67 protein-coding genes and 1 pseudogene (2 of these 68 only partly in view) are annotated in these 57,671 nt (G+C 41.0%); 8 read left to right on the top strand and 60 right to left on the bottom strand.

Annotation, left to right across the window (positions count from 1 at the left end):
* Both FFR60_RS15260 and FFR60_RS15265 read right to left on the bottom strand, forming a co-directional pair.
* Positions 1-300: the beginning of an ABC transporter ATP-binding protein gene (locus FFR60_RS15260; RefSeq protein ID WP_137664823.1), read on the bottom strand. Its footprint begins 1,440 nt before the window's first position; only the first 300 of its 1,740 coding nucleotides appear in the window; its start codon is at positions 298-300; its stop codon lies beyond the left edge, outside the window.
* Positions 301-465: 165 nt separating this feature from the next.
* A complete protein-coding gene (locus FFR60_RS15265; RefSeq protein ID WP_137664824.1) occupies positions 466-1,920 on the bottom strand; it encodes an AcpB/EbpR/MafR family transcriptional regulator in 1,455 nt (484 codons plus the stop codon).
* A 243-nt stretch (positions 1,921-2,163) separates the two neighbouring features.
* Between FFR60_RS15265 and FFR60_RS15270 the strand changes: the two genes are divergently transcribed.
* Positions 2,164-3,192 (top strand): sortase domain-containing protein, encoded by a 1,029-nt coding sequence (locus FFR60_RS15270; protein ID WP_137664825.1) that lies wholly within the window; start codon positions 2,164-2,166, stop codon positions 3,190-3,192.
* A 149-nt stretch (positions 3,193-3,341) separates the two neighbouring features.
* Here FFR60_RS15270 and FFR60_RS15275 read toward each other — a convergent pair whose 3' ends face one another.
* The 10 genes from FFR60_RS15275 to FFR60_RS15320 form a co-directional block, all read right to left on the bottom strand.
* Entirely contained in the window at positions 3,342-3,452 is a 111-nt protein-coding gene (locus FFR60_RS15275; RefSeq protein WP_249355017.1) for a helix-turn-helix domain-containing protein, read from the bottom strand.
* A gap of 269 nt (positions 3,453-3,721) precedes the next feature.
* Positions 3,722-4,093 (bottom strand): type II toxin-antitoxin system PemK/MazF family toxin, encoded by a 372-nt coding sequence (locus FFR60_RS15280; protein ID WP_010782013.1) that lies wholly within the window; start codon positions 4,091-4,093, stop codon positions 3,722-3,724.
* A gap of 99 nt (positions 4,094-4,192) precedes the next feature.
* On the bottom strand, positions 4,193-5,320 hold the full coding sequence (gene alr / locus FFR60_RS15285; protein ID WP_137664826.1) for an alanine racemase: 1,128 nt from the start codon (positions 5,318-5,320) through the stop codon (positions 4,193-4,195).
* Positions 5,321-5,339: 19 nt separating this feature from the next.
* Positions 5,340-5,690 (bottom strand): holo-ACP synthase, encoded by a 351-nt coding sequence (gene acpS / locus FFR60_RS15290; RefSeq protein WP_088934230.1) that lies wholly within the window; start codon positions 5,688-5,690, stop codon positions 5,340-5,342.
* Between the two features lie 148 nt (positions 5,691-5,838).
* The gene (gene cshA / locus FFR60_RS15295) at positions 5,839-7,392 is read right to left on the bottom strand and encodes a degradosome RNA helicase CshA (protein WP_088934229.1); all 1,554 of its coding nucleotides are present in this window, start codon (positions 7,390-7,392) and stop codon (positions 5,839-5,841) included.
* Positions 7,393-7,720: 328 nt separating this feature from the next.
* Positions 7,721-9,076, bottom strand: a complete 1,356-nt coding sequence (locus FFR60_RS15300; RefSeq protein ID WP_137664827.1) for a UDP-N-acetylmuramoyl-tripeptide--D-alanyl-D-alanine ligase — start codon at positions 9,074-9,076, stop codon at positions 7,721-7,723.
* A 167-nt stretch (positions 9,077-9,243) separates the two neighbouring features.
* Positions 9,244-10,308: a D-alanine--D-alanine ligase gene (locus tag FFR60_RS15305; RefSeq protein WP_088934227.1), complete on the bottom strand. Its 1,065-nt coding sequence runs from the start codon at positions 10,306-10,308 to the stop codon at positions 9,244-9,246.
* 100 nt (positions 10,309-10,408) lie between these two features.
* Positions 10,409-10,858, bottom strand: coding sequence for a YaiI/YqxD family protein (locus FFR60_RS15310; RefSeq protein WP_137664828.1), 450 nt, complete (start codon positions 10,856-10,858; stop codon positions 10,409-10,411).
* Entirely contained in the window at positions 10,842-12,188 is a 1,347-nt protein-coding gene (locus FFR60_RS15315) for a hypothetical protein (protein WP_137664829.1), read from the bottom strand. Before FFR60_RS15315 ends, FFR60_RS15310 begins: the two co-directional genes overlap by 17 nt.
* Positions 12,189-12,206: 18 nt before the next feature.
* Positions 12,207-13,106 carry a metallophosphoesterase gene (locus FFR60_RS15320; protein ID WP_137664830.1) on the bottom strand — a complete coding sequence of 300 codons (900 nt, stop codon included), beginning with the start codon at positions 13,104-13,106 and terminating at the stop codon, positions 12,207-12,209.
* Positions 13,107-13,238: 132 nt separating this feature from the next.
* On the opposite strand from FFR60_RS15320, the gene FFR60_RS15325 reads away from it, so the two are divergent.
* A complete protein-coding gene (locus FFR60_RS15325) occupies positions 13,239-13,640 on the top strand; it encodes a hypothetical protein (RefSeq protein WP_088934223.1) in 402 nt (133 codons plus the stop codon).
* Positions 13,640-14,184, top strand: a pseudogene (locus tag FFR60_RS15330) (LOG family protein). The gene FFR60_RS15325 and the pseudogene FFR60_RS15330 overlap by 1 nt, the downstream one beginning before the upstream one ends.
* A 56-nt stretch (positions 14,185-14,240) precedes the next feature.
* On the opposite strand, the gene gshAB reads toward FFR60_RS15330, so the two are convergent.
* Positions 14,241-16,502 (bottom strand): bifunctional glutamate--cysteine ligase GshA/glutathione synthetase GshB, encoded by a 2,262-nt coding sequence (gene gshAB / locus FFR60_RS15335; protein WP_137664831.1) that lies wholly within the window; start codon positions 16,500-16,502, stop codon positions 14,241-14,243.
* 171 nt (positions 16,503-16,673) lie between these two features.
* Here gshAB and FFR60_RS15340 point away from each other — a divergent pair, with 171 nt between their 5' ends.
* A complete protein-coding gene (locus tag FFR60_RS15340) occupies positions 16,674-16,874 on the top strand; it encodes a hypothetical protein (RefSeq protein WP_088934220.1) in 201 nt (66 codons plus the stop codon).
* A gap of 157 nt (positions 16,875-17,031) precedes the next feature.
* Here the strand turns inward: FFR60_RS15340 and ftsY are convergent, their stop codons facing one another.
* From ftsY to rnc, 4 genes are all read right to left on the bottom strand, one after another.
* Positions 17,032-18,390 (bottom strand): signal recognition particle-docking protein FtsY, encoded by a 1,359-nt coding sequence (gene ftsY, locus FFR60_RS15345; RefSeq protein WP_137664832.1) that lies wholly within the window; start codon positions 18,388-18,390, stop codon positions 17,032-17,034.
* 24 nt (positions 18,391-18,414) lie between these two features.
* Positions 18,415-19,233 (bottom strand): Cof-type HAD-IIB family hydrolase, encoded by an 819-nt coding sequence (locus FFR60_RS15350; protein WP_137664833.1) that lies wholly within the window; start codon positions 19,231-19,233, stop codon positions 18,415-18,417.
* The gene (smc, locus tag FFR60_RS15355; protein ID WP_137664834.1) at positions 19,233-22,823 is read right to left on the bottom strand and encodes a chromosome segregation protein SMC; all 3,591 of its coding nucleotides are present in this window, start codon (positions 22,821-22,823) and stop codon (positions 19,233-19,235) included. The genes FFR60_RS15350 and smc overlap by 1 nt, the downstream gene beginning before the upstream one ends.
* Before the next feature lie 162 nt (positions 22,824-22,985).
* On the bottom strand, positions 22,986-23,681 hold the full coding sequence (rnc, locus tag FFR60_RS15360; RefSeq protein WP_088934216.1) for a ribonuclease III: 696 nt from the start codon (positions 23,679-23,681) through the stop codon (positions 22,986-22,988).
* Between the two features lie 166 nt (positions 23,682-23,847).
* Here rnc and FFR60_RS15365 point away from each other — a divergent pair, with 166 nt between their 5' ends.
* Positions 23,848-24,351, top strand: coding sequence for a cysteine hydrolase family protein (locus FFR60_RS15365; RefSeq protein ID WP_137664835.1), 504 nt, complete (start codon positions 23,848-23,850; stop codon positions 24,349-24,351).
* Positions 24,352-24,386: 35 nt separating this feature from the next.
* Here FFR60_RS15365 and acpP read toward each other — a convergent pair whose 3' ends face one another.
* The 5 genes from acpP to FFR60_RS15390 all read right to left on the bottom strand — a co-directional run bounded on the left by acpP (position 24,387) and on the right by FFR60_RS15390 (position 30,155).
* Positions 24,387-24,632 carry an acyl carrier protein gene (gene acpP / locus FFR60_RS15370; protein ID WP_034708719.1) on the bottom strand — a complete coding sequence of 82 codons (246 nt, stop codon included), beginning with the start codon at positions 24,630-24,632 and terminating at the stop codon, positions 24,387-24,389.
* Between the two features lie 116 nt (positions 24,633-24,748).
* The gene (gene plsX, locus FFR60_RS15375; RefSeq protein ID WP_137664836.1) at positions 24,749-25,750 is read right to left on the bottom strand and encodes a phosphate acyltransferase PlsX; all 1,002 of its coding nucleotides are present in this window, start codon (positions 25,748-25,750) and stop codon (positions 24,749-24,751) included.
* Between the two features lie 133 nt (positions 25,751-25,883).
* Positions 25,884-27,917: an ATP-dependent DNA helicase RecG gene (gene recG, locus FFR60_RS15380; RefSeq protein ID WP_137664837.1), complete on the bottom strand. Its 2,034-nt coding sequence runs from the start codon at positions 27,915-27,917 to the stop codon at positions 25,884-25,886.
* A 163-nt stretch (positions 27,918-28,080) separates the two neighbouring features.
* The gene (locus FFR60_RS15385) at positions 28,081-29,763 is read right to left on the bottom strand and encodes a DAK2 domain-containing protein (protein ID WP_088934212.1); all 1,683 of its coding nucleotides are present in this window, start codon (positions 29,761-29,763) and stop codon (positions 28,081-28,083) included.
* Positions 29,764-29,792: 29 nt separating this feature from the next.
* On the bottom strand, positions 29,793-30,155 hold the full coding sequence (locus FFR60_RS15390) for an Asp23/Gls24 family envelope stress response protein (RefSeq protein ID WP_010742791.1): 363 nt from the start codon (positions 30,153-30,155) through the stop codon (positions 29,793-29,795).
* 323 nt (positions 30,156-30,478) lie between these two features.
* Here FFR60_RS15390 and rpmB point away from each other — a divergent pair, with 323 nt between their 5' ends.
* Entirely contained in the window at positions 30,479-30,667 is a 189-nt protein-coding gene (gene rpmB / locus FFR60_RS15395; protein ID WP_088934211.1) for a 50S ribosomal protein L28, read from the top strand.
* A 212-nt stretch (positions 30,668-30,879) separates the two neighbouring features.
* Positions 30,880-33,474 carry a YfhO family protein gene (locus FFR60_RS15400; protein WP_137664838.1) on the top strand — a complete coding sequence of 865 codons (2,595 nt, stop codon included), beginning with the start codon at positions 30,880-30,882 and terminating at the stop codon, positions 33,472-33,474.
* A gap of 249 nt (positions 33,475-33,723) precedes the next feature.
* Here the strand turns inward: FFR60_RS15400 and truA are convergent, their stop codons facing one another.
* The 34 genes from truA to rpsJ form a co-directional block, all read right to left on the bottom strand.
* Complete coding sequence (gene truA / locus FFR60_RS15405; RefSeq protein WP_137664839.1) at positions 33,724-34,467, bottom strand: tRNA pseudouridine(38-40) synthase TruA; 744 nt, start codon at positions 34,465-34,467, stop codon at positions 33,724-33,726.
* Between the two features lie 49 nt (positions 34,468-34,516).
* Complete coding sequence (locus tag FFR60_RS15410; protein ID WP_137664840.1) at positions 34,517-35,089, bottom strand: DUF6434 domain-containing protein; 573 nt, start codon at positions 35,087-35,089, stop codon at positions 34,517-34,519.
* Between the two features lie 64 nt (positions 35,090-35,153).
* The gene (locus FFR60_RS15415; RefSeq protein WP_088934201.1) at positions 35,154-35,951 is read right to left on the bottom strand and encodes an energy-coupling factor transporter transmembrane component T family protein; all 798 of its coding nucleotides are present in this window, start codon (positions 35,949-35,951) and stop codon (positions 35,154-35,156) included.
* On the bottom strand, positions 35,941-36,810 hold the full coding sequence (locus tag FFR60_RS15420) for an energy-coupling factor ABC transporter ATP-binding protein (protein ID WP_137664841.1): 870 nt from the start codon (positions 36,808-36,810) through the stop codon (positions 35,941-35,943). The genes FFR60_RS15415 and FFR60_RS15420 overlap by 11 nt, the downstream gene beginning before the upstream one ends.
* Entirely contained in the window at positions 36,786-37,622 is an 837-nt protein-coding gene (locus FFR60_RS15425) for an energy-coupling factor ABC transporter ATP-binding protein (protein ID WP_137664842.1), read from the bottom strand. Before FFR60_RS15425 ends, FFR60_RS15420 begins: the two co-directional genes overlap by 25 nt.
* A gap of 253 nt (positions 37,623-37,875) precedes the next feature.
* Positions 37,876-38,256, bottom strand: coding sequence for a 50S ribosomal protein L17 (gene rplQ / locus FFR60_RS15430; RefSeq protein ID WP_088934198.1), 381 nt, complete (start codon positions 38,254-38,256; stop codon positions 37,876-37,878).
* Between the two features lie 27 nt (positions 38,257-38,283).
* Positions 38,284-39,222 carry a DNA-directed RNA polymerase subunit alpha gene (locus FFR60_RS15435; protein WP_010747196.1) on the bottom strand — a complete coding sequence of 313 codons (939 nt, stop codon included), beginning with the start codon at positions 39,220-39,222 and terminating at the stop codon, positions 38,284-38,286.
* Between the two features lie 79 nt (positions 39,223-39,301).
* The gene (rpsK, locus tag FFR60_RS15440) at positions 39,302-39,691 is read right to left on the bottom strand and encodes a 30S ribosomal protein S11 (RefSeq protein WP_016179483.1); all 390 of its coding nucleotides are present in this window, start codon (positions 39,689-39,691) and stop codon (positions 39,302-39,304) included.
* A 24-nt stretch (positions 39,692-39,715) separates the two neighbouring features.
* Positions 39,716-40,081 (bottom strand): 30S ribosomal protein S13, encoded by a 366-nt coding sequence (gene rpsM / locus FFR60_RS15445; RefSeq protein ID WP_010747198.1) that lies wholly within the window; start codon positions 40,079-40,081, stop codon positions 39,716-39,718.
* A gap of 18 nt (positions 40,082-40,099) precedes the next feature.
* Entirely contained in the window at positions 40,100-40,216 is a 117-nt protein-coding gene (gene rpmJ / locus FFR60_RS15450) for a 50S ribosomal protein L36 (RefSeq protein ID WP_010742772.1), read from the bottom strand.
* A 33-nt stretch (positions 40,217-40,249) separates the two neighbouring features.
* Positions 40,250-40,468, bottom strand: coding sequence for a translation initiation factor IF-1 (gene infA / locus FFR60_RS15455; RefSeq protein WP_010742771.1), 219 nt, complete (start codon positions 40,466-40,468; stop codon positions 40,250-40,252).
* A gap of 175 nt (positions 40,469-40,643) precedes the next feature.
* Positions 40,644-41,291 (bottom strand): adenylate kinase, encoded by a 648-nt coding sequence (locus FFR60_RS15460; RefSeq protein ID WP_010747199.1) that lies wholly within the window; start codon positions 41,289-41,291, stop codon positions 40,644-40,646.
* 61 nt (positions 41,292-41,352) lie between these two features.
* Positions 41,353-42,654 (bottom strand): preprotein translocase subunit SecY, encoded by a 1,302-nt coding sequence (gene secY, locus FFR60_RS15465; RefSeq protein ID WP_088934196.1) that lies wholly within the window; start codon positions 42,652-42,654, stop codon positions 41,353-41,355.
* A complete protein-coding gene (rplO, locus tag FFR60_RS15470; protein WP_010747201.1) occupies positions 42,654-43,094 on the bottom strand; it encodes a 50S ribosomal protein L15 in 441 nt (146 codons plus the stop codon). Before rplO ends, secY begins: the two co-directional genes overlap by 1 nt.
* 40 nt (positions 43,095-43,134) lie before the next feature.
* The gene (gene rpmD, locus FFR60_RS15475) at positions 43,135-43,314 is read right to left on the bottom strand and encodes a 50S ribosomal protein L30 (protein WP_010747202.1); all 180 of its coding nucleotides are present in this window, start codon (positions 43,312-43,314) and stop codon (positions 43,135-43,137) included.
* Between the two features lie 14 nt (positions 43,315-43,328).
* Positions 43,329-43,829, bottom strand: a complete 501-nt coding sequence (gene rpsE / locus FFR60_RS15480; protein WP_010747203.1) for a 30S ribosomal protein S5 — start codon at positions 43,827-43,829, stop codon at positions 43,329-43,331.
* A gap of 20 nt (positions 43,830-43,849) precedes the next feature.
* Entirely contained in the window at positions 43,850-44,206 is a 357-nt protein-coding gene (gene rplR, locus FFR60_RS15485) for a 50S ribosomal protein L18 (RefSeq protein ID WP_088934195.1), read from the bottom strand.
* Between the two features lie 52 nt (positions 44,207-44,258).
* Positions 44,259-44,795, bottom strand: coding sequence for a 50S ribosomal protein L6 (gene rplF / locus FFR60_RS15490; protein ID WP_088934194.1), 537 nt, complete (start codon positions 44,793-44,795; stop codon positions 44,259-44,261).
* Positions 44,796-44,826: 31 nt separating this feature from the next.
* A complete protein-coding gene (gene rpsH, locus FFR60_RS15495; protein WP_010747206.1) occupies positions 44,827-45,225 on the bottom strand; it encodes a 30S ribosomal protein S8 in 399 nt (132 codons plus the stop codon).
* 32 nt (positions 45,226-45,257) lie between these two features.
* Positions 45,258-45,443, bottom strand: a complete 186-nt coding sequence (locus tag FFR60_RS15500; protein ID WP_028020384.1) for a type Z 30S ribosomal protein S14 — start codon at positions 45,441-45,443, stop codon at positions 45,258-45,260.
* A 17-nt stretch (positions 45,444-45,460) separates the two neighbouring features.
* Complete coding sequence (gene rplE, locus FFR60_RS15505; protein WP_010742762.1) at positions 45,461-46,000, bottom strand: 50S ribosomal protein L5; 540 nt, start codon at positions 45,998-46,000, stop codon at positions 45,461-45,463.
* A 26-nt stretch (positions 46,001-46,026) separates the two neighbouring features.
* Positions 46,027-46,338, bottom strand: a complete 312-nt coding sequence (rplX, locus tag FFR60_RS15510) for a 50S ribosomal protein L24 (protein WP_088934193.1) — start codon at positions 46,336-46,338, stop codon at positions 46,027-46,029.
* A 35-nt stretch (positions 46,339-46,373) separates the two neighbouring features.
* A complete protein-coding gene (gene rplN / locus FFR60_RS15515; RefSeq protein WP_010742760.1) occupies positions 46,374-46,742 on the bottom strand; it encodes a 50S ribosomal protein L14 in 369 nt (122 codons plus the stop codon).
* 55 nt (positions 46,743-46,797) lie between these two features.
* The gene (gene rpsQ / locus FFR60_RS15520; RefSeq protein WP_010742759.1) at positions 46,798-47,064 is read right to left on the bottom strand and encodes a 30S ribosomal protein S17; all 267 of its coding nucleotides are present in this window, start codon (positions 47,062-47,064) and stop codon (positions 46,798-46,800) included.
* A 21-nt stretch (positions 47,065-47,085) separates the two neighbouring features.
* The gene (gene rpmC, locus FFR60_RS15525) at positions 47,086-47,277 is read right to left on the bottom strand and encodes a 50S ribosomal protein L29 (protein ID WP_010747210.1); all 192 of its coding nucleotides are present in this window, start codon (positions 47,275-47,277) and stop codon (positions 47,086-47,088) included.
* On the bottom strand, positions 47,267-47,701 hold the full coding sequence (gene rplP / locus FFR60_RS15530; RefSeq protein ID WP_010747211.1) for a 50S ribosomal protein L16: 435 nt from the start codon (positions 47,699-47,701) through the stop codon (positions 47,267-47,269). Before rplP ends, rpmC begins: the two co-directional genes overlap by 11 nt.
* A 2-nt stretch (positions 47,702-47,703) precedes the next feature.
* Complete coding sequence (gene rpsC / locus FFR60_RS15535; RefSeq protein ID WP_088934192.1) at positions 47,704-48,360, bottom strand: 30S ribosomal protein S3; 657 nt, start codon at positions 48,358-48,360, stop codon at positions 47,704-47,706.
* Positions 48,361-48,373: 13 nt separating this feature from the next.
* A complete protein-coding gene (gene rplV / locus FFR60_RS15540) occupies positions 48,374-48,721 on the bottom strand; it encodes a 50S ribosomal protein L22 (RefSeq protein WP_010742755.1) in 348 nt (115 codons plus the stop codon).
* 21 nt (positions 48,722-48,742) lie between these two features.
* Complete coding sequence (gene rpsS / locus FFR60_RS15545; RefSeq protein WP_010742754.1) at positions 48,743-49,021, bottom strand: 30S ribosomal protein S19; 279 nt, start codon at positions 49,019-49,021, stop codon at positions 48,743-48,745.
* A gap of 42 nt (positions 49,022-49,063) precedes the next feature.
* Positions 49,064-49,897: a 50S ribosomal protein L2 gene (rplB, locus tag FFR60_RS15550; protein WP_088934191.1), complete on the bottom strand. Its 834-nt coding sequence runs from the start codon at positions 49,895-49,897 to the stop codon at positions 49,064-49,066.
* A gap of 40 nt (positions 49,898-49,937) precedes the next feature.
* A complete protein-coding gene (locus FFR60_RS15555; RefSeq protein WP_010747215.1) occupies positions 49,938-50,225 on the bottom strand; it encodes a 50S ribosomal protein L23 in 288 nt (95 codons plus the stop codon).
* Complete coding sequence (gene rplD, locus FFR60_RS15560; protein WP_102872011.1) at positions 50,225-50,848, bottom strand: 50S ribosomal protein L4; 624 nt, start codon at positions 50,846-50,848, stop codon at positions 50,225-50,227. Before rplD ends, FFR60_RS15555 begins: the two co-directional genes overlap by 1 nt.
* A 27-nt stretch (positions 50,849-50,875) precedes the next feature.
* The gene (rplC, locus tag FFR60_RS15565) at positions 50,876-51,505 is read right to left on the bottom strand and encodes a 50S ribosomal protein L3 (protein ID WP_088934189.1); all 630 of its coding nucleotides are present in this window, start codon (positions 51,503-51,505) and stop codon (positions 50,876-50,878) included.
* 23 nt (positions 51,506-51,528) lie between these two features.
* Entirely contained in the window at positions 51,529-51,837 is a 309-nt protein-coding gene (gene rpsJ / locus FFR60_RS15570) for a 30S ribosomal protein S10 (protein WP_010756438.1), read from the bottom strand.
* 919 nt (positions 51,838-52,756) lie between these two features.
* Between rpsJ and FFR60_RS23190 the strand changes: the two genes are divergently transcribed.
* Complete coding sequence (locus FFR60_RS23190) at positions 52,757-52,972, top strand: transposase (protein ID WP_371853549.1); 216 nt, start codon at positions 52,757-52,759, stop codon at positions 52,970-52,972.
* Between the two features lie 262 nt (positions 52,973-53,234).
* Here FFR60_RS23190 and tuf read toward each other — a convergent pair whose 3' ends face one another.
* The 4 genes from tuf to rpsL all read right to left on the bottom strand — a co-directional run.
* Positions 53,235-54,422: an elongation factor Tu gene (gene tuf / locus FFR60_RS15580; protein WP_088935884.1), complete on the bottom strand. Its 1,188-nt coding sequence runs from the start codon at positions 54,420-54,422 to the stop codon at positions 53,235-53,237.
* A 164-nt stretch (positions 54,423-54,586) separates the two neighbouring features.
* Positions 54,587-56,671, bottom strand: a complete 2,085-nt coding sequence (fusA, locus tag FFR60_RS15585) for an elongation factor G (protein ID WP_088935883.1) — start codon at positions 56,669-56,671, stop codon at positions 54,587-54,589.
* 79 nt (positions 56,672-56,750) lie between these two features.
* A complete protein-coding gene (rpsG, locus tag FFR60_RS15590; protein ID WP_088935882.1) occupies positions 56,751-57,221 on the bottom strand; it encodes a 30S ribosomal protein S7 in 471 nt (156 codons plus the stop codon).
* Positions 57,222-57,267: 46 nt separating this feature from the next.
* A protein-coding gene (gene rpsL, locus FFR60_RS15595; RefSeq protein ID WP_010742744.1) for a 30S ribosomal protein S12 crosses the window boundary here: on the bottom strand, positions 57,268-57,671 show its 3' portion. It continues 10 nt past the right edge of the window; 404 of the gene's 414 nt are visible here — the last part of the coding sequence; its start codon lies beyond the right edge, outside the window; it ends in the stop codon at positions 57,268-57,270.

Raw genomic sequence — 57,671 nt, forward strand, 5'->3', positions numbered from 1 at the left:
AAAGCTTTGGATTCGTTCAAACAGGTTGTGACGCAAATTTTTTGCGAAACCGGCTGAAGCGATTGCAGCGGTTCGTCCGCCTAATGTTCCTGAGCCCAACGCAAATAGCGCGCACAAAAATAATAAACCGCCATAGCGTAAAATCGTATTGGTGTCGCTTTTTTCGATTCCATTGTCGATCAAGCCTGCCATTATCAAGGGCATGATCACATCCATCAATACTTCCCCCATCGTAAACAGCGGGGTCTGCAAGCTCTGCTTCTTATATTCACCGACATTTGCCAGTAATTTTTTTAGCATGTACTCACGTCCTTTCATTTTTTTATTAACGATTGCTTACTATAGTATAGAGACTTTTTCCCAAAAGTTCTAATAAATTTATTCCTTTCCATAAAAAATTTACCAATAGTGTAACGAAATTTTTTAAGAATTAAAACCTAAAAAAGAAGACTCACAACGAGCCTTCTAACGAACTTCTTTGATGAAAGAGCCGATCGATGATAGATCACTCTCCGTCAAAAAATCATCAACAACTTTTAAATTACCATAGGAATAATTTTTTATCGGATAATTAGCGATTACTAAATCATACTCTTTAAAACTCTCATCCGGACCAAAATCCAGTATCGACCCTTGATGGGCTTCGATTCCCACACGATAATAGAATCGATTTTTGATCAATTCTGCGATCATCTCCGCATGACTCTTACCAGAATCACTCACTACTAAAATCTGAACCTTCGCCGAGTGAACATCCAGTGAGTGCGCCAGTCCTTCCCACTCTTTAAATAGAATCGTCAAAACGGAAAACTGAAATTGACTAAACCAAGGATCCCCGAGGGTTCGCTCCAAGCGTAATAATAATTGATGCACGGACTTCGTAAAGTACGGATATTGCTGTTTCGCATTTCTTGAAAAATATGCTGATGAATCGAATAAAATCGAGCGAGGGTAAGGACATACCTGATAAGCAGCCTGAAGCTGCACTAATTTTTGTAAAATGTTCTTCCGCCTTTCATCTGACAGCGTTAATTCATAAAGATGCTCCAGCTCTTTTAGAAAACTGTCCAAATGTTTCAAGGTAATTTGACAGCTGGGTTCAAAGCGGGTAATAAAACAAGAACAGAACAAACTATTCGCCACTTCATAGTACCATTGATCCGTCACCGTATATTTAGTCCCTTGAACGATTTGATCCGCCGCTGAGCGTAAAGTCAAAATTTTATCGATCAGCGCTTGATTTAGATTCATTTTTTCTCTTTCTGTTAAAACAAATCCCTGCGAAGTCCGCACGATGATGACTGCCAGCAAGTAGCTGCTTTCTAAAATCTCGCGATCATTGTAGACAATATCGAAGGAACGATTCGCATTTTTTATAAAATTGATCATTCTTTCCCGCCCAATATCAAAGGGCCATTCATTCAAACCGTATTTTTCTAAAAACAATTGAACATAAAAAACTCGCACCCAGCGTTCATTTTTCGCAGAGATGCGAAACGGCCTTCGCTCCAAAGCGAGTCCTTTTTCTTTTAAGACCTTGTCGATCTGCTTGATCATTCGATAAAAGGTTGCTTCGCTGATATACAGCTCATTGATCCAATAATCCATGTCTTCATTCGGTTGAAAGAATATCCGCTCTAAAAAAGTAAAGGCCTCAGACTCCTCCATCAAGTTCCTGGCTAATTGCCGTGTTTTATTATGAAGGGCATCATTCAACCGTAAACCATTCGTACGGGAATACTCTACTCCGACATGCTCGCCCCAATGCTCATTGATTGCCTCGACATCAGATAGAACCGTTCTCATCGAACAATCCAGCAAGTCTGCCACCATCTCTGGATTCTGCCAGCCAATTAAATCTCGTAAAACGCCAATAATGGCTAACCGTCGTTGTGTTGTATTTTTTAATAGTCTCCGCACAAAAGTACCCTCCTCAGCCAGTTGTCACAAATCTTCAAATACGAAAATCAATTTTAAGTTTTTGGATTATAACATTCTTTGGTCATTATATCATAAAATAACCCTAGTAAAACGGAAAAATATTGATATTTATTAAACTAAAATTCACAAATAACAACCCTTTTTAACAATTACGTTATTTTTATTTTCTATTATTGCTTCATCCCTTATCATTTAAGCAAATAAGAAAAAGGAGGGATTTTCTTGAAACCATCGAGAAGAAAGAAAATCATTTTTTCTGCTGTTATTGTATGTCTCCTCTTATTATTTGTCCCGATCATTTTTTCTTCTATTTCAGATGCTCAAGCTGAAAAAAAGGAAGGCTACGAGGACCATGTAAAAATCTATGGTGAAGATGTGATCACCATTACCGAAAATGATTCCTTTCATCCAAAACAGTATTACAAAGCTGTTGGTGATGACTATCAGCCGGTTCAACTGAACTACACCAACGTCAATACTAGCAAGTCCGGACGCTACTCCTTAATTTTGACTGCAAAAAATAAAAAAGACTATGACAAGCGAACAGCCCTGATCATTGTTGAAAAAGATAAACCCCACAACGTTGCCAAAGCTGAAAAGAAAACGCAGCCCAGTCAACCACCTGCCTCAACAACTCCTAAAGAAGTTCCAACAGAGCCAGCCAAAAACCCAACCATTCAAGAAGCAACTCCTTCAGCAGAAGCGCAGCAAGCGCCAATAGAAAATACCCAAGAAACCGTACCTCAACAACAACAAACCGCAAGCCCGCAAGAAGCACAGCCGACTGCTCCAGCACACACACAACCCGCAGTTGAACCTCCTGCCCCACAACAGCCCGTGCTGCAGCCAAATCAAATTTCCTTTCATGGACAGTCCATCCCTTATCAAAATGCCGGACAAGGCAGTGGGCAAGGAGTCATCAATGGCGGATCAATCGCTGCCACCTGGGGCGGAAATCCAATACAATCTGGTACGGATAATCAAAACACTCATTTCATCGGACACAATCCCGGTATTTTCTCACCAGTACTAGCGCTTGGCGGCGGGGATGCCATCACAGTTACAGACAGTGCAGGAAATGCAACAACCTATATAGTAAACGGCTTGGTCCAAGTTGACGACAGCGGCAGAGACATCGCTTCTGGTATAGACAATTGGGATCAAATTACATCTGCTGGCGGCGGCGAACGCATTACATTACAAACCTGTATTGGCGATTCCGTCAATCTGATCGTCTACGCTCAAGCATAAAAACAGGCTGACACACTTGTGTCAGCCTGTTTTACTCATTCTCCGCTCCAAAATGTAGCGGACGATATGACCGATGATCATTGTTGAGAACACCATCGCAGTAATGATCTTCACCCATACTGGAAGATAGCCTGGAGGTGCGCCGATACCTACCATTTAGAAATGGTTTGTGGCGTAACATGTAAAAATTCAGCAATTTGTTTTTGACTCATTCCTTTTCTTTGGCGAAAATATTTAAGCTGTTCACCGATCTCAACCATCGTCTTCCCCCGCTTTTCTATCCTTTATTTCTGCTTATATTATACAACGGCCAACTTCGGGTTTACTACAAATCGTCGCTAGATGATTCGTTGAACAGACAAAAATAGGACGCAACGAAACGTTGCGTCCTTAACAGCTAGCCTAATATTCTATTTTTACGCATCCGAACCAACTATGCTGGCCGATTGATAAGCTCATTTAATTCATGATCTTCCCTTCAGCCAAGAAAGCGGCAAAAAGTTGGCTTCGCAAATCAACCATGTTGACTTTATGTAAGATTCGTTGTAACGGCAGACATCGTCTCGATGCCCACACTGATTCGTAAAGCAGCATCGACTTCTGCCATCAAGCAGCGATCTAAATGACAAACCTTTTCCTTCAAACGTGATTTGTCGATCGTGCGAATCTGCTCTAATAAAATGACCGAATCTCGCTCAATTCCGGTACCATTTGATTTGATTCCAATATGTGTCGGTAATTTAGGCTTCGCCATTTTTGCCGTAATTGCAGCAATGATGATCGTTGGACTAAAATGATTGCCCAGATTATTTTGGATCACCAACACCGGGCGAATCCCTCCTTGTTCAGAACCAATAACTGGCGATAAATCCGCGAAATAGATATCACCACGTTTAACCATAATATTCTCCTTACTCTTTTTTTAGTTTATACGAGAGTTGTTCTTTGATAATTGCTGATAAAGGAGGAGCAGATGTCCTCCAAAGTTCCAAAATATTTTTTACTCTTGATAAATTCTTGGTACACGTTCCGAAAGCATACAACAAACTTCATAATGGATCGTTCCTAAATGATCCGCCACATCTTGCATCGTAATCTCTTGCCCCTTACTTCTGCCGATCAACGTGACTTTTGTCCCAACCTTAAATTCTCGCGGCAGCCGGATCATTAATTGATCCATGCAAACACGCCCAACAATTTCGCAGAACTCACCTTCAACTAATAACGAAAACCCCTGCATCTTCCGCAGCCAGCCATCCGCATAACCGATGGGGATCGTTCCAATCCATTCTTTTTCCGGTGTGTCGTAGGTTTTCCCGTAACCCACGCCTTCACCAGCTGCTAATTCCTTCACCTGAATCAATTCAGAAACTAATTCCATCGCTGGTTTTAATGGATAGCTCTCAGGCAATTCATGACCTGATGGATTCAACCCATACATGCCAACACCGTAACGAATCATATTTCCCGGCATTTCTTTATCATGCCATAAGGCCGTCGCGCTGTTGCTTGAATGGACATAACGCGGCAAATGATCTAATGCAGCAATCACTTCGTTAAAGCGATCCGCTTGCTTATGCCAATAAGTAGCATCTTTTTCATCCGCCGTAGCAAAGTGGGTAAATAGCCCCTCCCAAACCATATTCGATGAAGCTTCAATCATGTCCGCCGCTTCTTTGACTTCTTCTGGGGTCACAAAACCGATCCGCCCCATGCCAGTATCTGCTTTGATATGAATTTTTATCGGTGCCGTTGTTTCTTCTAAAACGTTCAATACTTCTTGGGCTTCGACCAACCATTCCTTTGTCGCTACCGTGATCGATAAATCATAGTCGACGACCAATGACAGGTAGCTTGGGAAGACCACACTTAATACTAAAATGGGTTCAGTGATTCCCGCTTCTCGTAATTCGATCGCTTCGTCCAATGTCGCTACACAAAAACCTGCAGCGCCGACAGACAAGGCCATTTGGGCAGTGGCGATCGCTCCATGACCATAGCCGTCTGCTTTAACTACGGCAAATAACTCGACTCCTTTCGGCAAACGCTCAATTTCGTTCTTAATGTTCTCTCTCAATGCTTTCCTATGTATGATGGCTCTTGTAGGTCGATGATAGGTTACAACCATAAACTAAGTGTCCTTCTTTCTATTCCTCCAGCAATACTTGTGCGATTGCTAGTTCCTCTGTGTGGGTTAAGCTGACAAAAACTTTTCCCTGATGAGGTGATTTTGTAAAGGCGGGTGCACCATGATCATCTCGTAAAATCTCCAAATCTTGAAAACTGACTTTTCCGATGCCGGTCCCCCAGGCTTTAGAAAAAGCTTCTTTACATGCATACCGTCCTGCTAGAAATTCTACCTGACGATGAGGAGAATGGCTAGCAAAAAGGGTCTGTTCCGCCGGAGTTAATATTCGTTCCACAAAATGCGGGCGGCGTTCAATGATTTTTGCAACTCGTTCCAGCTCGGTCGCATCGATCCCGATTCCTTTAATCATACTCTCAACCCTTTCAAGTAACATCTTTATTTTACCAAAGACTTCTTTAAATGCTACGATTTTTTTTTAATAATCCGTGCAAAGTCTTTTAAATCAAGAAAAAAGCTATCAATCAAAAAGATTGATAGCTTTGATAGTCAAACTTAACTTAGTCGTTTGTGTTCGTGCGAATCACAAATCCACGTTTTTTGTCGTTATTACGGTTCGTACTTTTATTGTTGCTGCGTTGTTTGTTGCCGCCGTAATTTTTGTTTTTATTGCTGCTGTTGCGGTCACGATCTTTACGGTAGTTGTCTTTACCACGTCCGCCGCCACGGTTGCTTCCGCCACCACGTTTACCACCGCCGCGATTGAAGCCGCCGCCTTTTTTATTTGAAGGCAATGGGCGTTCAGGAGTGATCTTCACAGGAACAGCGTCAGAAGGATCTTTTGCTGTTGTCTTTAATAATAAAGCAGCAAGTTCTTCTGGTGAATAAGTCGCTAATAATTCTTTTGCTGACTCATTGTATTTTTCCAGACTGTCGGAATTTTCTTCCATTTGACTTTGGATTTGTTCCATCGCCGCGCCTAGTTGTCCTTTGAAGGCTTCTTTTTCGGTTGGCGGACGCATTGGATTCATGCGTTTTTTCGTCAAGTTTTCGATGACATGCAAGTAACCCATTTCGTTTGGTGTAACGAATGTTACTGACATACCGCCTTTACCAGCACGACCAGTCCGACCGATACGATGAACATAGCTTTCTGGATCTTGTGGAATATCGTAGTTGTAAACATGGGTTACGCCTGAGATATCTAATCCACGGGCAGCCACGTCTGTCGCTACTAAGATATCAAGATCGCCGCGTTTAAATGAACGCAATACGCTCATCCGTTTTTGTTGTGATAAATCGCCATGGATACCCTCAGCTTTGTAGCCGCGAGCTTCTAACCCACGAGCTAATTCATCAACCCGACGTTTCGTACGTCCGAAGACAATCGCCAAATCAGGTGTTTGAACGTCAAACAAGCGCGTCATGACATCGAATTTTTCATAATCTTTTGCCCGAACATAATATTGATCGATCAAATCAGCCGTCATTTCTTTGGTTTTGATTTTCACGTGTTCAGGATCTTTCATAAATTTAACGCCAATTTTTTTGATTGCATCAGGCATCGTTGCTGAGAACAACAATGTTTGGCGTTCTGCAGGGACTTTACTGATGATTTTTTCGATATCTTCCAAGAAGCCCATGTTTAACATTTCGTCAGCTTCATCTAAGACAAGCGTTTCGACAGTTTCTAATTTCAGCGTGTGGCGATTGATGTGATCCAACATCCGTCCTGGTGTTCCTACAACGATATGCGGACGATCTTTCAAGCCGCGAATCTGACGACCAATATCAGCCCCGCCATATACAGCTTGCACACGAATTTTTTTGTCACGGCCTAAACGGAATAATTCCTCTTGCGTTTGGATCGCAAGTTCACGTGTTGGCGCGATTACTAATCCTTGTAACATTGTTTTTGTGGTATCAATTTTTGCTAGCATTGGCAATCCGAAAGCAGCCGTTTTACCTGTACCCGTTTGTGCTTGACCAATTACATCTTTTCCTTCTAGTGCTAAAGGAATAGTTTGTTCTTGGATCGGTGTTGCTTCTTCAAAACCTGCTCGTTCAACCGCAATTAATAGTTCTGGTGATAAATTTAGTTCTTTGAATTTCAAATGATATCCTCCTAATGTCTGTTGACCTTATCATTTAGAGCGTATGGTTTGGTATCAGCGCTTGGGCTGCAACTGTCCCTTTAGTTGCCGTCCTTGGCGATACTACCGAAAAACCGCTCCGCGAAGTCAGGCGGAAGGATCATCTCTCACAAAAAGTGGCTGAGACATCATTCAATCGAAAAATGCCCCAACCGCTTCTCAAAAATAATTGGTAAGCCAGCGAATCTCGCTAGCGAATCTTTAACTTCATAGATGATTCATTCAATCATACTTCATTTCTCGGCAATGGCTCATTTTAGCACATCATTTCGTTTTCTGCAAGTTTTCACTATTTCTGCAATGCTTCAACGACTTCGATCAGTCCCATACCGTTACTGCCTTTCAAAACAACGCTGTCCGTTGTTTGCAGACTCTCTTTGAGCATTTGCATCATTTGCGCCTTGTCATTCTTAGTAAAATAATGAACCGCCAATGTTGGATAGCGATCAGCTAAAGCCAGCTTCAGCCCTTTCATTTCATCGCCATATAAATAAATTTCTTGGAAATCTTTGTTGTTGATATGCTCTGCCATGCTGGCATGAAGCGAATATGAATCCGCACCTAGCTCCAGCATATCTGCCAAAACTGCCAAACGCCGGCCTTCAGTTGGTAATTTAGCAAAAGTATCTAAGACTAATCCCATCGCTGTTGGATTGGCGTTATACACATCACTCAAGATATCTGCGCCATTACTAGCCTTTAGCCATTGCGTACGATTTTGAGTGACTTGAACATAAGCCAAACCCTGGAAAATTTCTTCTGTGCTTACATCAAACCACCGGCCAATCGCCATCGCAATCAGCGCATTCTCTACATTGTAACTGCCTGGCAAGGGAATCTGGTAGCCATTGTCATCTACAGAGAAGACCGTCGCGCCTTTATCTTCGTTCAAAATAGTGGCAGACAAGTCGCCTTTTTGGATACCGAACGTTTCCACTGTTTGTGACACTGAGCTGGTGCGTTCTTCCAACAAAGGTTCATCAGCTGGAATTATCAGCAGACCATCTGATGCCAAACCTGTTGTGATCTCCATCTTAGCATCCGCGATTTTTTCCCGTGAGCCTAGATTTTCAATGTGTGCTTCACCAATGATCGTGATCGCCGCAACATCCGGTTCAGCCAGTTCTGATAAAATGCTGATTTCTCCCGCATGATCCATTCCCATTTCCAGAATCAACTTTTCCGTTCCTTCTGGCATATGCAGGATCGTGTAAGGCAGACCGATATCATTGTTATAATTGCCTTGTGTTTTATACGTCCGAAACTTTTGGCTAAGGACCGATTCAGTCATATCTTTTGTCGTGGTTTTTCCATTTGAGCCTGTAATTGCAATCACATCTGGATTTTCTTCTAATAAGTAATAGCTTGCCAACGCTTGAAACGCCAACAACGTATCCTTAACTAAAATCACTGCGATACCTGCTGGTGCAGTCGCTGGATCGTTGCTCCAAAGCGTTGCCTTCGCGCCATTTTCAATTGCTTTTGATACAAACTCATGGCCATCATTTGTTCCTTTTAACGGAACAAACAAATCGCCGGCTTGAATTTTTCGTGAATCGAATTCGACACCAGTAACGGTCACCTCATTTTCCGCCAATACTTCACCTTGAACGGCCCTGCTGATGATTGTCGTTGTAAAATTCATGGTGTTCCTCCCAAACTTTTGTTTCTGACTACAGTAAAATTCCTATAAAACTCGTCCATCTTCTGAATAATTAATCGTTCGATCAACCAGACGTTAAAAGGAACTTGAAACACGATTCAAATCGAATCATGTTTCAAGCCCTGCTCGCTTGCAAAACAGATACTCACTTATTCAAAGGCCGCCTGCTGCTCATAGCGCTTCTTACCTAATTGAATCAATTCTTCAATCAAATCACCATACTTCAAGCCCATGTTTTCCCATAATAATGGATACATACTGAATTCAGTGAAGCCAGGCATCGTATTCAATTCATTTAAGAACAATTCATTTTTGTTCGTTAAGAAAAAGTCGACTCGACTAAGCCCTGAACCACCTAGCATTGTATATGCTGATTTAGCATAGTCTCGCGCTTTTTTCATCACTTCTTCTGGGATCTCTGCTGGGATCGCCATCTGAATCGTATTGTCGATATACTTTGCGTTATAGTCATAAAACGCGACCTCTTTTACGACCTCACCTGGTAAAGTCGTACGCACGTCAGCGTTTCCTAAAACGGCAACTTCGATCTCACGCGCATCAATGCCTTGTTCAACTAAGGCGCGAGAATCGTAACGGTAAGCTTCTTGAAGAGCATTTTGCAATTCTTCTCGATTTTCTGCTCGTGTGATGCCGACACTTGAGCCCATATTCGCTGGTTTGATAAACATCGGATACAAAAGCGTTCCTTCACATTTATCAAAGATTTGTTTTGGATTTTCTTTCCATTGGTTTTTCAAGACCGGAACATACGGAACTTGTGGAATACCGGCTGCTTGCAGGATATATTTTGTCATGATTTTATCCATCGCACAAGCGCTAGTCATTACTCCTGCACCAATATAAGGCATATCTAAGGTTTCTAAGAAGCCTTGGATTGTTCCATCTTCTCCATTTGGTCCATGTAAGACTGGAAAGACGATTGCATTGTCTTCTTTGATATCACCAGGGGAAATTACCCTGCCACTAAAGCCTTCAACTACATTACCAGTTGGGTCCCAAGTTAAGCGCAGTGCTTCGTCTGTTTCTGGTGCTTCCGTCAACAATGGACCTTTGACCCATTGGCCGGTTTTATCAATGTAAATAAGTTGTACTTGATAATAATCAAAATATACCGCAGAAATAACTGAAAAAGCCGATAAAATAGCTACATCATGTTCTGGGCTTTTCCCACCATAAAGTAAAATAATTTTCAACTGCGTGTCCTCCATTACTTTCTGATCCCTAACATTTTAGCACAAAAATCAAAATCCCCAAAAAGAAATTTTACAAGTATTACAATGCTTATCATTTATATTACATTAAAGACTGTTGAATCAAGCTTTCCAGCACATCCTTAAAATGTGTTCGATCTTCATTTGTAAAAGGCTTGGGCCCTTTCGTGCGTTGTTTTGCTTGGCGCATCTTACTACCGATAAATCGTTGTGTCAACAAGGAATCAATGTTCATTTGCGTGTACTCCATACCCGTTTGATGCAGAACATGGGCTGCTTTTGCCAATGTTAAAGAGGCCAATCCATAATCTTGTGTGATCAAAATATCCTCTGGCTGAATAACCGAAACAATCTTGAAATCGGCAGAATCTGCTCCACGATCAACGTAGATAAATTCGACAAAAGCTGGATATTCTTTTTTTGAATAATGATCGATACTCGTTACGATCACCACCGGCAGCGAATATTCTTCGGCAACTGTAATCGTTACATCTTTTACTGGCGAACCATCGCCGTCAATGATCAAATGCATATTTTCCTACCCTTCCAATCAACCAAAGTCCAATTAATAAAAGAATGATCGAGATGAATTTAACTACGTCCATTGTTGCAAGGATTTCCGGTGTATGCAAGCTGCGCAATAAAAAAATATCTTTGACCGGCAAATTTTTCAACTGCAAAGTGACAAGCATCAAGAACATCAAAATAAATTGATGGGTAATGCTGCCTTTATTCGACGTCGAGTATTTCGCAGTAAGACGTTGTTGCGCTTCAATAGTGTCTGTCTGATAGTACAGACGATTCAACCATGCGCTTGTTCCCTTTTGGAAAAAGGTTAAAATAAAAATCGCAACTGGAAATAAGGGGCGCACACTTAATAATAATAACCCTGCGGCTAAACCCACAAGTTGAACAAGCAACTCATTTTTGAAAGCTTGTCGAACCTTTCCAGCTAAAACCAGCGAACTGATGACTCCTAAAAGATAAGGTAAAAATAGATAGGTTCCTTGAGAAGCAGCCCCTTTATAAACGGCTACATAAAAAGCGCCAAAAAGAAAAATAAAATTTCCCAGCATTCCATTAAGGAAGGTTAGGGCATTTTGCCAAAGCGGAAGCTTCCAGCGATTCTTTACTTGGTTAACCACAACGATGGCGGCCATAAAAATACCGGCAAACAGAATGATCGCATTATTCAGCATCGATTCACTAAACAACAATCGGCCGCTGCGCAATAAAAAGAGCGCAATAAAAAATAAAACGAACCAAACCAATTCTGAAAGCGAGAAGACATGCTTCGTTAATTCCTTAAAATCCATCTCATAATGCGGATAATGTTTCACTGTGTGATACGCACATACAAAATAAAGTGTAACGATACTTGGCACAATCACTGCTTGAACAGGAAATGTGAGCGTGGTTCCCAAAAATAGCGGCAATAAAACGATCAGCGCGACTAAATAGCGGCGACTGCTCATTGTTTGAAAGCCCTTGGACTTTTCAAAAAAATTCACACTTGTATTTGCCGGCGGCAGCCAAGCGGCACTTAATCCTAAAAAGATACTGCCAAATAAATAGAATGTAAAATGTAATGCTCCGATCAAGGTCAAAAATGCCCCAATACCGCCAGCTAAGAGCGAGACCATCAATAAAGTATATTGATCAATGGAGCGATACAGTCCACGAATCAAAAAAATTCCCGTTACTCGAAATGTATAAAATAGAACAAAGGGCAATACCGTAACAGACAGCCGCGAATCAATCAGATGCATAAATAGTAAATACGGGATAACGATCATCGTATTCGCTAAAACAAACGGTGTCGTCTGAGTAAACTGTCGTAAAAATCTTTTAATTGCTTCCATCCCAAAATTATCCTTCCACTAATATGAAATCAAGGTCATCGCCTGCCGAAATTCTTCCAGCAAGTGCTCCTCTTTATAAGCAGCGAATTCCGCTTGGTGTTTATTTAATAAACTGCGCATCTTCATCGGTATAAAAACTTCCGCTAATTGATTCTCTAAAACAAAATTCCGCGTAATTCTCCATTCATAATAATAGCCTAATGGCCGACAACTATAAATCGTATCGTGGATCGTTTGATCGTCAAATCGTCGATGGGTATGACCAAACACCACCTGCTTCACGTTTGAATAGTGGTCCAATAATTCACCTAACGCCTGCGAACCTAAAAAAGCGTTCAATTTATTCCAAATTTGATATTTCCCATTTAAATGAACGATGAATTCTTCTTTTGGTACAAAATGGGTTGCCAAAATCACTTGATAATTTTTTTGCGCCAAATCATCCAGTACATTGCGCAACTGCTGCAAAATTTCTTGATTGACTGTCTGATCGTCAGAAAAACGGTCGATGATACGATCAAACCAATAGATATTTTTAATTGAACGATTTTGCTGCGGGTCCTTTATCTCAGAAAAGCTGTAATCATACCAGCCATTGAAGCCTAATAATACAGTCTCATGGTTAAGCGGCACATAGCGCAGGTTTAAGAAATGGCTGTCGGGATAGTGTTCAATCATCTGCTCCCCTTTAACGTTCCCCATCTCATGATTTCCTAAATTGAAGGTCGTCGGTATGCCGCGCTTGCGAAAAAACTGATTAACAGCCATCGTCTGATCAATCTTATTGGCCGTATCACCAGCAAAATGCAGACGTGTCACCTCTTGCTCGCGTAACAGCGCAAAAAGTTTAGTCAATTCATGGTCATCGAAATGATTGATATCTGCATGCAGATCCGTAATCACAGCTAATTTTCCCATCTCGCCGCCTCCTTCCCGTCTACTTTACACAAATCACTGCAATAATGCGAGTCAAAAGCTGAATCTGTCCGCAGGATTTTTTTCGTCTGTGCTATACTTATTTTAAAGAAAATATTTAAGGAGGAGATCCTAATGGCTACTTATAAGAACCTTCAAACCGATTTATTGCAAGCGCTTGATTTACACGTTGATATTTTGAAAGAAGTCAATGACATCAAAGCAGAAGAAATTCCTGCATTTTTATTTATGATGCGCAGCCTTGGCTTCATGTTAGACCGTGCCGCTTTAGTTTTAGCCAGTGGTGATGACGAGGAAATGTACTACATGATGTTCCAATATTATAGTTTATTGAAGGAATTAAAATTGAATCTGGCGATGAACTATCCTTATGCCAAGCTGCAAGATGAACCCTTAATTGATACAGTTAACAGATTTCCTGACACTTACGAAGAAGAAATGAAGATTTGGTGGGAAGAAAAAACTGGTTTAACGGTTGAATCAACGAAGCAAACGCTCGACTTGGAAGAAAACTGATGCGGATCGCTGTTTATTGCGGGGCTCACTTAGGTTCCGATCCAGCCTATCAAGAAGCCGCAAAAAAACTAGGCGATTGGATCGTCGAGAATAACCACGAGCTCGTCTATGGCGGCAGCAAGCTTGGCTTGATGGGCGCAGTCGCAAATAGTGTCTTGGATAAAGGCGGTACGGTGACTGGAATCATGCCTAATTTTTACAAGACCGCGAGCGCATCCATACTGGCTTGACTCATCTGATCACTGTGAATGATTTGGATGAACGCAAAAAAGCCATGATGCAGCACGCAGATGTCTGCTTGGCCTTACCCGGCGGGATTGGAACATTAGAAGAAATCAGTGAGGCTTATTCATGGGCACGTGTCGGACAAAATAATACTCCCTGCATCTTCTTTGATGTGAACAATTATTATGCTCCGTTACAAATATTTTTTGATCAGATGGTGGAGCAAAATTTTTTATCCCATGAAGATCGTCAGCTGGTTTTGTTTTCCGACTCACTCTTGGAAATCGATACATTTATTCAAAACTATTACCAAAAATGACCCACGCTAATTAGGAGACTTTTTCAGCAGCCTCCTAATTTGCGCGGGTCGTTTTTTTAGATATTCATTTCAGGATATAAGAAACGCAGCACATCCAGAGTCAAGCGGCGGCTCTTACCAATATAAGGATAGATATGCATATGCATCATTGGGTTGAAGTTTGCTTCGATGATCCCGTAGTCTTCATGTGTTTCATAGGGTTTATCTTTATCTGGGATGATCAAATCAATGCCGCTGATGCTGGCTCCTAGCACTTCGACTGCATCGATCGCTAATTGCTTATAACTTTCGTGAATCTCTTCTGTGACATCAATAGAATCTCCGCCAGTCGAAACATTAGAATTTTCTCGCAGAAAGACTTGCTGGCCCTTTTCAGGAACACTATCGATTCGCAAGCCTTGTTCTTTTAACATCAATTGCTCTAAATCCCCTAACTGGATTTTCTCCAGCGGTGAGCGATGATTCGTTCCCCGTAAAGGATTCGCATTCTTTTCGGCTACCAATTCTTCAATTGTTCGTTCGCCATCACCTATAACATTGGCCGGTGTTCGCAACAAGACCGCCTTGACTTGATGGTCGATGACGAAAAAGCGATATTCCGTCCCCGGTAAAAACTCTTCAATAATAACCTCATCATCTTCTGCAAAGGCTATCGCCAATCCCGCATTGAAATCAGTTATTGATGTCTCACCTTTAAAGATTGTGATACCCAAACCATAATTCGTCGATTTCGGCTTGATCACAAAAGCTTTTTGAGCAAATCGCGGATAAGCCTTTTTGGCTTCCTCCATCGTTCCAAACGTTTCGCCGTCTGGTACACGAAATCCTGCTCGAGCCAACACGATTTTAGTCACTGTTTTATTGGCCATCAATAAGGGCGCAATATACGTATCTTTGCTGGTCATATTCCCATTCTTCACTAATTCCTGATGGTCGTTATGCTGCAGCTTCACGAACTGATCTTGACGATCCAAGACTTCGGTCTCGATCCCTTTTTGAATCGCATCAAATAAGAGATTTTGCGTAGACAGCTCCATCTCTTGGAAGCCAGCCAATTGATAGGGATAAGCCCAAGCTTGGTCGTAAAACTTCCGACCCAGTTTTGTTGCTACTGCGGCTTGTCCTTCTGCTTCATCTAAAGCTAAGATTCTAGCCGCTAAAGTTTCTTCTGGATGTTCCAGCCAACCTTGATATTTTTTAAGCAGGTCAGCACCGTCTAGTTCTAAATCATCAACCATTTGCAGCATTTCTGCAAAAATCGCTTGCCCTTCTGCTAAATGAGCCGTTGGTTCAGCTGGATGCTCTAACGAAACCTCATCACTAATGCGATTTCCTTCTGCTACCCATTCATCAGCTGATAATTTTTCGTCCGTCCATAACAAATAAAGCATGAACAAATGAATAAACTCGATTTCTTCTGCATCAATACCAACACGGTCAAAAGGATTCAGGTCAATATTTCGCAATTCTACATAACGGATTCCGGTGTGGAAAAGATCTGCGACCTTTTTCCCGCCGCGCATCCGAATCGGCGCATAAAATTCTTTTTCCTCTGATAATCTGCCTTGCGCCACGTTTTCAGCTAAATCCTCACTGTAGCGAGTCAGGGTTTCGTAAGACACTTGGACATCAGGCTTATTTACATATCCGTAATGACTAGTACGAATACTCCGGACTGGTTCATTTGGACGATCTGCGCTATCAAAGTAACGATCCTCACTTAACGGGCTAGCCCCGAATAAATACGTTAACAACCAGCGATAACGTAAAAAGTTGCGCGCAATTTTCATGTATAAACGAGTCTTGAAGTCTTCCATAGAAGTTTCTTCCGTTTGTGTCATAAACAATTGTTTGACTAAGTCTAAGCCATATTCAAAATTAAAATGGATGCCGCTGACCATTTGTTTTCGTTTGCCATACTCCCGTGCCAAATAACGCCGATACAAAACATCCGCATGACGTTCCAGCTTCGCGATCTGAATATCTTCCTCTTTTTCAGGAAGCAGCGGCGGCATGGAGAACGGCCACATCATTTCATCTTTTGACATACTTCGTTGTGCGACATCATGGATCGCCTCTAAATAGGCCAACACTTCATCGACTGATTCAGTGACCGGGGTGATCAATTCTAATTGCGTTTCAGAAAAATCTGTTTGGATATAAGGATGAAAATTCCGATTCCCCACAAGAGCCGGGTGGTCGGTCTGAACGAGATCACCATCTAGTGTAACTCGTTGACTTTCTTTTTCGATCCCATAACGTGCTTGCAACAAAAAAGGTTTAACCTTTTCTTGTGCCATCATTTTTTTTGTATTCATTTGTCCATAGCCCTCCCAGCTACATTATATAGAAGAACAACCAGAAACAGAACGGAAATGCTTAAAAAAGGAATAGCGTTTTTAATGATAATATGATTAAATAATGATAACAACATTTTTAATCTAAATGTAACTTTAGATCACTTTAAAAAAAGAATGGAGGCCTCGCCTATGCAGGAAAAAAATCATTCAATAAAGAACGACACAGCTCATTTATATCAAGAAACTGAAAAAGAGTTGGTAATGCTGCGGCCGCATCGCCAACACCAATTTCATTGCGACGAGGTTCACCGAATAATGGATGCCAATGCTCGGCAAAACAATGTCAGCCTGCACGTTCCCCCTTATTTTCAAAATACACAAAGAGACTGATAAGTAAAATGACTGAGCAAGTCCATATTTTTTTATTCATTTTTACAAAAAACATTAAATAGCCGAACGACTTTATACTACCATTATTGATAGTTACAAAGTCGTTCGGCTTTCATTTTCTGCTCAATTGCTTAAAGGACCTTTTGATTAGTCTCTTTTACTCTTCCTGCAATAAACCTTTGAATAATCCTACTGCGAAATCATTTGGATCAAACGCTTCAAGGTCATTCAGTCCTTCACCTAAACCAACAAGTTTTACTGGCAGGTGCAGCTCATTGCGAATCGCCAGCACGATCCCGCCTTTTGCGGTACCATCTAGCTTAGTTAAGACTAGGCCTGTGACGTCCGTCGTTTCCTTAAACTGACGCGCTTGTACTAAAGCATTTTGTCCCGTTGTGGCATCAACAACTAACAATACTTCATGCGGTGCAGTTGGAAACTCGCGTTGGATGACCCGTTTGATTTTTTCCAGCTCATTCATCAAGTTAACTTTATTTTGCAAACGTCCTGCCGTATCAATCAGCAAGATATCATAGTTTTCCTTTTTAGCTTTATCCACCGCATCGAAAACTACGGCCGCCGGATCACCGCCTGCATTGCCGCGAACTACTTCCACGCCAGAGCGTTGTCCCCAAACCACTAACTGATCGATTGCCCCCGCTCGGAAAGTATCGGCAGCAGCTAGTAAAACTTTTTTGCCTTCGTTTTTATATTGATTGGCTAATTTCCCAATGCTGGTAGTTTTCCCGGTTCCATTAACACCGACAAATAAAATCACACTCAATCCGTCAGTTTGCAGATTGATCTTATTATTTTCATTAATGCCTTCTGCTTCATAGATTTCTACCAGCTTTTCAATGATAACGTTTTGAATCTGAGCCGGTTTCTTCACATTTTTCAGTTTGACTTCTTGGCGCAAAGACTCCGTCAATTTGATTGCAGTATCAAAACCGACATCGGCTCCGATTAATGTTTCTTCCAGATCCTCGAAGAAATCTTCATCCACTCGACGGAAACGAGCAAATAATTCATTCATCCGTTCGCCAAAGGATTTACGTGTCTTTTCGAGACCCTTGTCATATTTTTCCTGAACCGTTTCTTCCGTCTCAGCTGCTTCTTCTGCTGGCTCAAGGATTTCCGGCTCCGGTTCAACTTCTGTCGGTGTTTCAACAACTTCGCTTTCTAACTGTTCGTCATTGACTTCCACCTGTTCAACTGGTGTTTCTTCACTAGTTTCTGCCAAGTCATCAGACGGTTCGTCTGTTTCATGTGCGGGTACTTCTTCTGCCGGACTATCTAGTGTCTCAGCAGTTTGCTCAAGCGATTCTTCAATCACTTCAGCGCTTTTTTCATCCACTTCGTCAGCTGCGTCTTCACTAACTGATGTTTCCGTTGGATCTTCTGTGTCTGTATCAGCATCAGAGAGGTCTTTATCTTCAACGATTTCTTCTTGCTTTTCAGCTTCTTCGTTTTGTTCACCGGTAAAGGCCTTTTTTATGCGGTCAAATAATCCCATTTAAAATCCCCCCTTATTTCAGTTTTAATCATTCAAATCATCGAATACAAATTTTTGGATAGCATGTGCAACACCATCGGCCTGATTGGTTCTGGTCACAAAATTGGCAGCCGATTTAACGCCGTCAGTGGCATTTTCCATTGCTACACCCATTCCAGCATAATTGATCATTGATAAATCATTCGCTTCATCACCTAGTGCCATCATTTCATTAGCAGTAATCCCAAGATGTTCCCCTAAAACCGAAAGTCCAAAGGCTTTTGTCACACCCTTCGGCATAAACTCCAATAGATTTGGCCGAGTCTTGAAAATCTCAAACCGATCATATTCTTCAGCTGGAATCAATGGAATCTTCTGATCCAAATAATCAGCATCAATGGCTGCAACTACTTTATTGTATAATGTATCTTCTTTCAATGCTTCCAAGGTTTTCGGAACATAAGTCAACGCCTTGTTTAACGTTGGATAGATGGAAGGATGCTCTGCTGCTGTTTCAAATTGGAAACATAGCGCGTCTGATAAAACGTCCATCGGCAAGTCAATTGCTGCTAATAGCTGATGGATATGTTTTACCTCTTCCAACTCCATCGCTGTTTTACCTAAAATTTCGCCCGTATTCGTTTGAATCAAGCCGCCATTGAAGGTGATCGAATAATCATCCGCATCCAGCAAATTCAGCTCAGCTAAATAATCTTTGATCGCAATCAAAGGGCGCCCTGTGCAGATCACGATTTTGACTCCTCGTGCCTTTGCTTCCGCCAGTATTTTTTTATTAGTATCGGAAATCGTTTTGGCATCTGTCAGCAGTGTGCCGTCTAAATCAATTGCCACTAATTTTATCATTACAGAGGTTTCCCTTCCTTCACTTGAAATTTTCCGTCTTCTTTTACTTCTTCAAGACGGACTGAGATAATTTTTGACACACCAGATTCTTGCATCGTTACACCATAGAGTACATCTGCTGCTTCCATCGTACCTTTACGGTGAGTAACTACAATGAATTGCGTATCATCTTGGAAAGCACTTAAATAACGACCAAAACGCGAAACATTTGCCTCATCCAGAGCAGCTTCAACTTCATCTAAGACGCAAAAAGGTACTGGACGGACTTGGATAATCGAGAACAATAAGGCGATCGCTGTTAATGCGCGTTCTCCACCAGAAAGCAGTGACAAACTTTGCAATTTTTTCCCTGGCGGTTGTGCTTCGATCTCGATCCCTGTATTTAATAAATCATCAGGATTCGTTAACACTAATTCTGCTCTACCGCCGCCAAACATATTGGGAAAGACAACATTGAATTTTTCTCGAATGGCTTCGAAAGTTGTATAGAAACGAGTTTTGACTTCATCATCCATCTCATCCATCGTTTCAAACAACTGATCCTTAGCCGACAACAAGTCATCTCGTTGTGTAGTAAGAAAGTCGTAGCGTTCTTCGACTTGCTGATATTGCTCGATTGCATTTAGATTCACTGGACCTAACTTTTCAATCGCCTGTTTCAAACGGCTTACTTCGTTTTGTGCAGACTGCTGATCGATATCAGGGTCTGCCTGTGCTTCGGCCCCTTCAAAGGTCAAGCTGTATTCCTCTTGCAAGTAAGTCAAGGCATTGTCCAATTTTAACTCATAACGATTTTTTTGAACATCTGCTTGCGATTGTCGTGCTAATAATTGTTTTTGCTCGCGATTGGCTTCGGTCAAAGCACTATCTGATTGATCAACTTGCTTTTGCAAGCTTTGCCGCGTTTCTTTCCATATGTTTAATTGCTCTTGTAAGTGTTCACGCGCAGTAGCTAATTCTGTCAATCGTTGATTTAGACTCTCTTCTGATTCTTCATGATCTGATGAATCGCTAGAAAGTGCTAATATTTGATTCTCCAGACTCGTAATCTGACAAGTTAGCTCATTGATTTGCTCTTCAAAGCTCAATGCTTGTCGTTCCAAATACAGCAGGCGTTCATCTAATACAGCATAATCCGCTTGTAATCGACTGAGTTCAGCACTGATACTAGCACGCTTTTCTTCCAGCTGATCACTTTCTTCATTCAACTGTTGAATCTCTTGATTGATTTTCTCTTGCTGTGTCTTTAATTCGACCTGCTGAAATTCTAATGTATCCTTTTGTGTTTGATAATCTTTTAAAAAGCTCTCTAGTTCCTTTGCTTCATAAGAGAACAACGTTTGTTCTTTTTGCAAACGGGTTAACTCCGTGCTGACACGTTCTTCACCGCTTTGTGCTTCTTGATATGCTAGGCGTGTCTGCTCACCTTGTGTACGCAAGGTTTCCAGCGTCTCCGTTTGTTCTGCCACTTTCGTTTGCAGCTCACGGACAAACTTTTCCTTTGCCTGCAATGCCTGATTGATCTCTTCGTAACGTTTGGTCCACTCGGCTAATTCATGTCCTTGGTTAAATAAATTCCCGCGATTTCCTTGCTTCATGGCACCACCGGTCATTGAACCGCCGGCGTTCATGACATCACCATCTAAAGAAACTACACGAACTTGATATCGTAATAGGCGGGCAAGCTGATTGGCACTGTTTAGATCTTTAGCGATCACGATTGCCCCTAATAGATTCTGCATAACTGGAGCAACATTTTCTTGAAATGCCACTAATTCACTGGCAATCCCTAAAAAGCCTTCCTCGTCTTTGATTGCCTGATACTGATGAGCACCTAAACTACGCGGCTTGATCGTCGTTAAAGGCAAGAAAGTGCCCCGACCGCTGCGTTGCTTTTTCAGGAAAGTAATTCCTTGCCGTGCGTCTTTTTCATTTTCTACAATAATATGCTGAGCCGCTGCTCCTAAAGCAGTCTCGATCGCCAACGTATATTCCTTCGGCACTTGAATAAGCTCTGCTACTGCACCAACGATTCCGCTCAATTGTTCTTTGTGTTGTAAGACGCTGCGGACCCCTTGATAGAAGCCGCTGTAATTCTCTTGGATATCTTGAAGACTTTTTTGTCGCGCCCGAGCTTGCTGAACCTGATTCATCAAGTCGTACATCAGCTGCTGTTCTTTTTGCAATTGCTGTTGCGCAGCATTTTTTTCTGCTGCTAAGCGGCGATAGTCTTCTTGTTCTTCTGTCAGCTGTACTTCTAAGCTTTGGCTCTTGGTTTTAGCCGCTGTTTGTTGTGCCGTCAAATCTTCTAGCTGCTCGCGCAAAGCTTCAAAACGTGTCATACTTTGCTGGTTTTTAGCCGTTTCTTGTGTATATTGGCGTTCTAAATATTTCAGCTCGTTGCTGACATTCGCTGCTTCTTGCATCAGTTCAACGTAAGTGCCGCGCAGATCTTCCAACAGTTCTTTTGGCGACTTTTTATATTTCTCTGATTCCGCTGTTAACTGTCGGATCTTTTCTTCCAATGCAATTTTTTCAGCTTGTTTATCAGCCTGTTGTGTTTGGACATCCTGCAAGTTTAATTGAGCCTCAGCCCTTTTCTTACGCTGATCAGTCAATGTTGTTTGATATTCCGCACTGGTCTTTTGAGTATTTTTTGAGCGTTCACTCAATAATTCCTTCTGACCTTCCGCTTGCTTCAACGCTTCTGACAAATGCAATAATTGCTGCTGACCCGTTTCCAACTGCTCATCCAACGACCCGCGTTTTTCGCGCAGTACGCCTAATTGCATTTCTGTTTCTTGAATAAAGCGGCCCTTTTCTTCAACTGTTTTGGACAATTCATCAAAATCGGTCTTCGCTGATTGCCAAGAATCCCGAGTTTGCTTGATTTTAGCCACAGTCAAACTAACATCGGTTACCGTTAATTCTTTTTTGAGCGCCAAAAACTCCTTGGCCGCTTCACTTTGAGCAGCTAAAGGAGTCAGCTGATCTTCTAATTCATAAATAATATCTTGAACCCGACTAAGATTATCCTCTGTCTCGAAAAGTTTCTGTTCCGCCTTGCGCTTGCGCTGCTTATATTTCAAAACACCCGCGGCTTCTTCAAAAATCCCTCGTCGATCTTCCGGTTTGCTGGCAAAAATCGCCTCGACTTTCCCTTGAGAAATAATCGAGAAAGATTCTTTGCCTAAACCAGAATCCATGAATAGATCTTGGATATCCTTCAATCGACAAGCTTTTTTGTTAATGAAAAAGTCACTCTCTCCTGTTCGGCGATAGCGTCTCGTCACACTGACTTCACTAAAACCTAATGGCAAATAATTATCAGTGTTGTCTAATACCACTGTTACTTCCGCGATATTCAACTGCTTCCGTGAGTCCGAACCAGCAAAAATAATATCTGGCATCTTACCGCCGCGCAAACTTTTCGCAGACTGCTCCCCTAGAACCCAGCGAATTGCTTCGGTGATATTGCTTTTGCCGCTGCCGTTGGGACCAATAACCGCTGTCACGCCTTGTTCAAATTCAATTTTAGTTCGATCGGCAAAGGATTTAAAGCCAGCGATTTCAATTCGTTTTAAATACAAAATGTTCCTCCTAAAATTTCATAAAAAAAAGCTAGACGAACTTGCACAGCAATCCTGATTGCTGTGCATTTCAGAACATAATTGTTCGCTAAGCTAGGCATAGTCAATACTTACAAAAATAGTTTTAACTCTCATCATTTCTCGACATCTAGGAAAAGCAGCTTATTTCGCAGAAATTTTTATTAAGGCTTTTTCCGCTGCATCCTGTTCTGCTAATTTTTTGGATTTTCCTTGTCCTGTGCCAATCAATTGATTATCGGCATAAACGTCAATCGTAAAAATCCGTTCGTGTGCCGGTCCTTCTTCATTGACTAAGCGATAATCGATTGAGACATCTCCGCTTTTTTGCAAAACTTCTTGCAAGCGGGTCTTATGATCCATCTCACGTGTGAAAACACCTGCTTCGATTTTCGGAAAAACGACTGTTTGGATAAAGAGCAACGCGACATCATAACCTTGATCTAAATATAGAGCTCCTAAAAAAGCTTCAAATAAGTCGCATAATAACGCTGCACGATCACGTCCGCCGGAATTTTCTTCGCCCTTGCCTAACATTATATAGTGATCAAAATGACATTCCTTTGCAAATTTTGACAAACTTTCTTCTCGTACAATCGCTGAGCGCAAACGCGTCAAGCGTCCTTCTGGCAGGTTTGGATAATGATGATACAAATAGTCCGATACTTGAATTTCTAAGACAGCGTCCCCTAAAAATTCTAACCGTTCATTATCTGAAATATTCATGTTACGGTGTTCATTCACATATGATGAGTGGGTAAACGCCTGTTCTAATAAGTTAACATCGTGAAAGACGATGCCGTAGTTTTCTTTTAATTCGTTGATCAACTGTGTATCCATGGGCTCATTCCTTTTTTTGAGATTTCCATCACGCTCTATTATACTGTTTTTTCCACAAATTTTAAATCAGAAGTCGTGATAGTAAGAAATTTTCAAAAAATGATCGAACTTTTTCTTCTTACTCAAAAAAATGCTAAAGTAGAAAAAATGAACGGAGGAAACTTTAATGGAGGAACTTTCTGATGCACTGCTGATTATTGATTTACAAAAAGGTGTGTACTTTGAGGATAAGAGGATCGATCATTTTGATGAACTAGTTACACTTATTAATCAGCGCATTCAACTTTATCGTGAGCAGAGTAAACCAATTATTTTTGTTCAACACTGTGATGATGAGCTGATTCCACAGACAACTGCTTGGGAAATCATAGAGGAATTAGATCGCAAGAAGCTCGATACTATTATTCAAAAAACACATGCTAATTCTTTTTATCATACTGATTTACAAAAAGTCTTGCAGCAACATCACATCACCAGCCTAGAAATTTGCGGTGCTCAAACTCAATATTGTATTGATACAACGATAAAATTTGCCCATGGCTTAGGTTATCGATTGACGATGCTGAAAAACGCTTCGACAACTTATGACAATGATTTTCTTTCGGCGGCAGACACCATCGCCTTTTATGAAAATATTTGGGATAAACGCTTCTTAAATTTGATTCAATAAAAAAGTGCACCAGCAAATGCCGGTGCACCATTTTGTTAAGCTTGGTTGTTTTCCATAATGTAATCAACTGCAGCTCCAACTGTTTCAATTTTTTCAGCGTCTTCATCAGAAATTTCTGTTCCGAATTCATCTTCCAATTCTAAAACAAATTCCATAATACTGATTGAGTCTGCATTTAAGTCGTCTTTGATACTCAATTCAAGAGTCACTTTGTCTTTATCAATTTCAAAATGATTTGAAATTATTTCAGCAACTTTGCTAAACACTTCTTCACGAGTCAACAACATTCACCTCCACTTGATCAACTAATATTCGTCTATGTTTTACCAGAAGGTCACAGTTCATTTTACTGATGTTTGATTGCTTTGTCTACCTTTTTCGCTAAATTGACGTGGTCTTATTCACCTTTAGGGGTTTCAAAAAACTGGACCAATTGTCCAACGACATCCGTATCCAACATCGTATGAATTTGATCGATCGTATTCGCTACTGCTTCAGGACCGGTAGAACCATGGGTTTTGATTACAGGGGCTTTAAGTCCAAATAATACCGCACCCCCGTGAGAAGAATAGTCCAATTTATCTTTTAAGCCGTATAATGTATCTTTTAACATCAAAGCGCCAAATTTACCTTTGACACCTGCTTCGTTGATGCTGCCCTTGATCAGACTCATCAAGCCCATAGCTGTTCCTTCAATCGTTTTTAAAACGGCATTTCCTGTAAAGCCGTCAGTGACGACAACATCAGCAGCACCGTTCAAAAGTTCTCTAGCTTCCACATTTCCAATAAAATTGATGCTTTCTTCAGCCTGTAATAATTTATAGGCCTCTTTTGTTAGTTCACTGCCTTTTGTTTCTTCCGTACCATTATTCAAAAGACCCACGCGTGGTTTTTCTATGCCCCGCACATGCTTGGCATAAAATGATCCTAGAATCGCATATTGATGAATATGCTCTGCCTTATTTTCCGCGTTCGCACCTAAATCCAACATATCAAAACCGCTGCTGTCAGTTAAAACCGGCAGCGTCGACATCAAACCAGGGCGTTCGATTCCTTTGATTCTTCCAACTACAAATAAACCAGCAGCTAATAACGCTCCCGTATTCCCAGCTGAAAAGATGGCATCTGCCTTACCTTCTTTGACCGCTTGAGCAGCCAAAACCATCGAAGCATTTTTCTTGCGGCGAATCGCTTTGACCGGTTCATCATCACTATTAATTTTTTCATCTGTATGAATGATCGTAATATTTTTTTCGTTTGTGATGTATTGACGGATCGCGTCTTCTTTTCCATATAATTGAAACTCGATATCTGGATGATTTTTTTGAGCTAACATTACACCTTCCACGATAGCCTTTGGTGCAAAATCGCCACCCATTGCGTCTACAGCAATTTTCATGAGAACTGTCTCTCCTTTTATCTCTTAATGAATTGTTTTCTTAAACCATATCCCATCCAGCTAAGTTTTCTATCTATATAGTAAAGCTGGACGGACAACTAGTATTTTTAAAATTTTCTACAGTATAGCACACCTAATCAAAATATGTTTCGCCAGTTTCGGTTGGTTTCAAGGTCTCTGCTAATGGTGCAAAGGCCGGCTGCTCGCGCCAATTATCGATTTGCCAAATCTGATTTGCCTCGTCTCTAGCTACTTCCAAAACATTTGCATCGTTCACCAGATCGGCAATTAAAAATTGCGGCAAACCGGATTGACGGAAACCAAAGACTTCACCCGGACCACGTAATTCTAAATCCTTTTCACTCAAAACAAAACCATTATTTGTTTCAGTCATGATCTTCATACGCTCTTTACCCATTTCATTTTTCGGGCTGGCAACTAAGATGCAATAAGAAGCATCCGAGCCGCGGCCAACTCGCCCACGTAATTGATGGAGCTGAGCTAAACCAAAGCGATCCGCATCCATAATGAACATCACCGTTGCATTTGGAACATTGACTCCGACTTCAATGACTGTAGTAGAAACTAAAACCTGACTTTGATTCTCTTTGAATTCTTCCATGATCTTATCTTTTTCAGCATTCTTCATTTTTCCATGCAAGAGGCTGACTTGATAGGTTGGTGCATAGTATTCTTGCAAGTGCTCATAAATTTCTGTTGCATTCTTTACGTCTAGCGCTTCAGATTCTTCGATCAAGGGACAAATCACATACAATTGATGCCCAGCCTGCAACTCTTGTTTGGCCCAATCCAACGTATGCTCCAATTGTTTGGGTTTGATCCAACTGGTCTTGACCGGAATCCGGCCAGCCGGCATTTGATCGATGACGGAGACATCCATCTCGCCATATGCTGTGATCGCTAATGTCCGCGGAATCGGTGTCGCCGTCATAAAGAGGACATCGGGATGCAGACCTTTTTCACGTAAGACCCTTCGTTGGTTCACACCGAAACGATGTTGCTCATCTGTGATGACTAAACCAAGGTTTGCAAATTGTACATCGTCTTGGATCAAAGCATGAGTCCCGATCACCACATCAATCTCACCGTTTTGCAGCCCTGCTAGAATCGCTCGCCGTTCCTTTGTTTTGGTTGAACCTGTCAACAATGCCGTTGTCAGCTCCAGCGGATCAAACAATTGATTCAAGCTCTCTAAATGCTGCTGCGCCAAAATTTCTGTAGGGACCATTAAAGCTCCCTGAAAACCTGCTGTCATTGTCGCATACAGTGCAATTGCCGCAACAACAGTCTTTCCGCTACCAACGTCTCCCTGCAGCAAACGCTGCATATGCTTTTTACTGCGTAGATCGTAGCAAATTTCATTGGTAACTCGTTTTTGTGCATCAGTTAATTCGAAAGGCAGCTTTTGAGTGAATTGTTTCAAGCGTTTCACATCATACCGAATTGCGATGCCATTTTTTTCACTGCGTTCACTTTTCTTCAAGCCCTGCATCCGCATTTGGAATAAGAAAAATTCTTCAAAAACGACTCGTCGCTTCGCTTGCTGGCTCTCTGTTGGATTTTTCGGGAAATGCATCGCCCGCATTGCTTGCTTTCTTGGCATTAACCGATATTTTTCCAACAGATAATCAGGCAAGTTTTCTGTCACCTGATCACCAAATTTTTCAAATGCGACTTTGATCAAATCAATCAGTGTACTTTGACGGATCGCTTTCGTCACATGATAGATTGGGGCATATTCTTCCGTTTGCTTACCGCCTAAGATTTTCATCCCAGTCAACGACTTGCGTTTGGCATCCCACTTTCCATATACCGCCAATTCTTCGCCGACTTCGACTTTATCTTTTAAATAAGGCTGATTGAAAAAGGAAACCATGAAGACCGCGTGATCTTGCATCATTCGAAACTGCAGCCGGCTTTTTTTATAGCCAAATCGACTGACTACCGGTGCCGAGACAATCACACCTTTTAATGTAACTTTTTCTTGATCATTGATCTCTAATAGATTTTTTTCTTGAATGTCTTCATAACGAAAGGGATAGTAACTTAGCAGGTCTTCGATGGTTACGATACCTAATTCAGATAGTGTCTGGACACGTTTCGGACCTACACCGGGCAGTACCGATACAGATTCTTGAATCATCATAAACAACCTCCTTTCAACTTTATCTTTCAGCTATTCGTTATAGAGTGAATCATTTTTCCAAAATCATAAAAAATAATTCTCGTCACACACAGACTTTTATAACACTAACAAAAACAGGAGTGAGCCAGATATTCTTGGCTCACTCCCTCCGACTTTTTACTTATTATTCTGCTGAAAGCAAGTATGGATAAACTGGTTGTTTTCCTTCGTGGATCTCAACTTCTAAATCTGGATAGCTTGCTTCAATTGTCTCACTTAATTTTTCAGCCTCTGCTTGTGTACCTTCAACACCTACGATGATTGTGATGATTTCGATATCCTCACTGATCATTTTATTTAAAGTATCTAAGGTTGCTTGATATTTGTCTGCTTCAGAAAGAACAATTTTGCCATCGATCATTCCTAAATAGTCGCCCTCATGAATCTCAACACCATCGATCGCCGTATCGCGAATCGCATTAGTGATTTGACCGCTGACTACAGAATCAAGCATTTCAGTCATCGTCGTTTTATTATCTTCTAGGCTTTGCTCACCATTGAAGGCCAACATTGCAGTCATTCCTTGAGAAACAGTTTTACTTGGTACAACTGCTACAGGTATGTCCGCTACTTCTGCCGCTTGATCAGCAGCCATAAAGATATTTTTGTTGTTCGGCAAGACAATGACTTGATCAGCATTAACTTCTTTGATTGCTTTCAAAATGTCTTCCGTACTTGGATTCATAGTTTGGCCGCCGCTGATTACGTACGATACGCCCAGACTCTTGAATAATTCTTGCACGCCTTCGCCAGCTGCAATTGCGATTACCGCATAAGGTACACGCTCTGCTGGTGCCGCCTCAAACTCAGCGACCTCTTCATCATGCTCCAAGATGTTTTCATGTTGCAGACGCATATTATCCACTTTGACCTTGATCAAAGCACCAAATTTTTGTCCATAATTCATTACTTCACCTGGATGTTCTGTATGAACATGCACTTTAACGATTTCATCATCATTAACAACTAATAGCGAGTCGCCAATGCCGTCCAAGTAGTTGCGGAATGTATCATAGTCAAAATTACTGTCAACCGTTGGTCCTTCGCCTAGACGAACCATGATTTCAGTACAGTAACCGAACTTGATATCGGCTGTCGCCAATTGACCTTGAACGCTGCGGTGATGTTCGGCATTAACCATTTCGTCCATTTCAGCTGGACTTGGTTCATAGGTGTCATCTGCCTGAAATTCGCCATTTAACGCACTTAAAAAACCTTCGTAAATGAACAATAAGCCTTGACCGCCGCTATCGACTACACCGACCTCTTTTAAGACTGGCAGCATATCTGGAGTTTTATCCAATGCTTTTTTTCCGGATTTAACAACGGCTGACATTACTTCAATCACATCATCCGTTTGTTTCGCTTTGCGTTCACCAGCTTTTGCTGATTCGCGTGCCACTGTTAAAATCGTTCCTTCTACGGGTTTCATCACTGCTTTATAAGCTGTTTCTACGCCGTGAACTAACGCTTTTGCTAAATCCTCTGCATTTAATGTATCCACATCTAAAATTGCTTTAGAAAAACCGCGGAATAATTGTGATAGAATAACACCGGAATTTCCTCGTGCGCCCATCAACAATCCTTTCGCTAAAACATTTGCTAATTCTCCGACTTTTTCAGAAGCTGAATTAACAACAGCAGTCGCGCCGCTGGTCATAGATAGATTCATATTGGTCCCAGTATCGCCATCTGGCACTGGAAATACATTTAATGAATTGACATATTCTGCATTGACTTGCAGACGTTTAGCGCCAGCCTCTACCATTTCTTGGAATTGACTCGCGCTGATCTCTGTTACCTTCACTTACTTAGTCCTCCTTAAGAACGCTGCCTTTAGTCAGGCAGAACACGTACACCTTGAACATAGACATTCACCGAATTGGCTGTAACCCCAAGCATCGTTTCCAAATTGTATTTCACTTTTTCTTGGACATTGCGCGATACTTCTGAGATTTTCGTGCCGTAGCTGACGATCGTATACACGTCAACCGCGATTCCGTTCTCTTCTTGACGTACAACGACGCCGCGTGAATAATTTTCTTTTCTTAAAATCTCTGTGATATTGTCTTTGATTTGATTTTTACTAGCCATACCGACGATACCAAACACGTCAGTAACTGCACCGCCGACAACCGTCGCGATGACGTCGTTTGAAATTTCGATCATACCAGTCTGTGTATTAATTTTCACAGCCATAGTTGTTAGCCTCCTTAAATAGGCATACTTGCCCATTTTTTCTACTATAATAGTTTATCATAGCCCTATGACAAATAAAAGAAAGTTCCATTGCGATTTGCTGATAGGGCGCTCCCTGCTTGCCGCAATATTCTGCCAACTTTCTTGCATCAAAACTTTTGCTAAAAAATTTTTACGCTAACAGAGTATAATTTACCTGCAAATCCCTTAAATGTCAATCTTTCTAAAAAAATTCACTTGCTAAACTTGCGAATATATGCTATTTTATTTTAGTATGAGCCAAAGAAGCGCTCCAATATCAAGGCTAAAGGAGGAAACAACACATGGCAAAAGTTTGCTATTTTACTGGTCGTAAAACAAGAAGTGCAAATAACCGTTCTCACGCTATGAACGCTACTAAACGTACTGTAAAACCTAATTTACAAAAAGTTCGCGTATTAGTTGACGGAAAACCTAAAAAAGTTTGGGTCTCAACTCGTGCTTTGAAATCTGGAAAAATTGAGCGCGTTTAATATTATCCATTCAAAGTCCTTCAGCCGGAGGACTTTTTTTATTGCCCTCTTTTAACGTTGGCGCTGCCTAAGCGTTAACCGTACTATTATTTCCTTAAATCCCTCCTAAAATGTTCAAAATTTCGGGCTGTTTTCACGCCTCCTTCACAATATTTCAGCTCTTCTATGGTAAAATTTGGATAGTCTGTTGAAAGAAGTTTGGTGATTTTTATATGAAAAAGTATCTTAAAGAAAACCGTTGGTATTTGTTGTCCAGTTTTTTCCTGCCGTTTTTGCTCATGGTGATCGTCTATTTGACGATTGGTATTTATCCAGGATCAAGCCGCAGTGTCTTAGCCAGTGATGCCTTTTCACAGTTTTCAAATTTTCACGCAAGTTTTCGAAATATGCTTTTAGGCAAACAAGGCCTTTTTTATACTTGGAATGCCTCGATGGGGCTGAACTATTTATCGCTGGTTTCCTATTACCTTGGCGGCTTCTTTACACCGCTGGTTATTTTCTTTCCAAATCAGTTGATGCCCGACGCTCTGTATTTTTTGACTCTGATCAAGATCGGCTCAGCAGGATTAGCGTTTTGGTTTTATGCCAAGGGTAGTTTTAAGCTGCCGGATTGGTCCCGTGTAGCCCTAAGCGTTACCTATGCATTGATGTCTTTTGCTATCGCTCATTCTGAGATTATTATGTGGTTGGATGCCTTTGTTTATCTGCCTTTGATCATTTGGGGCATCAATCGTGTGATGGACCTGAAAAAGCCGACCGTACTTTTTGTTTCCTATTTAATGTTGTTTTTAACGAGCTTTTATATGGGCTTCATGATCGGTCTATTTTCGGTCTTATATTTTATCGCCCGCTTGATTACCAATTGGAAGTTATACAAAAAGAGCATCATTCCTTATGGGGCAACCTCGTTATTAGCCGGCTTTGCATCGATGATCGTCATTTTGCCGTCGATTCTCGATTTGCGAACGAACGGTGAAGAATTGACACAAATCACCACCTTAAAAACGGAAGCAACCAGCTGGTGGGATTTTATCGCGAAGAATTTGATCGGTTCTTACGATACAACAAAATATGGTTCGATCCCATTCATTTATATCGGACTTTTACCATTAGCTTTATGTTTATTTTTCTTTATCTGTAAAAAGATTCCTTGGAAAAACAAACTCGCTTATGGTGTGATTGCCGCGATCTTAATTGCAAGTTTCTATATCCAGCCGATGAATTTATTTTGGCATGGAATGCATGCACCGAACATGTTCTTGTTCCGCTATGCCTATCTGCTTTCATTTTTAGTGATTACACTAGCCGCGTGGGGCTGGGAAAAATTGGAGCGAGAGAGCATTTTGCAGCTGGTCGCCGCCTTCTTGCTGCTGATTGCTGTTTTTGCGATTTTCTGGGGAATGAAGGGCAAAGACTATGACTATCTTAAAAATATTTCGCTTTACATCACGATCGGCTTCTTGGCTGTCTATGCTTTAGTTTTCACGGCGCATCACTTTAATAAAGTCCCATTGAAAGTTCTCAGCATCCTGCTCTTACTATTGATGTCTACAGAAGCCTTTATCAATAGCGACTTTATGGTCCGCGGTATTTTGAAGGATTGGAATTATGCGTCTCGCAGCCTTTATACAGAGCCTTATCCTTCAATCAAAGCGTTAGTCGATGAAACGAAGAACGAGAATGAGGATTTTTATCGAATGGAAAATCTTGATCCCGTCTCATCCAATGACGCCTTTAATTATGGTTATAGCGGTGTCAGCATGTTTTCTTCGATCCGCAACCGCCATTCATCCGGCTATATGGATCAATTAGGTTTCCGTTCAAGAGGCACGAGCCTGAACATTCGCTACCAGAATAATACGCTGCTGGCAGATGCCTTCACAGGCATGAAATACAACATTGCCAAAGCAAAGGATTTGAATAAATACGGCTTTTCTAAAACGAAAACGGTTGGTGAGTATAATCTGTTCGAAAACAACTATGCCCTGCCGTTAGCTTTCACAGCACCAACAAGTATTGATAAATTAAAGGCTTTGCCAAATGACAATCTTGGTACTCAAACGCAATTATTCAACGCTTTGTCGCAAGAACAATACCAGTACTACCAGTTCTTGCCGATAACGCAAGTAGATACCAAAAATGCCACCGTCACCAACGCTGGCAATATTACGACGATCACGGAAAAACAAGGCAATGTCGCAAAGGATGTCACCTGGAAGGTTCAAGTTCCAGCAAATACCCAAGCCTACTTAAGTCTTTATCCTTACGATTTTTCCGAGTTAGAAAGTTCGACCGCCACTGTTACGACAAATGGACAAACGCGTCAGGCGCAAATCGGTATCAGCGGACAATATTATGACTTAGGTTATTATCAAAAAGCCACAATGGTCACCTTTACCGCCAGCTTCTATGGAACAAAGGCGATCAGCTTCCAAAGCCCGCAAGTTCTAGCGCTGGATACTGTAGCCTATCGCTTAGCTGCGGATAAGATCAAGGAAAACGGTGTAGATATGAAGGTTGGCAAACGCAGTGCTGAAGGGACTGTAAATGCCAAAGAAGCTCAAACACTGGTTACGACGATTCCTTATGACGAAGGCTGGACTGCCAGAATCGATGGAAAAAAAGTCGATACCAAAGCGTTCCAAAACGCATTCGTCAGTATCCATGTGCCAAAAGGCAAACACAAGGTAACTTTCAGTTATCTGCCGAAAGGCTTTATCGCCGGTGCAATCTCTTTTGTGGTTGCAATCGGAATGTTCATCCTTTATCTAAGATTGTTAAAAACGAAAAAAGAACATCGTCATTAAGTAATCTCATTAAAAAGGAAGCATCCGACACCAATCCCTCGATTGCTGTCAGATGCTTCCTTTTTTAACTATAAAGAAAGTATAAAATCTTTACATGAATAAATCGCTTTGTAGCGGGTATATCTATGTCTTGCTTCACGAACTAGCTTTATCGGCAATAAGCAAAAATATTTCGAAATTTGAGAAGCAATTTAGAAATATTTTGGTCTTATTGCTCAAAAGCTGAGCGAGTTCGCGAAGCCTTTCTTATTAATATTTTACTTCCGCTAAGTATAATCCTTCTGGATGAGCCGTTGGTCCGGCAGCATTACGATCCTGCGCCTCAAGAATCGCCGGAATACTGTCCGCAGGTATACGCCCATTTCCGATCTTTAACAGTGTACCCACTAAGATTCGAATCATCTTATATAAAAAACCGTTTCCGCGAAAAATAAAGGTCAGCTCTGTTCCTGCTTCATTTACTTCCAAATCCGCCTGATAAATCGTCCGAACTTTGTCCTCAATCGAACCACCCGTTGCACAAAAGGAAGTAAAATCATGCGTTCCCAATAAATCCGGCAGCGCCTGCCGAATTAACTCCAAATCCAATGGATAAGGATAATACGCGGCATAGTATCGCCGAAACGGACTTCGCGGTTTAGCGATTTGAACCTTAAAATGATACGTCTTCTCCACTACATGATAGCGCGCATGGAAGTCATCAGCCACGATCTCAACAGAAGAAACTGCGATATCCTCCGGCGTTTGAGTATCTAACGCAAAACGCATCCGTTCTAATGGGCGTTCCTGCGGATAATCAAAATGGATCACCTGACCGATCGCATGAACGCCCGCGTCGGTTCTACCCGAGCCAAAAATCGTTACTGGAGACCCATTATTCATTTTCTGCAGCGCCTTTTCAACTTCTTCCTGCACCGTTCGACCATTCGGCTGCTTTTGAAACCCATTAAAATTTGTGCCATCATAAGCAATCACAGCTTTATATCTAACCATTCTTACGCCCCTTATACAAAAATTCTGCCGGAGTCATTATAACAGCTTTTTATCGGGATTCCAACGCGCTCAAATCCGCTGCCTGATATTTATTGTTGCCCGGCAACGCTTTTTTATGCTTCCAGCAAACAATCGCCTCTTGTAAAGATCGATCTTGATTCGCCGCAAAAAAATCACGAATATACGTATTGTATTCAAATTGCGAATCAATTTTTTCCGGTTTCTTCGCTACAATTTCTGGATAAGCTTCTACCGCCTCGCGATATGTTTTCCCCGCATTTGATTTTAGCCATTTTTGAAAAGACACTTTAAAGCTGAAGGATGTTCCCAGTTCTCGACTAAAAAAAGCACGATGCTTTTCAGAACAGACAATATTCTCTTCAATCACACTATCCAACGTTATTTCTTCCACTCGCGCATTCTTCTGTTCTTTATGGCTGTCAGTAAGAGCTTTGCCTGTACGTAAAAAATATTCGATCCGTTCATTTAATTCTGCTTTACTTCCTGATTTCGCCAATCCCTGTTCTTGGCAAAACGCCTGCAGCTCTTCTTTTAAATAATAATACTCACGAAATGTTTCTGGCTCCAACCCTACGTGTAATTCCGGTCGCTTCTCAGTCATTTTTCTTCCTCCGCTCGCTTGTTTCATTTATCTTATCACAAAAAAAGCTTGGATTTCTCCAAGCTTAGCTGCGTAAAAAGATTAAAATGATCGTCGCAACACCAAAAACTGCAAGAACTATTGTATCTCGGGATGCCCATTGCAATTTTCTGTATTTGCTGCGGCCTTCACCGCCGCGATACCCGCGTGCTTCCATCGCGGTCGCTAAATCTTCCGCCCGATTGAAGCTGCTGACAAACAAGGGGATCAATAAAGGCACAATAGCCTTAACCTTTTGGATCAAGCTGCCATCATTAAAATCAACCCCGCGAGCTCGTTGCGCGTTCATAATTTTTTCTGTTTCATCCATCAACGTTGGTACAAATCGCAAGGCGATCGACAACATCAATGCAATCTCGTGAACAGGCAAATGAAACCTTTTCAAAGGATTCAACAAAGACTCGATTGCATCCGACATTGATAATGGCGGTGTCGTCAAAGTCAACAAGGTCGACATAAAAATGATCAAAACAAAACGGCAAAAGATAAACAATCCGTTTTGAATCCCATAAGAAGAAAGGCTAAACACGCCCCAAGACCAATACAAGGTCCCGCCACGAGTAAACAGCATCTGCAATGCCACTGTAAAAATGATCAGCCAGATCAACGGTCTGACGCCTCTTAAAAAGAAACTCAAACTTATCTTTGATAAAAACACCGCAAACATGGTAAAAACACCTAAAAATAAATAGCTTTGCCAATTATTCGCTAAAAAGATGATCCCAATAAAATAAAAACTAGCAACTAATTTGGCTCGCGGATCCAAGCGATGAATCAACGAATCGCCTGGAATATAACGGCCAAAGATCAATTTATTCATCATGAGCAGGACCTCCTGCAAATTTTACAATCCAGTCCGCCAATTCATCTTCGGTCAGCGGCAATTCGTCAAAAACCGCTCCACGAGCTTGCATCTTTTCAGCAAAAGCACTCGCTTGCGGCACACCTAATTGTTTTTCCTTCAGCCAAGAGACATCCGCAAAGACGCTCTGAGGATCGCCATGCTTCACCACATGCCCCTTTTCCAAAACATAAACATAGTCAGCAAAATTTGCCACGTCATCCATTAAATGAGTAACCAAAACGATCGTCATATTTTTTTCTTGATGCAAGCGCCAAAACATTTCCATCATTTCTTTACGTCCCAGCGGATCTAACCCTGCTGTCGGCTCATCTAGGACCAAAACTTCCGGTTCCATGGCTAAGACACCTGCGATCGCTACACGGCGCATTTGCCCACCAGAGAGTTCAAATGGTGATCGTTCAAGATATTCCTCATCTAATCCTACCAATTTCAAATTTTCCCGCGCTAAACTCAATGCTTTCTCATCACTCACGCCAAAATTTTTCGGCCCGAAAGCAATATCTTTTGCAACAGTCTCTTCAAATAATTGAGCTTCCGGAAACTGAAAAACGATGCCAACCTTTTTACGAACTGGCTTCAAATTTTTATTATCGGTTGTCGGCGTAATCGTTCGATCGCCAATGAAAACTTTCCCATCAGTTGGCTTCAACAAAGCATTCAGATGCTGCAGCAAAGTTGATTTACCACTACCAGTATGACCCACTAGAGCAGTATATGACCCCTCTTTAATATCCAGATCAATATCATAAAGTGCACGTTGTTCAAAGGGAGTATTCGGTTGATAAACGTAGCTTACTTTTTCAAAACGGATGTCCATAACCAGTCCATCATCCCTTCTTCATCTAAATAATTCATCGGCACATTCACACCGCGAGCCTTTAATGCAGCTTTCAACTTCTCTGGAAATGGCAGATCCAGCCCAAGTGAAACTAACTCAGGTCCGGCAGAAAAAATTTCTTCAGGCGTCCCTTCCTGATACAATTCGCCTTCTCTCATAACTAGAATTCGGTTCGCACTAGCAGCCTCGTCGATATCATGAGTGATGGAAATAACAGTCAGATCACTTTCCTCTTTGATTTCATTAATCGTCGCGATTACATCATCACGACCTTCAGGATCTAACATACTGGTTGCTTCATCCAAAATAATAATATCTGGGCGCAAAGCCACTACTCCTGCAATAGCAACGCGCTGCTTCTGCCCCCCTGATAGCCGAGCGGGTTCGCGGGTTGCGAAGTCCTGCATCTTAACTTTTTCCAAAGCATCCTGAACACGACGCTGCATTTCACTACGTTCGATCCCTTGATTTTCCAATCCAAAGGCCACATCGTCTTCTACCGTTGCTCCAACAAATTGGTTATCCGGATTTTGAAAAACCATTCCTACCATTCGGCGAATGTCCCAGACTGATTCCTCAGACAATTCCATTCCCCCAACAGTGACTATTCCTTTTTGTGGTAAATGAAGACCGTTGATTGCTTTGGCTAGAGTAGATTTCCCCGAGCCGTTATGTCCGACGATCGCGATCCATTCACCTTTATTAATCGAAAAGCTGACATCCTTCAAAGCAGGTGTCGCATCTTCTTGATAGCTAAATTCAATTTGATTGATTTCAATAATTGGCTTCATGACTGCACCTTTCCACTTCTTTGCAAATCTGTTCTAAGCCTAGCAAAAAAGCCACGTTTTATCAATCCTTGATACTCAATAAAATGCTTTTGTATACCGATCTGTCTTGACAGTATTTTTGGGTATAAAAAAACACTTTATGATGAGTGCCGGCTTCCCAGACATTCTGGGAAGCGGCGCTGAGCTAGACTCGGAGAAAATCTCCAACATCATAACACTCTAAAAGAATCATCTATAAAGTGAAGAGTGATTATTATACAAGTTCTAAAACAACCATAGGGGCGTTGTCGCCGCGACGAGGTTCAGTTTTTAAGATACGAGTGTATCCACCTTGACGTTCAGCATAACGAGGAGCGATATCGTTGAATAATTTCTGCAATGCAGATTCAACAACGACTGCTTCGTTTTCTTCGCGAATTTCAGCAACTTCATTACGTACAAAGCTAGCAGCTTGACGACGTGCATGAAGATCCCCGCGTTTTCCTAAGGTAATCATCTTTTCAGCAGTTGAACGAACTTCTTTCGCACGAGCTTCAGTCGTAACGATACGTTCGTTGATAATTAAGTCAGTTGTTAAGTCACGCAACATCGCTTTACGTTGGCTAGATGTGCGTCCTAATTTACGATAACTCACGTAGGTTTCCCTCCTTTGTAAACAATATTAATCGTCTTTACGTAGTCCTAATCCAAGATCATGTAATTTAGCCTTCACTTCTTCAAGTGATTTACGACCTAAATTACGTACTTTGATCATTTCAGGTTCAGACTTATTCGTTAATTCTTGAACCGTATTAATTCCAGCACGTTTCAAGCAATTGTACGAACGTACAGACAGGTCTAGTTCTTCGATGGTCATTTCCAACATTTTTTCTTTTTGCGTTTCTTCTTTTTCAACCATGATTTCAGCATTTTTCGCTTCATCAGTAAGATTTACAAAAATATCTAAATGTTCAGTTAAAATTTTCGCTGCAAGACTCAATGCTTCTTGAGCAATGATTGATCCATCAGTCCAAATTTCCATCGTTAATTTATCGAAATCATCACGACGACCAACACGTGTATTTTCAACTTGATAGTTTACTTTGCGCACTGGTGTATAGATAGAATCGACCGGAAGGACACCAATCGGCATATCTTCCTTTTTATTTTCGTCTGCTTGAACATAGCCTCGACCAGGTTTTACTGTTAAGCGAGCATGGAATGTCGCGCCTTCAGCAACAGTACAAATGTACATATCTTTATTCAAGATTTCAACGTCGCTGTCAACGATAATATCGCCGGCAGTTACCGTAGCTGGTCCAGTAATATCGATCTCAAGGGTTTTTTCTTCTTCAGCGAATAATTTCAAAGCCAAACCTTTGATATTCAAGATGATTTGTACAACGTCTTCTCTTACACCTTTGATGGTTGAAAATTCGTGTAACACCCCATCGATTTGAATATTAGTAATGGCCGCGCCCGGCAAAGAAGAAAGTAGAATACGACGTAGAGAATTACCTAAAGTAGTTCCATAACCTCTTTCCAAAGGTTCAACAACGAACTTGCCATAATCTCTGTCTTCATCAATTTTTGTGATTCTTGGTTTTTCGAATTCAATCATTCTTGTCTTTTACCCCTTTCAAAACGAAAAGTGTCTTGTTCAATGACGTTCCTGTAAAACTCATAGAGTGGGGCACTCATTAAACACGACGGCGTTTTGGAGGGCGGCATCCATTATGAGGTACTGGAGTCACGTCACGAATTGCAGTTACTTCTAAACCAGTTGCTTGCAATGAACGAATCGCTGCTTCACGACCAGAACCAGGTCCTTTAACAGTTACTTCAACACTTTTCAATCCATGTTCCATTGCAGCTTTTGTTGCTGTTTCAGCAGCCATTTGAGCAGCGAAAGGAGTAGATTTTTTACTACCTTTGAAGCCTAATGAACCTGCAGATGACCATGCTACAGCGTTTCCGCTTGCATCAGTGATCATGACGATTGTATTATTAAAAGTCGAATGAATATGAGCAATACCTGTTTCAATATTCTTCTTCACACGACGTTTACGATTGACTTTCTTTGCTACCATGAAGTTTTATACCTCCTTCACTAATTATTTTTTCTTGCCGGCAATAGCGCGAGCTGGGCCTTTACGAGTACGAGCATTGTTCTTAGTGTTTTGTCCACGTGTAGGCAAGCCACGACGATGACGGATTCCACGGTAAGAACCGATTTCCATCAAACGTTTGATGTTCAAGTTAGTTTCACGACGAAGATCGCCTTCAACTTTTAATTTATCAACTTCAGCACGGATAGCGTCTGTTTGTTCGTTTGTTAAGTCACGTACACGAACATCTTCAGAAACGCCTGCGTCGGCTAAAATTTGTTTCGCTGTAGTATTTCCGATACCGTAAATATAAGTAAGTGAAATTACCACGCGTTTATCACGAGGAATATCTACTCCTGCAATACGAGCCATACTTAATTACACCTCCAATTATCCTTGACGTTGTTTATGTTTTGGGTTTGCTGGGCAAATCACCATAACACGTCCATTACGACGAATTACTTTACAATGTTCACACATTGGTTTTACTGATGGTCTTACTTTCATGATTATACCTCCTGAAGTTTTACGGAGTACAACTTACTTAAAGCGATAGGTAATGCGACCACGGCTCAAATCATATGGAGAAAGTTCTACTGTAACTTTATCTCCAGGCAAGATTCGAATATAATACATCCGGATTTTACCAGATACGTGTGCTAGAACTTCGTGTCCATTTTCCAATTCGACTTTAAACATTGCATTCGGCAAAGTTTCGACGACTGTTCCTTCGATTTCAATCATATCTTCTTTTGCCACGCAGAGTACCTCCTTGTAGTTGTTTCGCATTTTCACACGATAAAATGGCGGAAACTGCAGTTCCCACCCTAATTCTTAAGTTAACTTCTAGAAAAGCTAGAAGTCGGACTGACAAATTCTATCATAAAACATCGAACTTGGCAAGATAAACTGCATCTCAAGTCGGCAGGCAAAATTATTTTTCGATAATCTTTTCTACATCCGCAAATACGGCATCAATTTCACGATCTCCATCAACTGGATACAACAGACCCTCTTCATCATAATAAGCTAAAATTGGTTCACTGTTTTTAATGTTTACAGATAAACGATTTTTAACTGTTTCTGGCTTATCATCTTCACGTTGGTAAAACTCATGACCACCACAACGGTCGCAAGTACCTTCTACCTTTGTAGGATTGAAGATTTTATGATAAGTTGCGCCGCAATTACGGCACATGAAGCGTCCTGCCAAACGTTCAACTAACACTTCTTCTGCTACTTGAATTTCAATCACAGCATCAATCTTTTTGTTCAAGTCCGTTAACATTTCAGCTAATGCTTTGGCTTGATCTAAAGTACGAGGGAACCCGTCTAACAAGAACCCTTTATCAGTATCCTTTTGAGCTAAACGTTCCTTCACGATACCGTTAGTAACTTCGTCTGGGACCAAATCCCCTGCATCCATATAAGATTTTGCTTTCAATCCGAGTGTTGTCTCGTTTTTGATTGCTTCTCGGAACATATCCCCCGTGCTGATATGCGGAATATTGTACGTTGCAACAATTCTTTCTGCTTGTGTTCCTTTTCCTGCTCCTGGCAGTCCCATTAAGATCAGGTTCATTGCTTTCCCTCCTAAATATTTGAAGCGAGAACGGCGTTGAGGAAATCCTCAACACACGAATCTACTCTTCATCCATGAATCCGACATAGCGTCGTTTTAACATGAGTCCTTCTAATTGTTTTGCAGTTTCTAACGCAACCCCAACTACGATCAAAAGACTAGTACCACCTAAACCAATTGATTGAGGTAGGTTCCAAATCATTTGGGCAATAATTGGAATCAAAGCAATCAAACCTAAGAAAATAGCTCCGACCACACTTAAGCGCATCAAAATTGCAGAAACATATTCTTCTGTCCCTTTACCTGGTCTTACACGAGGAATATAACTTCCTTGTTTTTGTAAGTTCTCCGCTAATTTTTCAGGATTAACCTGAACAAATGCATAGAAGAAGGTGAAGGCAACAATCAGAACAGTATAAATCGCAGCACCTGGAACTGTGTTATAACTGAATAGTTTCGTTAAAACATCATACCAGCCCTCCGCACTATACTTGCTAGCTAATGCCTGTAACACCGCATTCGGTGTCGCAATAAATGAGCTGGCAAAGATAACCGGGATAACTCCGGCAGCATTTACTTTTAATGGTAAATAACTACTTGTTGGAGCGCCAACGACTTGTTTCGTATATTGTATTGGAATTTTTCTTTCCGCTTGCTGGAAGTACGTTACGAAAACGACAATCAACACGATAGCAATAAGTAAAATTACAACAAAGATAACTGATTTCCAAAGATCGCTAGAATCAATATTTACGAAATAATCATCATAGATATCTTTGATACTTTGCGGCAATCGTGAAATGATACCTGCAAAGATAATCATTGATACACCATTACCAATTCCTTTTTCAGTGATCTGTTCTCCCAACCAAGTAACAAACATGGTACCTGCTGTAAGGATGATACCAATCGTAACGAAGGTTTGAACATTACGGTTTGGAACAAAACCAAATTGTGCAAAATAGTCAAATCCAGCTGTAATACTTACAGACTGAATGAAAGCTAAAACTAAAGTTAAATAGCGAGTTGCTTGATTCAACTTTTTACGTCCAACCTCACCTTGTTTTGACCATTCAACAAATTTAGGGATAATGTCCATCTGCAACAGCTGAATAACAATTGAAGCTGTAATGTATGGAGAAACTCCCATTGAGAAGATCGAAAAGTTCTGCATGGCCGAACCACTCACCATATTCAGCATTCTGAAAAATGGCATTTCGCTTAGACCTTGCAAACCATGCGCATCTACTCCTGGTACAGTTATTTGAGCACCTAATCGGAAAATTAATAGCATTAATACGGTAAACAGGATCCGTGACCGGATGTTCTGAACTTTGAAAGAATCTTTTAAAAGTTTGAACATTAAATCACCTCGATTGAACCACCAGCAGCTTCAATTGTTTCTTGAGCATGTTTAGAGAATTTTGCTGCTTTAACGGTTAGTTTTTTATCTAATGATCCGTTTCCTAAAACTTTGATTCCAGCTTTTTCGTTTTTCACGATTCCAGCTTCAACTAAAGCAACCGGTGTTACTTCAGCACCATCTTCAAAACGATTTAAGACATCCAAATTGATTACAGCGTATTCTTTACGATTCACGTTAGTAAATCCACGTTTCGGTAAACGACGGAATAAAGGAGTTTGACCACCTTCAAAACCTAGACGTACACCACCGCCTGAACGAGCCTTTTGTCCTTTTTGACCACGTCCAGCTGTTTTTCCGTTACCTGATGAAGTACCACGACCAACGCGGTTGCGAACTTTACGTGAACCTTCGGCAGGTTGTAATTCATGAAGTTTCATTATATTGGGCACCTCCTTAGATTTTAATCATCATTGTTTATTAAACTTCTTCTACGTCCACTAAATGAGACACTGTGTTAACCATACCTTTGATTGCATCGTTAGCAGGTTTAACAACTGTGCTATTCATTTTTTTAAGACCCAACGCTTTAACAGTGTCACGTTGGTTTTGAGGACGTCCGATAATACTGCGTTTTAAAGTAATTTTTAATTCAGCCATTTCATTCGTCCTCCTTAATTAGCTAAGTTTTCAACAGAGATGCCGCGTAATTGTGCCACTTCTTCTGCTTTTTTCAATTGAGTTAAACCTTCAACAGTCGCGCGAACAACGTTGATTGGTGTGTTTGAACCTAAAGATTTAGAAGTTACATCGGCAACCCCAGCTAATTCCAAGACGGCACGAACTGGTCCACCAGCGGCAACTCCAGAACCTTCAACGGCTGGTTTCATCAAGATGCGTCCACCGCCGAATACACCAATAACTTCGTGAGGAAGTGTAGTTCCTACCATTGGTACTTCGACTAGGTTTTTCTTAGCATCTTCGATTGCTTTACGAATTGCTTCAGGGACTTCTTGAGCTTTACCTGTACCAAAGCCTACGTGACCGTTCTTGTCACCGACAACAACTAGTGCTGCGAAGCGTAGACGGCGTCCACCTTTAACAACTTTAGTAACACGGTTGATCGCTACAACGCGGTCTTCTAATTCCAAATGTTTTGGATCGATATAAACCATGAATGGTGTTCCTCCTTCTCCTAAAATTCTAGTCCATTTTCGCGAGCTGCTTCAGCTAAAGCTGCTACACGGCCATGGTAAAGGTATCCACCACGGTCAAAGACTACTTTCTTAATACCTTTTTCTGAAGCACGTTCTGCTACCAATTTCCCAACAGCTTGTGCTTGTTCAGTTTTGTTTCCACCTGAAATTTCTTTATCCAAGGCAGAGGCACTTGCTAGCGTCACACCCGCTACGTCATCAATTACTTGCGCGTAGATGTTTTTGTTAGAACGAAAAACGTTCAAGCGTGGGCACTCAGCAGTACCAGAGATTTTGTTACGGACACGCATGTGGCGCTTTTGGCGTGTTTTATTTTTATCTGGTTTTGTAATCACAATTGTCACCTCTTTAATTAAGCTGGCCTAAGCCGCGTGTAGGTTCGACCTACTATTTACCAGTTTTACCTTCTTTACGACGTACATATTCGCCAACATAGCGGATACCTTTGCCTTTATAAGGTTCTGGAGGACGAGTTCCGCGGATTTTCGCAGCTAATTCGCCTACTACTTCTTTATTTGATCCTTTAACAATTACTTGAGTGTTAGAAGGAACTTCGATTGTAACGCCCTCTGGAGCTACCATCTCAACTGGATGTGAATAACCAACGTTCAATACAAGTTTTGAACCTTGTAATTGTGCACGGTATCCGACCCCGATTAATTCTAATGCTTTTTGGAACCCTTCTGAAACACCAACAACCATGTTATTGAAGTTTGCACGAGTTGTTCCGTGAATTGTTTTCATTTCTTTGCTGTCATTGGGACGAGTAAATGTTACTTCATTTCCTTCGATGCTCATTTTGATATCAGAAGAAAAAGTACGAGTTAATTCACCTTTAGGTCCTTTAACAGTAATGTCGTTCCCGTTTTGAGTTACTTCAACTCCTGCAGGTAAAACGACTAATTTATTACCAATACGGCTCACTTAAAGACACCTCCTCATGGATTGTTTGATCTTACCAAACGTAAGCTAGCACTTCGCCGCCGACGTTTTTACCTCTAGCTTCTTTATCAGTTACTAAACCTTCAGAAGTAGAGATGATTGCAATACCTAAACCATTTAATACTTTCGGCACTTCGTCAGCTTTGACGTAAGCACGTAAGCCAGGTTTAGAAATACGTTTTAAGTTCGTGATAACACGTTCGTCATTTTTACCGTATTTAAGGAAAACACGGATCATGCCTTGTTTGTCATCTTCGATATATTCAACATCACGTACGAAACCTTCACGTTTAAGGATTTCTGCGATGTCACGTTTGATTTTTGAAGCAGGTACTTCTACTGAATCGTGTTTTACCATGTTGGCATTACGAATACGAGTTAGAAAATCTGCAATTGGATCTGTCATGACCATTGAACTGTTTACCTCCTTTATGCGAGTTTATTTTACCAGCTAGCTTTCTTCACGCCGGGAATTTGACCTTTGTAGGCAAGTTCGCGGAAGCAAATACGGCAAAGATGAAATTTACGATAAACTGAATGTGGACGTCCGCAACGTTCGCAACGAGTGTACTCTTGCGTTGAATGTTTTGCAGGGCGTTTGTTTTTAGCAATCATTGATTTTTTAGCCAATTTTTTCGCCTCCTTGATTATTTTTGGAATGGCATTCCAAGTTGTGTTAATAATTCGCGAGATTCTTCGTCTGTTTTAGCAGTTGTAACAACAACGATATCCATACCACGGACTTTATCAACTAAATCATAATCTACTTCAGGGAAGATCAATTGTTCTTTAACACCTAAAGTAAAGTTACCACGGCCATCAAAGGATTTTTTGCTTACTCCGTGGAAGTCACGTACACGGGGAAGTGATACAGACACTAATTTGTCTAAGAATTCATACATTCTTTCTCCACGTAGTGTTACTTTCGCACCGATAGGCATTCCTTCACGTAAACGGAAACCAGCGATTGATTTTTTAGCTTTTGTGATGATTGGTTTTTGACCAGAAATCAATGCTAATTCTTCAACAGCTTTGTCTAAGTTTTTTGCGTTTGATACCGCATCACCAACACCCATGTTGATGACAATTTTCTCAACTTTAGGAACTTCCATAACTGAATCATAGTTAAATTTTTCCATCAAAGATGGTGTAATTTCACTTACAAATTTTTCTTTTAGGCGGTTCATCTATAAGATCCTCCTTCCTTGTTTAATTATTTATCTAGAGCTTCGCCGGTTTTTTTAGAAACGCGGACTTTCTTGCCGTCAACCACTTTATAGCCAACGCGTGTCGCTTCTCCATTTGAAGGATCGATCACCATAACATTAGAAGCATGAATTGGTGCTTCTACCTCAACGATTCCGCCTTGAGGGGCTTCTTGAGAGGCTTTTTTATGTTTTTTTACGACATTGACGCCTTCAACAACGACTTTATCTTGTTTAGGAAGGGCTTCTAATACTACGCCTTCTTTATTTCTGTCTTTACCAGAGATAACTTTTACTTTATCGCCTTTTTTAACGAACATTACTGTTGCGCACCTCCTTTGGTTGAATCTTTCGATTATAATACTTCCGGTGCCAATGAAACGATCTTCATGAAGTTGCCTTCGCGTAGTTCACGAGCGACAGGTCCGAAGATACGTGTTCCTCTTGGGCTCTTGTCATCACGAATGATAACAGCTGCATTTTCATCAAATTTGATATAAGAACCGTCAGTACGACGAGCGCCTGATTTAGTTCGAACGATAACGGCTTTAACAACGTCACCTTTTTTGACAACACCACCTGGCGTTGCTTGTTTAACCGTAGCAACAATCACATCACCGATATTTGCAGTTTTGCGACCAGATCCGCCAAGAACTTTAATAGTTAAAATTTCACGAGCGCCTGAGTTGTCCGCAATTTTTAAACGACTTTCTGCTTGGATCACTTGTGTATCCTCCTTTCAGATTTAAGAAACATCTATATAGGAAAATCTCGTGTGATTAGATAATCACTGCTTTTTCAACGATTTCAACCAGACGGAAACGTTTGGTAGCTGATAATGGACGAGTTTCCATGATTTTCACGATATCGCCAATTTTTGCTTCATTGTTTTCATCGTGAGCTTTGTATTTTTTAGAATATTTCATGCGTTTACCGTAGATTGGGTGGTTCTTTTTGGTTTCAACGACAACAGTGATCGTCTTGTCCATTTTGTCAGATACCACACGTCCTTGATAAACTTTACGTTGATTTCTTTCTTCAGTCATACTGGAAATGGCCTCCTTCCACTATTTGTCAGCTTGTTCACGCAACACAGTTTTGATGCGTGCAATCGATTTACGTACTTCTTTAATACGTGCAGTGTTTTCTAATTGACCTGTTGCTAATTGGAATCTAAGATTGAACAATTCTTCTTTTAATTGTTTTTCTTGATCTAGCATTTCGGCAGTGGTTAATTCTCTGATTTCTTTAACCTTCATTCGATTCACCACCCATTTCCTCACGTTTTACGATCTTAGTCTTCATTGGTAATTTGTGAGAAGCAAGACGTAATGCTTCACGAGCAACTTCTTCAGGAACGCCGGCGATTTCAAACATGATCTTACCGCGTTTAACTGGTGAAACCCATCCTTCAGGAGCACCTTTACCAGATCCCATACGTACGCCGATAGCTTTGGCTGTATAAGATTTGTGAGGGAAAATTTTAATCCATACTTTCCCACCACGTTTCATGTAACGAGTCATTGCAATACGGGCAGCTTCAATTTGGCGGTTAGTGATCCAATGTGAATCAACAGCTTGTAAGCCGTATTCTCCAAATGCGATTTCTTTACCACCTTTAGCTTCCCCACGCATTTTACCGCGGAATTCACGACGGTGTTTTACACGTTTAGGTACTAACATGATTATTTCCCTCCTTTCTTAGTGTTTTTCTTTGTAGGAAGAATTTCTCCACGATAAATCCACACTTTAACTCCTAGTTTTCCGTATGTTGTATCTGCTTCTTCCCATGCGTAGTCGATGTCAGCACGCAATGTATGAAGAGGAACTGTACCTTCAGAGTATCCTTCTGAACGAGCGATGTCCGCACCATTCAAACGACCAGATACTTGAGTTTTGATTCCTTTAGCGCCAGAACGCATAGTGCGTTGGATCGCTTGTTTTTGTGCACGACGGAAGGCAACACGATTTTCTAATTGACGTGCAATTCCTTCACCGACTAATTTTGCATCTAAATCTGGTTTTTTGATTTCAACGATGTTGATGTGAACTCGTTTACCAGTTAATTTATTTAATTCTTTTCTTAGGCTCTCAACTTCAGATCCGCCTTTACCGATAACCATACCAGGTTTAGCTGTGTGAATTGAAATATTTACACGGTTTGCAGCGCGTTCGATTTCAACAGTTGACACAGCGGCATCAGCAAGTTTAGTTGCGATGAACTTACGGATTCTCAAATCTTCGTGTAGAAACTCAGCATACTCTTTTTCGGCATACCATTTAGCATCCCACTCGCGGATGATGCCTACACGCATTCCAATAGGATTTACTTTTTGTCCCACTGATTATCCCTCCTTATTTTTCTGATACCACTACGGTAATATGACTTGTACGTTTGTTAATTGGTGAAGCTGAACCTTTTGCACGTGGACGGAAACGTTTCATTGTTGGTCCTTCGTTAACAAATGCTTCAGAAACTACCAAATTTTCAACATCTAAGTCAAAGTTGTTCTCTGCGTTAGCAACTGCTGACATCATAACTTTTTCAATGATTCCTGCAGATTTGTTTGGTGTGAATTTCAAGATTGAAATTGCTTCTGCTACGCTTTTTCCTCTAATAAGATCGATTACTAAACGTGCTTTACGAGGAGAAGTGCGAACTGTTTTCGCAGTTGCCTTAGCTGATGTAATTTGTTCTGCCATGTTAATATCCTCCCCTCAAAATTAACGTCTTGTTTTCTTATCGTCGGCGGCATGTCCACGATAAGTTCTTGATGGTGCAAATTCACCTAATTTATGTCCTACCATGTCTTCTTGGATGTAAACTGGCACATGTTTGCGTCCGTCATAAACAGCAATTGTAAATCCTACAAAACTAGGGAAAATTGTTGAACGACGAGACCAAGTTTTAATAACTTTTTTCTTTTCAACACCTTGTTGCGCTTCAACCTTTTTCATCAAATGATCATCGACGAAAGGTCCTTTTTTCAAACTACGACCCATGGTGTACCTCCTCTCAAAATATGCGACACATAGTCAATGGTTCTATTTAGTCTTACGACGACGTACGATAAGCTTGTCTGATGCAGCTTTCTTATTACGAGTTTTGTAACCCAATGCAGGTTGTCCCCAAGGAGATACTGGAGCTTTACGTCCGACTGGCGCTTTACCTTCACCACCACCGTGTGGGTGATCGTTAGGGTTCATTACGCTACCACGTACAGTTGGGCGTTTACGCATCCAACGAGAACGACCAGCTTTACCGATGTTGATCAATTCGTGTTGTTCGTTACCAACAGAACCAATTGTTGCACGGCAAGTAGCTAAGATCATACGAACTTCGCCAGAGTTTAAACGTACTAATACATATTTTCCTTCTTTACCAAGTACTTGAGCACTTGTACCAGCTGAACGGATCAATTGTCCCCCTTTACCAGGTTTCATTTCAATGTTGTGGATTACAGTACCGACTGGAATATTTTCTAGTGGTAAAGCATTTCCGATTTTGATATCTGCATCTGTTCCAGAAACGATTGTCATGCCAACTTCTAAGCCTTTAGGGGCTAAAATGTAAGCTTTCACTCCGTCTGTATAATGAACTAATGCAATGTTTGCTGAGCGGTTTGGATCGTATTCGATCGTTTGAACTGTAGCAACCACGTTATCTTTGTTACGTTTAAAATCGATAACACGGTATTGACGTTTATGTCCGCCACCTTGATGACGTACAGTGATGCGACCGTTGTTGTTACGACCGGCGTTGTTTTTCAATGGTTGTAATAACGTCTTTTCAGGCGTTGAAGTAGTGATTTCAGCGAAATCAGAACTTGTCATATTACGACGACCATTTGAGGTAGGTTTGTACTTTTTAATCGCCACGTCTAGTTTCCCTCCTAATTTACTAGTGATTTTCTAACGCTTATTCAGCGTCGAAAAGTTGGATTTCTTTTGAATCTTCAGTTAAAGTCACAACAGCTTTGCGACGTTTTTTTGTGAAGCCTTGATATTTACCCATACGTTTTGCTTTTGGTTTAGCATTCATAATGTTTACGTTTTTTACTTTAACGTCGAAAGCAGCTTCAACCGCTTGTTTCACTAAAGTTTTGTTTGCGCGAGTGTCAACTTCGAAAGTATATTTCTTTTCATCCATGTCTAACATAGATTTTTCAGTGATCACTGGGCGTTTAATTACGTCTAGTAAGTTCATTATGCAAGCACCTCCTCAATTTGAGTAAGAGCAGTTTGCGTTGCTAAGATTTTGTCATTAGCGACTACATCTAATACAGTAACATTGTCTGAAGTAGTAACAGTTACGTTTGCTAAGTTACGAGCAGCAAGGCCTGCAACTTCGTTTTCTGTTTCCAAAACAACCAATACTTTAGAATCAATTGACAAGCTAGTTAAAACTTGTTTGAATTCTTTTGTTTTAGGTGCGTCAAAGCTTAAAGCATCAACAGCAACTAAGTTATTTTCAGCAACTTTTTCTGATAAAACAGATTTGATTGCTAAGCGACGAACTTTTTTAGGAAGTTTGTAGCTGTATGAACGTGGTGTTGGTCCAAATACAACGCCACCTCCACGCCATTGTGGTGAACGGATAGAACCTTGACGAGCACGACCAGTTCCTTTTTGACGCCATGGCTTGCGGCCACCGCCACGAACTGCGCTACGATTTTTCACAGCGTGTGTTCCTTGTCTCAATGAAGCGCGTTGCATAACGATTGCATCGTAAACAACACTTTCATTTGGTTCGATTCCGAAGATTTCTTCATTTAAAGTGATGTCTCCGTTTTGAGTTCCATCTTGTTTGAATAATGCTACAGTTGGCATTCCTTAGTTCCTCCTTCCTCTAACTAATTATTTAGCTTTCACAGCTGATTTGATAGTGATTAAAGATTTTTTAGCTCCAGGAACATTTCCTTTTACTAAGATAACGTTGCGGTCAGCGTCAACACGAACAATTTCAAGATTTTGAATTGTCACGCGGTTGCCACCCATACGGCCAGCTAAACGTTTATTTTTAAATACACGGTTTGGTGCAACAGGACCCATAGATCCAGGACGACGGTGATAGCGAGAACCGTGAGCCATTGGGCCGCGGCTTTGTCCGTAACGTTTGATAACGCCTTGGAATCCTTTACCTTTAGTCGTTCCGGTAACATCAATGATGTCTCCAGCTTGGAAAGTATCAACTTTCACTTCTTTACCTACTTCATAGTCTCCTAGCTCAACATCTTTGAATTCTCTAATGAAGCGCTTAGGAGCCGTGTTTGCTTTTGCAACATGACCTTTCGCAGGTTTGTTAGACAAAACTTCACGCATATCTTGGTAACCTAATTGAACTGCTTCGTAGCCATCGTTTTCCATTGTTTTAACTTGTAACACAACGTTTGGAGTAGCTTCGATAACAGTTACTGGAATAAGTTCCCCAGATTCAGTGAAGATTTGAGTCATTCCCACTTTTTTCCCTAAGATTCCTTTGGTCATGATTACACCTCCATCTTCTTTAATTATAGTTTGATTTCGATATTCACACCTGATGGTAAGTCAAGCTTCATTAAAGCATCAACTGTCTTCGGTGTTGGGTTCACAATGTCAATCAGACGTTTGTGAGTACGCATTTCGAATTGTTCGCGTGAATCTTTGTATTTATGAGTCGCACGGATTACAGTGTAAAGACTGCGTTCAGTTGGTAATGGAATTGGACCAGACACGCTAGCTCCAGTTCTTTTTGCAGTTTCCACGATTTTATCCGCTGATTGATCTAAAATACCATGTTCATACGCTTTTAAACGGATACGAATTTTTTGTTTTGCCATCTTGTTCCCTCCTTCGCCTATTTTAAAAGTAGACATAGCTCCACGAAAATCTCCGTCACGCTCGTTCGTGGCAAAGCGTCCGGGCGTGTCGCAACCTCTCGTTTCAAAGCCGGCGGATTCATTCATGAACCCCCCAGTGACATTTACACTTCTGCAAACAGCACCTTTATGATTATATTACACAGGGTCAATGATTGCAAGGTTTTTCTAAGCTTTTTTTGGTTTTCCCTTTTTCTTTCTGAAAACTCAAAAACTTTCGATACGTTTCCTTCTATTAATATAGAAAAAGCATGTTCTTCTTTGGTTACTATCGGGAACTTCTCAGATATAGATTGTTACCGATTGTTTTTACGATTTTCAAGATTTTTAGTTTATATTCCACTTAGCTAAAATTACTTCTATATTAAATAGTTAGGACAAAAAAACTAAAATGGAGGTGCACATCCATTAAACCTTCTTCTGAAACAATCCCTCTCGTCTCGAACGTTTAATGATAGTAAGGCGACGTGTACTCAAGGCTCTTTTAATGGCGTCCACTCTAGTCCTTAAATGATTTCCTTCTTTTTGTTAAACCAAATGTCACTTCGCGCACGGATTAAAAATTATGATAACTTTCCAAGAGGTGAATCTGTCACCTATTTCCAGGATGAGATTTCATGGAAATAAACATACTAGAAGTGAATTTGAAATTTTGTGCTAGATTAGATATCCATGCCAAAATAGCCGTTGCTTGTGGTCTCTCTGGCTCTTTAGATCCTTTAAGAACGAAAAAGAAGATTCGTACCTTTGGAACACGTACTTTCTAGTTACGTTTACTTGGTGAGTAGTTAACGGAAAGAAAAGTTGAAAAAATTCTAACGGAAACCTTACAAACAATTCCAGAAGTGAAAAAAGAGCGTTAGAAATTATCTCGGCTAAAATTAACCCCAACTTGGAACAATTCGCTAATGCCAAACAACTGACCTCATGGGCAGGACTTTGCCCAGCAAGTTATAACAGTGGCGGTGTCCGAAAATCTGTACATATCTCAGCTGGAAATAAGTACCTAAAAACCATACTTTATCAATACGGCGGAAATACGGGACGCTTAAGTAACATAATATTTCCAGAGTTTTATGCTCGCACCTCTAGTTGAAAAAAAGAGATAATCGTATGTGCTCACAAGATACTAAGAATGGTTTATAAATCCCTTTCAGAACAACCAAATCGGGTAAACAAAAAAATCCTCACCAGATGCAGCGAACATCTAGTAAGGAAAAATAAAAAAAATCTTCGTCCTTATTATAGTATAGGTAAGGACTTTTTTGCATTTTTCTATTGTTTATTTCATTAAAAAAGAGCCATTGGAAATCCAATGACTCTTTACGTCCGAGCATAAAATTATCTTGTAAAGTTGATTAAGCTTTGATTGTAGTTACAACGCCTGAACCAACAGTACGTCCACCTTCACGAATAGAGAAACGAGTTCCATCTTCGATAGCGATTGGGTGGATTAATTCAACTTCCATAGTTACGTTATCACCAGGCATTACCATTTCAGTACCTTCTGGTAGATCAACTACACCAGTTACGTCAGTTGTACGGAAGTAGAACTGAGGGCGGTAGTTAGTGAAGAATGGAGTATGACGTCCACCTTCTTCTTTAGTTAAAACGTAAACTTCTGCAGAGAATTTTGTATGTGGAGTGATTGAAGCTGGTTTAGCCAATACTTGTCCACGTTGGATGTCTTCACGCGCAACACCACGTAATAACGCACCGATGTTATCGCCTGCTTCAGCGTAATCTAACAATTTACGGAACATTTCAACACCTGTTACAGTTGTTTTTGTAACATCTTCAGCAATACCGATGATTTCAACTTCGTCACCAACGCGAACTTGTCCACGTTCAACACGACCAGTTGCAACAGTACCACGACCAGTGATTGAGAATACGTCTTCGACTGGCATCATGAATGGTTTGTCAGTATCACGAACTGGTGTTGGGATGTATTCGTCAACAGCAGCCATTAATTCTAAGATTTTTTCTTCGTATGAAGCGTCGCCTTCTAAAGCTTTCAAAGCTGAACCCGCGATAACTGGAGTGTCGTCGCCTGGGAAGTCGTATTCTGACAATAGGTCACGAACTTCCATTTCAACTAATTCTAGTAATTCTTCATCATCAACCATATCCATTTTGTTTAAGAATACAACGATGTAAGGAACACCAACGTTACGAGATAACAAGATGTGTTCACGAGTTTGAGGCATAGGGCCATCAGCAGCAGAAACTACTAAGATAGCTCCGTCCATTTGAGCAGCACCAGTGATCATGTTTTTAACGTAGTCCGCGTGTCCTGGGCAGTCAACGTGAGCGTAATGACGGTTTTCAGTTTCATATTCAACGTGAGAAGTGTTGATAGTGATTCCGCGTTCGCGTTCTTCAGGTGCACCATCGATTGAAGCGTAGTCCATTGCTTGAGCTCCGCCTTGTTTAGCAAGTACAGTTGTAATTGCAGCAGTTAAAGTAGTTTTACCATGGTCAACGTGTCCGATAGTACCAATGTTAACATGGGGTTTTGAACGGTCAAATTTTTCTTTAGCCATTTAATATGTTCCTCCTAAGTAAATGAGTTTAGTTTTTTATCTGATAGGTCCGCACCACAAAAGCGATGCGAGCCCATATCATCAGTTAATTATTTTACATGAAACGTTGTTAAAAATACAGTTCTTTTGGAAAAAGCAGTCAAAAAACAATTGACTTTTAAGAATTAGTCAGCTTTGCCGCCATTTTTCTTAATAATTTCTTCTTGAACTGATTTTGGTACATCTTCATAGTGGTCAAAGACCATCATGAATGTTCCGCGTCCTTGAGTAGAAGAACGAAGTGTTGTAGCGTATCCAAACATTTCAGCCAACGGTACAATCGCATTAACGATTTGTGCGTTACCATGAGCTTCCATACCTTCAACACGTCCACGACGAGCAGTTACGTGACCCATAACATCACCTAAGTAATCTTCTGGAACAGTAATCGTAACTTTCATCATTGGTTCAAGGATTGATGGGCTAGCTTTCTTCGCTGCAGCACGTAGCGCCATAGACGCAGCTACACGGAAGGCTGTTTCATTTGAATCGACATCATGGTAAGAACCATCATAAAGCTTAGCTTTAATGTCAACTAATGGATAGCCGGCTAACACACCGTTTGCCATTGCATCTTCTAATCCTTTTTCAACTGCTGGGATGTATTCACGAGGAACCACACCACCGACAATCGCGTTTTCGAATTCGAAGCCAGCACCCTCTTCGTTTGGTGTAAATTCGATCCATACGTGACCGTATTGACCTTTACCACCAGACTGACGTACAAACTTACCTTCTGCATTTGTCGCAGAACGGAATGTTTCACGATAAGATACTTGAGGCGCACCAACGTTAGCATCTACCTTAAATTCACGACGCATACGGTCAACCAATACGTCTAAGTGAAGTTCACCCATACCAGCGATAACTGTTTCGCCAGTTTCAACGTTTGTTTCAACGCGGAATGAAGGATCTTCTTCAGCAAGTTTTTGTAAAGCAACACCCATTTTATCTTGGTCAGCTTTTGATTTAGGTTCAACAGCAACTTCGATAACTGGATCAGGGAATTCAATTGATTCCAAGATAACCGGTGATTTTTCGTCACACAGAGTATCCCCAGTTGTTGTATCTTTCAATCCAACAGCAGCGGCGATATCACCTGAATAAACTGTTTCGATCTCTTTACGCGTATTTGCGTGCATCTGTAGAATACGGCCAATACGTTCACGTTTGCCTTTAGAAGCATTCAAAACGTATGAACCTGAGTTCAAGATACCTGAGTACACACGGAAGAAAGTTAGACGACCTACAAATGGGTCAGTCATTACTTTAAACGCTAGAGATGAGAACGGAGCTGAATCATCAGCAGGACGTTCAGTTTCTTCATCAGTTTTAGGGTTAAAACCTTTGATCGCAGGTACATCAGTAGGTGCTGGAAGATAGTCAATGACTGCATCCAACATCAATTGCACACCTTTGTTTTTGAAGGCTGAACCACATAGAACTGGATAGAAATCAACAGCTAAAGTAGCATTACGGATACCCGCTTTCAATTCTTCTTCAGTGATTTCTTCACCTTCTAAGAATTTCATCATTAGGTCTTCGTCAGTATCAGCTACAGCTTCAACTAATTTTTCGCGCCATTCTTCTGCTTGTTCTTGATATTCAGCAGGGATTTCAGTTTCTTGAATTTCAGTTCCTAAATCGTTTGTATAAATTTCTGCTTTCATTTTGACTAAATCAATAATTCCAGTGAAATCATCTTCCGCACCAATTGGTAATTGGATTGGATGAGCATTTGCTTGCAAACGATCATGTAAAGTGCTTACTGAGTAAAGGAAGTCAGCACCGATTTTATCCATTTTGTTACAGAATACAATACGTGGAACGCCGTATTCTGTAGCTTGACGCCAAACAGTTTCTGTTTGTGGTTCCACACCTGATTGTGAGTCCAATACAGTAACTGCACCATCAAGTACACGTAGTGAACGTTGAACTTCGATTGTGAAGTCCACGTGTCCTGGTGTATCAATGATATTTACGCGGTGACCTTTCCATTGCGCTGTAGTAGCGGCAGAAGTGATCGTGATACCACGTTCTTGTTCTTGTTCCATCCAGTCCATTTGAGAAGCACCTTCGTGGGTTTCTCCAATTTTATGGATTTTACCAGTGTAGTATAAGACACGTTCAGTTGTTGTTGTTTTACCAGCGTCAACGTGAGCCATGATCCCGATATTACGAGTATTGTCTAGAGAAAATTCTCTTGCCATTTCTTTGTTTGCTCCTCTCTTATATTAAATTAACATGGTTTGGTCAGACATCTGTTGACCTTCGTCAGCAGAAAAAATCTTACCAACGATAATGAGCAAATGCACGGTTGGCTTCCGCCATTTTGTGTGTATCTTCGCGTTTTTTCACAGAAGCGCCAGTGTTGTTAGCAGCATCCATAAGTTCTTTCGCTAAGCGTTCTTCCATTGTATGTTCGCCGCGTAGACGAGCGAAGTTTACAACCCAACGCAAACCTAAAGTAGTACGACGTTCTGGACGTACTTCAACGGGTACTTGGTAGTTAGAACCCCCAACACGGCGGGCTTTAACTTCTAGCACAGGCATAATATTTTCCATTGCTTGTTCGAAAACTTCTAATGGATCATTTCCAGTTGATTCTTTAATTGTGCTAAAAGCATTGTATACAATATTTGAAGCAGTTCCGCGTTTTCCATCAACCATTACGCGGTTGATTAAACGAGTTACTAGCTTAGAGTTATACATAGGATCTGGCAAAACGTCGCGTTTTGCGATAGCTCCCTTACGAGTCATACGTAACTCCTCCTTTTCGAAAATATGTCTTTATCTATTCGTTTGATTAAGCTTTAGGTTTTTTAGTACCGTATTTAGAACGGCTTTGTTTACGATCGTTAACACCGGCAGTATCTAGTGCGCCACGAACGATATGGTAACGTACCCCTGGTAAGTCTTTTACACGACCACCACGTAATAGAACAACACTATGTTCTTGTAGGTTATGGCCGATACCTGGGATATAAGCTGTTACTTCGATCAAGTTTGACAAACGAACACGAGCATATTTACGTAATGCTGAGTTGGGTTTCTTAGGTGTCATAGTCCCCACACGTGTACAAACTCCACGTTTTTGTGGTGAGTTCACGTTTGTTTGAGCTTTTTTAAAGCTGTTATATCCTTTGTTCAATGCTGGTGAATTTGATTTTTCCACCTTTGATTTACGAGGTTTACGTACTAATTGATTAA

The organism is Enterococcus hulanensis (genome assembly GCF_005405485.1).
Classification (GTDB): Bacteria; Bacillota; Bacilli; order Lactobacillales; family Enterococcaceae; genus Enterococcus_A; species Enterococcus_A hulanensis.

Bases quoted from the DNA above. Each gene is read 5' to 3' on its own strand.
- rpmD (WP_010747202.1), bottom strand. From the start codon at position 43,314: ATGGCTGAATTAAAAATTACTTTAAAACGCAGTATTATCGGACGTCCT.
- rpmC (WP_010747210.1), bottom strand. From the start codon at position 47,277: ATGAAGGTTAAAGAAATCAGAGAATTAACCACTGCCGAAATGCTAGAT.
- tuf (WP_088935884.1), bottom strand. From the start codon at position 54,422: ATGGCTAAAGAAAAATTTGACCGTTCAAAACCCCATGTTAACATTGGT.
- rplE (WP_010742762.1), bottom strand. From the start codon at position 46,000: ATGAACCGCCTAAAAGAAAAATTTGTAAGTGAAATTACACCATCTTTG.
- rpsQ (WP_010742759.1), bottom strand. From the start codon at position 47,064: ATGACTGAAGAAAGAAATCAACGTAAAGTTTATCAAGGACGTGTGGTA.
- FFR60_RS15435 (WP_010747196.1), bottom strand. From the start codon at position 39,222: ATGATTGAATTCGAAAAACCAAGAATCACAAAAATTGATGAAGACAGA.
- FFR60_RS15310 (WP_137664828.1), bottom strand. From the start codon at position 10,858: ATGCATTTGATCATTGACGGCGATGGTTCGCCAGTAAAAGATGTAACG.
- rpsK (WP_016179483.1), bottom strand. From the start codon at position 39,691: ATGGTAGCAAAGAAAGTCAATCGTAAACGTCGTGTGAAGAAGAATATT.
- rpsS (WP_010742754.1), bottom strand. From the start codon at position 49,021: ATGGGTCGTAGTTTGAAAAAAGGACCTTTCGTCGATGATCATTTGATG.
- rpsG (WP_088935882.1), bottom strand. From the start codon at position 57,221: ATGACTCGTAAGGGAGCTATCGCAAAACGCGACGTTTTGCCAGATCCT.
- FFR60_RS15460 (WP_010747199.1), bottom strand. From the start codon at position 41,291: ATGAACCTGATCTTAATGGGACTGCCAGGAGCAGGAAAAGGAACACAA.
- FFR60_RS15275 (WP_249355017.1), bottom strand. From the start codon at position 3,452: ATGGTTGAGATCGGTGAACAGCTTAAATATTTTCGCCAAAGAAAAGGA.
- recG (WP_137664837.1), bottom strand. From the start codon at position 27,917: ATGATGATTCAAGAATCTGTATCGGTACTGCCCGGTGTAGGTCCGAAA.
- rplO (WP_010747201.1), bottom strand. From the start codon at position 43,094: ATGAAACTTCATGAATTACAACCTGCCGAAGGTTCACGTAAAGTTCGC.
- rplP (WP_010747211.1), bottom strand. From the start codon at position 47,701: ATGTTAGTACCTAAACGTGTAAAACACCGTCGTGAATTCCGCGGTAAA.
- rpmB (WP_088934211.1), top strand. From the start codon at position 30,479: ATGGCAAAAGTTTGCTATTTTACTGGTCGTAAAACAAGAAGTGCAAAT.
- rplD (WP_102872011.1), bottom strand. From the start codon at position 50,848: ATGCCAACTGTAGCATTATTCAAACAAGATGGAACTCAAAACGGAGAC.
- rpsE (WP_010747203.1), bottom strand. From the start codon at position 43,829: ATGGTTTATATCGATCCAAAACATTTGGAATTAGAAGACCGCGTTGTA.
- truA (WP_137664839.1), bottom strand. From the start codon at position 34,467: ATGGTTAGATATAAAGCTGTGATTGCTTATGATGGCACAAATTTTAAT.
- alr (WP_137664826.1), bottom strand. From the start codon at position 5,320: ATGGTTGTAACCTATCATCGACCTACAAGAGCCATCATACATAGGAAA.
- FFR60_RS15415 (WP_088934201.1), bottom strand. From the start codon at position 35,951: ATGATGAATAAATTGATCTTTGGCCGTTATATTCCAGGCGATTCGTTG.
- gshAB (WP_137664831.1), bottom strand. From the start codon at position 16,502: ATGAATACAAAAAAAATGATGGCACAAGAAAAGGTTAAACCTTTTTTG.
- rpsH (WP_010747206.1), bottom strand. From the start codon at position 45,225: ATGGTCATGACAGATCCAATTGCAGATTTTCTAACTCGTATTCGTAAT.
- FFR60_RS15425 (WP_137664842.1), bottom strand. From the start codon at position 37,622: ATGAAGCCAATTATTGAAATCAATCAAATTGAATTTAGCTATCAAGAA.
- rpsJ (WP_010756438.1), bottom strand. From the start codon at position 51,837: ATGGCAAAACAAAAAATTCGTATCCGTTTAAAAGCGTATGAACATGGT.
- secY (WP_088934196.1), bottom strand. From the start codon at position 42,654: ATGTTCAAACTTTTAAAAGATTCTTTCAAAGTTCAGAACATCCGGTCA.
- rpsM (WP_010747198.1), bottom strand. From the start codon at position 40,081: ATGGCTCGTATTGCAGGAGTAGATATTCCTCGTGATAAACGCGTGGTA.
- FFR60_RS15300 (WP_137664827.1), bottom strand. From the start codon at position 9,076: ATGAATTTTACAACGACAATCATCAGCAGGGCCGTTCAAGGTGAAGTA.
- FFR60_RS15280 (WP_010782013.1), bottom strand. From the start codon at position 4,093: ATGGTTAAACGTGGTGATATCTATTTCGCGGATTTATCGCCAGTTATT.
- FFR60_RS15350 (WP_137664833.1), bottom strand. From the start codon at position 19,233: ATGATAAAATTAGTGGCAATTGATTTAGACGGCACACTGCTGACAGAT.
- rpmJ (WP_010742772.1), bottom strand. From the start codon at position 40,216: ATGAAAGTAAGACCATCAGTAAAACCAATGTGTGAACATTGTAAAGTA.
- FFR60_RS15555 (WP_010747215.1), bottom strand. From the start codon at position 50,225: ATGAACTTACTAGACGTAATTAAACGCCCAGTGATCACTGAAAAATCT.
- ftsY (WP_137664832.1), bottom strand. From the start codon at position 18,390: ATGGGATTATTTGACCGCATAAAAAAGGCCTTTACCGGTGAACAAAAC.
- fusA (WP_088935883.1), bottom strand. From the start codon at position 56,671: ATGGCAAGAGAATTTTCTCTAGACAATACTCGTAATATCGGGATCATG.
- FFR60_RS15410 (WP_137664840.1), bottom strand. From the start codon at position 35,089: ATGACTGAGAAGCGACCGGAATTACACGTAGGGTTGGAGCCAGAAACA.
- rnc (WP_088934216.1), bottom strand. From the start codon at position 23,681: ATGGATACACAGTTGATCAACGAATTAAAAGAAAACTACGGCATCGTC.
- FFR60_RS15315 (WP_137664829.1), bottom strand. From the start codon at position 12,188: ATGGAAGCAATTAAAAGATTTTTACGACAGTTTACTCAGACGACACCG.
- rplV (WP_010742755.1), bottom strand. From the start codon at position 48,721: ATGGCAGAACAAATTACATCAGCTAAGGCAACTGCGAAAACAGTTCGC.
- FFR60_RS15390 (WP_010742791.1), bottom strand. From the start codon at position 30,155: ATGGCTGTGAAAATTAATACACAGACTGGTATGATCGAAATTTCAAAC.
- rplC (WP_088934189.1), bottom strand. From the start codon at position 51,505: ATGACCAAAGGAATCTTAGGGAAAAAAGTGGGAATGACTCAAATCTTC.
- FFR60_RS15325 (WP_088934223.1), top strand. From the start codon at position 13,239: ATGGCTACTTATAAGAACCTTCAAACCGATTTATTGCAAGCGCTTGAT.
- FFR60_RS15365 (WP_137664835.1), top strand. From the start codon at position 23,848: ATGGAGGAACTTTCTGATGCACTGCTGATTATTGATTTACAAAAAGGT.
- FFR60_RS15340 (WP_088934220.1), top strand. From the start codon at position 16,674: ATGCAGGAAAAAAATCATTCAATAAAGAACGACACAGCTCATTTATAT.
- FFR60_RS15420 (WP_137664841.1), bottom strand. From the start codon at position 36,810: ATGGACATCCGTTTTGAAAAAGTAAGCTACGTTTATCAACCGAATACT.
- plsX (WP_137664836.1), bottom strand. From the start codon at position 25,750: ATGAAAATTGCTGTAGACGCAATGGGTGGCGATTTTGCACCAAAGGCT.
- acpS (WP_088934230.1), bottom strand. From the start codon at position 5,690: ATGATTAAAGGAATCGGGATCGATGCGACCGAGCTGGAACGAGTTGCA.
- rplX (WP_088934193.1), bottom strand. From the start codon at position 46,338: ATGTTCGTTAAAAAAGGCGATAAAGTAAAAGTTATCTCTGGTAAAGAC.
- FFR60_RS15400 (WP_137664838.1), top strand. From the start codon at position 30,880: ATGAAAAAGTATCTTAAAGAAAACCGTTGGTATTTGTTGTCCAGTTTT.
- FFR60_RS15320 (WP_137664830.1), bottom strand. From the start codon at position 13,106: ATGGGAAAATTAGCTGTGATTACGGATCTGCATGCAGATATCAATCAT.